Annotated in this window: 47 protein-coding genes; 23 read left to right on the top strand and 24 right to left on the bottom strand. The window is 60.6% G+C overall.

The features are described 5' to 3' along the window. Window positions 1–165: 165 nt before the first annotated feature. The 3 genes from ptsG to AACR77_RS22810 all read right to left on the bottom strand — a co-directional run bounded on the left by ptsG (window position 166) and on the right by AACR77_RS22810 (window position 4,416). Entirely contained in the window at window positions 166–1,599 is a 1,434-nt protein-coding gene (gene ptsG / locus AACR77_RS22820; RefSeq protein WP_010673398.1) for a PTS glucose transporter subunit IIBC, read from the bottom strand. Window positions 1,600–2,028: 429 nt separating this feature from the next. Next, window positions 2,029–3,003 (bottom strand): MalM family protein, encoded by a 975-nt coding sequence (locus AACR77_RS22815; RefSeq protein ID WP_042877871.1) that lies wholly within the window; start codon window positions 3,001–3,003, stop codon window positions 2,029–2,031. A gap of 90 nt (window positions 3,004–3,093) precedes the next feature. Beyond that, window positions 3,094–4,416 (bottom strand): maltoporin, encoded by a 1,323-nt coding sequence (locus tag AACR77_RS22810; protein ID WP_041214686.1) that lies wholly within the window; start codon window positions 4,414–4,416, stop codon window positions 3,094–3,096. Window positions 4,417–4,731: 315 nt separating this feature from the next. Here AACR77_RS22810 and AACR77_RS22805 point away from each other — a divergent pair, with 315 nt between their 5' ends. Beyond that, window positions 4,732–4,872, top strand: a complete 141-nt coding sequence (locus tag AACR77_RS22805) for a hypothetical protein (RefSeq protein ID WP_154109896.1) — start codon at window positions 4,732–4,734, stop codon at window positions 4,870–4,872. A 71-nt stretch (window positions 4,873–4,943) separates the two neighbouring features. Here the strand turns inward: AACR77_RS22805 and AACR77_RS22800 are convergent, their stop codons facing one another. The 3 genes from AACR77_RS22800 to AACR77_RS22790 all read right to left on the bottom strand — a co-directional run bounded on the left by AACR77_RS22800 (window position 4,944) and on the right by AACR77_RS22790 (window position 6,680). Further along, window positions 4,944–5,384, bottom strand: coding sequence for a flavodoxin (locus tag AACR77_RS22800; RefSeq protein ID WP_042877869.1), 441 nt, complete (start codon window positions 5,382–5,384; stop codon window positions 4,944–4,946). 184 nt (window positions 5,385–5,568) lie between these two features. Then, a complete protein-coding gene (truC, locus tag AACR77_RS22795) occupies window positions 5,569–6,345 on the bottom strand; it encodes a tRNA pseudouridine(65) synthase TruC (protein ID WP_324046314.1) in 777 nt (258 codons plus the stop codon). Continuing rightward, entirely contained in the window at window positions 6,345–6,680 is a 336-nt protein-coding gene (locus AACR77_RS22790; RefSeq protein WP_010673392.1) for a YqcC family protein, read from the bottom strand. Before AACR77_RS22790 ends, truC begins: the two co-directional genes overlap by 1 nt. A gap of 197 nt (window positions 6,681–6,877) precedes the next feature. Here AACR77_RS22790 and AACR77_RS22785 point away from each other — a divergent pair, with 197 nt between their 5' ends. The 5 genes from AACR77_RS22785 (at window position 6,878) to AACR77_RS22765 (ending at window position 9,826) form a co-directional block, all read left to right on the top strand. Continuing rightward, window positions 6,878–7,906, top strand: a complete 1,029-nt coding sequence (locus AACR77_RS22785) for a DUF3549 family protein (protein ID WP_042877867.1) — start codon at window positions 6,878–6,880, stop codon at window positions 7,904–7,906. Window positions 7,907–7,974: 68 nt separating this feature from the next. Continuing rightward, complete coding sequence (locus AACR77_RS22780) at window positions 7,975–8,271, top strand: DUF3301 domain-containing protein (protein ID WP_039039421.1); 297 nt, start codon at window positions 7,975–7,977, stop codon at window positions 8,269–8,271. A 59-nt stretch (window positions 8,272–8,330) separates the two neighbouring features. Further along, window positions 8,331–8,567, top strand: coding sequence for a DUF2789 domain-containing protein (locus tag AACR77_RS22775; RefSeq protein ID WP_042877865.1), 237 nt, complete (start codon window positions 8,331–8,333; stop codon window positions 8,565–8,567). Window positions 8,568–8,725: 158 nt separating this feature from the next. After that, window positions 8,726–9,031: a DNA-binding protein gene (locus AACR77_RS22770; RefSeq protein WP_042877863.1), complete on the top strand. Its 306-nt coding sequence runs from the start codon at window positions 8,726–8,728 to the stop codon at window positions 9,029–9,031. Window positions 9,032–9,040: 9 nt separating this feature from the next. Continuing rightward, a complete protein-coding gene (locus AACR77_RS22765; RefSeq protein WP_042877861.1) occupies window positions 9,041–9,826 on the top strand; it encodes a Zn-ribbon-containing protein in 786 nt (261 codons plus the stop codon). A 73-nt stretch (window positions 9,827–9,899) separates the two neighbouring features. Here AACR77_RS22765 and syd read toward each other — a convergent pair whose 3' ends face one another. After that, window positions 9,900–10,448, bottom strand: coding sequence for a SecY-interacting protein (gene syd / locus AACR77_RS22760; RefSeq protein ID WP_039040699.1), 549 nt, complete (start codon window positions 10,446–10,448; stop codon window positions 9,900–9,902). A gap of 105 nt (window positions 10,449–10,553) precedes the next feature. Between syd and queF the strand changes: the two genes are divergently transcribed. The 7 genes from queF to AACR77_RS22725 all read left to right on the top strand — a co-directional run bounded on the left by queF (window position 10,554) and on the right by AACR77_RS22725 (window position 19,629). Next, window positions 10,554–11,402 carry an NADPH-dependent 7-cyano-7-deazaguanine reductase QueF gene (queF, locus tag AACR77_RS22755; protein ID WP_042864268.1) on the top strand — a complete coding sequence of 283 codons (849 nt, stop codon included), beginning with the start codon at window positions 10,554–10,556 and terminating at the stop codon, window positions 11,400–11,402. 116 nt (window positions 11,403–11,518) lie between these two features. After that, window positions 11,519–13,789 carry a hypothetical protein gene (locus AACR77_RS22750; RefSeq protein ID WP_039040700.1) on the top strand — a complete coding sequence of 757 codons (2,271 nt, stop codon included), beginning with the start codon at window positions 11,519–11,521 and terminating at the stop codon, window positions 13,787–13,789. An 85-nt stretch (window positions 13,790–13,874) separates the two neighbouring features. Then, window positions 13,875–15,476 (top strand): GGDEF domain-containing protein, encoded by a 1,602-nt coding sequence (locus AACR77_RS22745; protein WP_042015871.1) that lies wholly within the window; start codon window positions 13,875–13,877, stop codon window positions 15,474–15,476. A gap of 158 nt (window positions 15,477–15,634) precedes the next feature. After that, window positions 15,635–16,990 carry a nucleotide 5'-monophosphate nucleosidase PpnN gene (gene ppnN, locus AACR77_RS22740; protein ID WP_010673382.1) on the top strand — a complete coding sequence of 452 codons (1,356 nt, stop codon included), beginning with the start codon at window positions 15,635–15,637 and terminating at the stop codon, window positions 16,988–16,990. A 127-nt stretch (window positions 16,991–17,117) separates the two neighbouring features. After that, window positions 17,118–17,969: a flap endonuclease Xni gene (gene xni, locus AACR77_RS22735; RefSeq protein WP_052224722.1), complete on the top strand. Its 852-nt coding sequence runs from the start codon at window positions 17,118–17,120 to the stop codon at window positions 17,967–17,969. Window positions 17,970–18,057: 88 nt separating this feature from the next. After that, window positions 18,058–19,065 carry an isocitrate dehydrogenase gene (locus AACR77_RS22730; protein ID WP_010673380.1) on the top strand — a complete coding sequence of 336 codons (1,008 nt, stop codon included), beginning with the start codon at window positions 18,058–18,060 and terminating at the stop codon, window positions 19,063–19,065. A 120-nt stretch (window positions 19,066–19,185) separates the two neighbouring features. After that, complete coding sequence (locus AACR77_RS22725) at window positions 19,186–19,629, top strand: hypothetical protein (RefSeq protein WP_041211281.1); 444 nt, start codon at window positions 19,186–19,188, stop codon at window positions 19,627–19,629. A 66-nt stretch (window positions 19,630–19,695) separates the two neighbouring features. Here the strand turns inward: AACR77_RS22725 and rlmM are convergent, their stop codons facing one another. The 6 genes from rlmM to dinB all read right to left on the bottom strand — a co-directional run bounded on the left by rlmM (window position 19,696) and on the right by dinB (window position 26,323). After that, complete coding sequence (gene rlmM / locus AACR77_RS22720) at window positions 19,696–20,790, bottom strand: 23S rRNA (cytidine(2498)-2'-O)-methyltransferase RlmM (RefSeq protein WP_039040704.1); 1,095 nt, start codon at window positions 20,788–20,790, stop codon at window positions 19,696–19,698. After that, a complete protein-coding gene (locus tag AACR77_RS22715) occupies window positions 20,783–21,169 on the bottom strand; it encodes a DUF423 domain-containing protein (RefSeq protein ID WP_010673377.1) in 387 nt (128 codons plus the stop codon). The genes rlmM and AACR77_RS22715 overlap by 8 nt, the downstream gene beginning before the upstream one ends. 43 nt (window positions 21,170–21,212) lie before the next feature. Continuing rightward, window positions 21,213–21,848: an alpha/beta fold hydrolase gene (locus AACR77_RS22710; protein ID WP_042877859.1), complete on the bottom strand. Its 636-nt coding sequence runs from the start codon at window positions 21,846–21,848 to the stop codon at window positions 21,213–21,215. Window positions 21,849–21,860: 12 nt separating this feature from the next. Then, the gene (locus AACR77_RS22705) at window positions 21,861–22,781 is read right to left on the bottom strand and encodes a transcriptional regulator GcvA (RefSeq protein WP_029313926.1); all 921 of its coding nucleotides are present in this window, start codon (window positions 22,779–22,781) and stop codon (window positions 21,861–21,863) included. A gap of 286 nt (window positions 22,782–23,067) precedes the next feature. Continuing rightward, window positions 23,068–25,203 carry a methyl-accepting chemotaxis protein gene (locus AACR77_RS22700; protein ID WP_042877857.1) on the bottom strand — a complete coding sequence of 712 codons (2,136 nt, stop codon included), beginning with the start codon at window positions 25,201–25,203 and terminating at the stop codon, window positions 23,068–23,070. A gap of 67 nt (window positions 25,204–25,270) precedes the next feature. Further along, on the bottom strand, window positions 25,271–26,323 hold the full coding sequence (dinB, locus tag AACR77_RS22695) for a DNA polymerase IV (RefSeq protein ID WP_010673373.1): 1,053 nt from the start codon (window positions 26,321–26,323) through the stop codon (window positions 25,271–25,273). 218 nt (window positions 26,324–26,541) lie between these two features. On the opposite strand from dinB, the gene AACR77_RS22690 reads away from it, so the two are divergent. Next, on the top strand, window positions 26,542–26,754 hold the full coding sequence (locus AACR77_RS22690) for a hypothetical protein (RefSeq protein ID WP_039040708.1): 213 nt from the start codon (window positions 26,542–26,544) through the stop codon (window positions 26,752–26,754). 81 nt (window positions 26,755–26,835) lie between these two features. Here AACR77_RS22690 and nqrM read toward each other — a convergent pair whose 3' ends face one another. The 9 genes from nqrM to AACR77_RS22645 form a co-directional block, all read right to left on the bottom strand. Continuing rightward, window positions 26,836–27,060, bottom strand: a complete 225-nt coding sequence (gene nqrM / locus AACR77_RS22685) for a (Na+)-NQR maturation NqrM (protein ID WP_010673371.1) — start codon at window positions 27,058–27,060, stop codon at window positions 26,836–26,838. A gap of 11 nt (window positions 27,061–27,071) precedes the next feature. Next, window positions 27,072–28,109, bottom strand: coding sequence for an FAD:protein FMN transferase (locus AACR77_RS22680; protein ID WP_029313924.1), 1,038 nt, complete (start codon window positions 28,107–28,109; stop codon window positions 27,072–27,074). A gap of 3 nt (window positions 28,110–28,112) precedes the next feature. After that, on the bottom strand, window positions 28,113–29,336 hold the full coding sequence (gene nqrF / locus AACR77_RS22675; RefSeq protein WP_010673369.1) for an NADH:ubiquinone reductase (Na(+)-transporting) subunit F: 1,224 nt from the start codon (window positions 29,334–29,336) through the stop codon (window positions 28,113–28,115). A gap of 17 nt (window positions 29,337–29,353) precedes the next feature. Continuing rightward, complete coding sequence (gene nqrE / locus AACR77_RS22670; protein ID WP_005303538.1) at window positions 29,354–29,950, bottom strand: NADH:ubiquinone reductase (Na(+)-transporting) subunit E; 597 nt, start codon at window positions 29,948–29,950, stop codon at window positions 29,354–29,356. A gap of 3 nt (window positions 29,951–29,953) precedes the next feature. Further along, the gene (locus AACR77_RS22665; RefSeq protein WP_005303545.1) at window positions 29,954–30,586 is read right to left on the bottom strand and encodes an NADH:ubiquinone reductase (Na(+)-transporting) subunit D; all 633 of its coding nucleotides are present in this window, start codon (window positions 30,584–30,586) and stop codon (window positions 29,954–29,956) included. Continuing rightward, window positions 30,579–31,367: a Na(+)-translocating NADH-quinone reductase subunit C gene (locus tag AACR77_RS22660; protein ID WP_029313922.1), complete on the bottom strand. Its 789-nt coding sequence runs from the start codon at window positions 31,365–31,367 to the stop codon at window positions 30,579–30,581. Before AACR77_RS22660 ends, AACR77_RS22665 begins: the two co-directional genes overlap by 8 nt. Next, window positions 31,357–32,586, bottom strand: coding sequence for an NADH:ubiquinone reductase (Na(+)-transporting) subunit B (locus AACR77_RS22655; RefSeq protein ID WP_010673367.1), 1,230 nt, complete (start codon window positions 32,584–32,586; stop codon window positions 31,357–31,359). Before AACR77_RS22655 ends, AACR77_RS22660 begins: the two co-directional genes overlap by 11 nt. A gap of 3 nt (window positions 32,587–32,589) precedes the next feature. Beyond that, window positions 32,590–33,933: a Na(+)-translocating NADH-quinone reductase subunit A gene (locus tag AACR77_RS22650; protein ID WP_029313920.1), complete on the bottom strand. Its 1,344-nt coding sequence runs from the start codon at window positions 33,931–33,933 to the stop codon at window positions 32,590–32,592. A gap of 419 nt (window positions 33,934–34,352) precedes the next feature. Then, complete coding sequence (locus tag AACR77_RS22645) at window positions 34,353–34,661, bottom strand: BolA family protein (protein WP_010673364.1); 309 nt, start codon at window positions 34,659–34,661, stop codon at window positions 34,353–34,355. Window positions 34,662–34,868: 207 nt separating this feature from the next. Here AACR77_RS22645 and AACR77_RS22640 point away from each other — a divergent pair, with 207 nt between their 5' ends. The 6 genes from AACR77_RS22640 (at window position 34,869) to AACR77_RS22615 (ending at window position 40,061) form a co-directional block, all read left to right on the top strand. Further along, window positions 34,869–36,002 (top strand): methyltransferase, encoded by a 1,134-nt coding sequence (locus tag AACR77_RS22640; RefSeq protein ID WP_042877855.1) that lies wholly within the window; start codon window positions 34,869–34,871, stop codon window positions 36,000–36,002. A gap of 24 nt (window positions 36,003–36,026) precedes the next feature. Then, entirely contained in the window at window positions 36,027–36,599 is a 573-nt protein-coding gene (locus tag AACR77_RS22635; protein ID WP_039040711.1) for a YajG family lipoprotein, read from the top strand. A gap of 14 nt (window positions 36,600–36,613) precedes the next feature. Then, entirely contained in the window at window positions 36,614–37,165 is a 552-nt protein-coding gene (locus AACR77_RS22630; RefSeq protein WP_010673361.1) for a peptidylprolyl isomerase, read from the top strand. Window positions 37,166–37,279: 114 nt separating this feature from the next. Then, window positions 37,280–37,609, top strand: coding sequence for a hypothetical protein (locus AACR77_RS22625; protein WP_042877853.1), 330 nt, complete (start codon window positions 37,280–37,282; stop codon window positions 37,607–37,609). A gap of 85 nt (window positions 37,610–37,694) precedes the next feature. Beyond that, entirely contained in the window at window positions 37,695–39,098 is a 1,404-nt protein-coding gene (locus AACR77_RS22620; protein ID WP_052224721.1) for an AmpG family muropeptide MFS transporter, read from the top strand. 156 nt (window positions 39,099–39,254) lie between these two features. Then, window positions 39,255–40,061, top strand: a complete 807-nt coding sequence (locus AACR77_RS22615) for a nucleoside-specific channel-forming Tsx family protein (RefSeq protein ID WP_039040713.1) — start codon at window positions 39,255–39,257, stop codon at window positions 40,059–40,061. 104 nt (window positions 40,062–40,165) lie between these two features. Here AACR77_RS22615 and AACR77_RS22610 read toward each other — a convergent pair whose 3' ends face one another. Beyond that, window positions 40,166–40,648 carry a YajQ family cyclic di-GMP-binding protein gene (locus AACR77_RS22610; RefSeq protein WP_010673357.1) on the bottom strand — a complete coding sequence of 161 codons (483 nt, stop codon included), beginning with the start codon at window positions 40,646–40,648 and terminating at the stop codon, window positions 40,166–40,168. 356 nt (window positions 40,649–41,004) lie between these two features. Between AACR77_RS22610 and AACR77_RS22605 the strand changes: the two genes are divergently transcribed. From AACR77_RS22605 to AACR77_RS22595, 3 genes are all read left to right on the top strand, one after another. Next, window positions 41,005–41,952 carry a ketopantoate reductase family protein gene (locus AACR77_RS22605; protein WP_042877851.1) on the top strand — a complete coding sequence of 316 codons (948 nt, stop codon included), beginning with the start codon at window positions 41,005–41,007 and terminating at the stop codon, window positions 41,950–41,952. 27 nt (window positions 41,953–41,979) lie between these two features. Beyond that, window positions 41,980–42,555 carry a DJ-1 family glyoxalase III gene (locus tag AACR77_RS22600; RefSeq protein ID WP_042877849.1) on the top strand — a complete coding sequence of 192 codons (576 nt, stop codon included), beginning with the start codon at window positions 41,980–41,982 and terminating at the stop codon, window positions 42,553–42,555. A 319-nt stretch (window positions 42,556–42,874) separates the two neighbouring features. Beyond that, entirely contained in the window at window positions 42,875–44,365 is a 1,491-nt protein-coding gene (locus AACR77_RS22595) for a SulP family inorganic anion transporter (protein WP_042877848.1), read from the top strand. Window positions 44,366–44,509: 144 nt separating this feature from the next. Here the strand turns inward: AACR77_RS22595 and AACR77_RS23225 are convergent. Further along, the coding region (locus AACR77_RS23225) for a hypothetical protein (RefSeq protein WP_042877846.1) at window positions 44,510–44,604 on the bottom strand (95 nt) is incomplete at its 5' end.

Genomic DNA, 44,604 nt, shown 5'->3' with positions numbered 1-44,604 from the left:
CTAGGGCACCCGATGCAACACGTAATTGGGACATAGCCTTTTCATTGGGTCACACCATGCTGGCGCCGTCAGGAAAGCCCCCGCACATGTCCCGCCACCAAACGCAACCCAGCAAAAAGGGAGGCTTGCGCCTCCCTTTTCGGAACTCGGATATCGGAGCGACAATCAGTTGCTCTTCATCCAGATGTCCATTTCAGTTTTCAGGTTGTCGGACTTGGTGCCGAAGATGGCTTGTACACCGGAACCCGCCACCACCACACCGGCGGCACCCAGCTTCTTCAGACCAGCCTGGTCAACCTTGGCCACATCCTTCACACCGACACGCAGACGGGTGATGCAGGCGTCCAGAGAGGCGATGTTCTCTTTGCCACCGAAGGCGGAGACCAGTGCAGCAGACATCTCGTCCTTGCTTTGACCGGCAGAGGACTCTTGGGCAGCTTCGTCTTCACGACCCGGGGTTTTCAGGTTCATGGCACGGATGACCACGGTGAAGACCACGTAGTAGATGACCGCGTAGACCAGACCCAGACCCACCAGCAGCAGCATGTTGTCGGCACGCGGGGATTGCACCACGAAGTCGATGAAGCCGTTGGAGAAGGTGTGACCGTGAACGACACCCAGCATGTTGGTCAGGACATAGGCCAGACCTGCCAGCAGAGCGTGGATGGCGTACAGTACCGGGGCCACGAACAGGAAGGAGAATTCGATAGGCTCGGTGATACCGGTCAGGAAGGAGGTCAGGGCAGCAGAAGCCATGATACCTACGATCTTGGCGCGGTTTTCCGGCTTGGCGGAGTGCGCAATGGCAAACGCGGCAGCAGGCAGACCGAACATCTTGAACAGGTAGCCACCCGCCAGTTGACCGAAGCCGTTGCCGGCAGCACGGGAAGCGTCATCAGCAGTCAGGAAGCAGGTCATGATGCCGTGTACGGTTTCACCGGCGGCGTTGACGCAGGTACCAGCCTGATAGAAGAACGGCACGTTCCAGATGTGGTGCAGACCGAACGGGATCAGGGAGCGCTCAACCACGCCGTAGATACCGAAGGCCAGGACCGGGTTCTGGTTGGCAGCCCAGTCGGAGAAGGCACCGATGGCACCACCAATCGGCGGCCAGATGAAGGAGAGCACGACACCCAGACCGATGGAAACAAAACCGGTGATGATGGGCACGGCGCGCTTGCCAGCGAAGAAGCCGAGGTACTCTGGCAGCTGGATCTTGTAGAAGCGGTTGAACGCCCAGGCAGCCACGCCACCGGCGAGGATACCACCCAGCACACCGGTATCGATCTTCTCGACACCCATCACAGGCGCCATCACGGTCAGGGTGGCGGTCATGATGCCGTAGCCGACGATGGCGGACAGGCCGGAAACACCGTCGTTATTGGTGAAGCCAAGGGCGACGCCCACGGCGAACAGCAGAGCCATCTGGCCGAATACGGAACCACCGGCCTGCTCCATCAGTTGGGAGACGATTTCCGGCAACCAGCTGAAGTGGGCAGCACCCACCCCCAGCAGAATACCTGCAACGGGCAAGACCGATACGGGCAGCATCAGCGCCTTACCGACCTTTTGCAGATTAGAGAAAGCATTTTTTAACATGTGTGCGCTCCTGAATGGATTTTTTTCCGACAACGACTCAGGGCAGTTTATTGATGACGATGTGCTTCATCCGTCACTGCGCCAAGTGCGTTTTCCGGGTTGTTTATTTTGACCAGCAGAATATAACCCAGCGGGGGTGGAAATGCCTCTGTCGGAAACAAGGGAATAATAAATTTGGAGGAGAGATCACAAGATAATAAATAAGCAGAGAGGGGACTGTCTTGAATATTATTTCGTATTGTTATAGCTTCGCCGCAAAAAGAAATAAACCACTTCAAAATAAATCACAAAGAAACCAAATAATACCCAACGATACTTACTGTAACTGAATGTAACTTATTGCGGATTTATATTATCCAGTCTACCGATTAAAAAGGCCTCCAACAAGGGAGGCCTCCAATAAATATCGATTTTAATAAACCGAGATATTTAGTTCTTCTGTGAACGTTTCACTGCATCAATAAAGACCGATTTCGCCTTGGTTGAACCGGCGCGCTCGGCTTCATTCACGAGTTGCATCGCCTTGTCGATGTCACCGGCCTTCACCGCTTTCTCGATCTGGGCGTTGTAGAAGCTCTCGGTCTCGCTCAGCATGGCGGGAGTCGGTTTGCTCGGCTCTGCGGCAACGGCTGCCGTGGTGGCCGCCGTCGCAGCCACGGCAGTGGTAGCAGGCTTGGCCTGGCTCATCGCCACCTTGTCGGCGTATTCAGGCTTGAACACGGCTTCCAGGCCTTGTCCCTTGGCCATGTCCGTGACCTTTATCTGTACCAGACCCCAGGGCGAATGCGGGATCACGGGGTCCTTGATATCCGGCTCGACCGTGCCGTTGGCACGGGCAAAGGCCTTCGCGGGGTGCAAGATGGTGGTGCTGCCCGCCGTCTCGTTGGCCGGCGCATAGACCACCATATAGGTTTCAGTGGCGGGATTGCCCGGCATGCTGCGGTCCACGAACACACGCCCCTCAATCCTGTCGTTGTCGAGCAGGTGGGCTGGTTGATAGGCAAAGACCGACTCACCCAGCACGCGAGTCACCTTGAACTGGGCATCCAGCATGATCACCTTGGGAACCAGGACCGTCTTGCTGACCTGGGAGGCCAGGGTGATGGCCAGATTGCCGGTATTGGCCGGCAGACGATAAGCGGCAAAATAGCTCATGCCCTCGTCAAACTGATAACTGGGCTGCTTGCCGTCGATGGCCAGCAGCGTCTCGCCTTCCGGCAGGGAGACATAATTGAATTCGTTGAACCCTGTGCAACAACTGGTTGCCTGGGAGAGCGCCTGCTTGGCCTGATCGGCATTACTCAGAATGGAGGCGTGCTCCTGCACGGGCACCACCATGCTACCGGAACAACCGGCCAGCAGCGCGGTAACCATGGCCGCGATAGACATCTTTACCAGTTTCATTCTTCTTATCTCCATAACCCGGTTGCCACATCATGCGAAACAAAACTGCCCCCATAAGGGGGCAGTGACTAACTTAACTGAAGATATTGCTTACCACCAGGCTTCTGCTTGTACGCCAACCTGATAGGTGTCTTTGGAGGTGTTGCCTTCAAAGGCGTTCTGGTCTTCGGTGTTCTTCAGGTAGGTGGCGAACACGCGGATTTCCGGACGGGCCCAGAAGCTGGAGCCGGCAGACCAGGCCTGAGCCAGGGTCAGCTTGTAAGCGCCATCTTTGTCGGTGGTACCGGAAGTGGACTTGTTCTTGTCCTGGAAGTAGCCGCCTTCGAAGATGGTCTTGTTGAAGTCATCCCACTTGTACATCGGGCGAGCGACGACAGACATGGTTTCGTACTTGTCGTTACCGTTCCACATCTCGTTGCCTACACCGTAGACCAGCTGGTGACCCATCTCCCAGGAGTTGCCCATCGGGATGACGCCCCAGTTGATGATACGGTAGCCATCGGCACCGGCTTTGGCTTCGGCACCATACCAGGAACCGTCACCGTAGAAGGCCATGGTCTTGGAGTAGCCTTCGGTACCGTACTGCAGCACGGTCTTGTTGAAGCCACCGAAGATGCCTTGAGTCAGTTCGGCAGTCAGCATGACGCCGTTCTTCATGTTGTCGTTCTTCAGATCTTTCTGGGCGTCGGTCTCATTGACCAGGGCATACATGGCGCCCACTTCCAGAGAACCGTCCTGCCACAGCGGGATGCCGGCATAACGCACGTCCAGGGTGTTGACGTTCAGATCTTCGTTCTTCTGGTAAACCGGATCACCGTTGCCATCTACACCGGTCTGGGTGTACTGACCGAAGACATCACCCGCGCTGCGGTCGTTGCGGACCCAGGCCAGGGAGAGCTTGCCAGGACCAGCCTGGATGCCTTCGATACCGGCGCCGGCACCGGAGATGTTCCAGTAGTAGAAGTCAGAGATGTGGATGTCGTGACGTTGGTAGTAACGCTTACCGGCCCACAGGGTGGCTTCCGGCGCGAAGCCCAGCAGCCCCTTGGCTTGCACGTTGAACTGACGCAGGGCGAAGTCGGAGTCGCCGTTGCACTGCTTGGCATCGAAGTTACAGACGGTGCCGGTACCTTCCCAGTCGTTGGAGCCGTTGGACGCCATGGCGAACATGGAGTCTACGTAGAAAGTCTTGCCATCTTTGTTGAAGACTTCCTGACCCAGCTGGACTTCGCCGTAGGTATCATTTTCGTTACCCAGACGACCAACCTTGTTGACGTTGTATTTGACCATGTCCCCGTCACCGGAAACACCGACACCTGAACGGAAGTAGCCGTGGAAATCAACGGCGAAGGCGGCTTGGGAAGCCAGGGCTGCGGTTACTGCTGCAGCGATCGGGAGCCACTTTGCTTTCATTTTCATTTTCCTTATTCCCGCTGAGAGGAGTGTGATCCTGATATTCAAGTTCTTATCACCGGAAAAACGTTTTGGTGATAACCGAGGTCGATTATATGTACCCAAATTCCCTGCAAACATGAGCTGATTCACAAAACGATGACAAATCGCACGCCACCCACGACCACAGCAACAACAGGTCAATAAATTTGCATTTGTTGGCACCAATCACCCATGAAAAGCACAAAAAAGAAAAACAACAACCAAAGAAATCGCTTTCAGATATTAATTCGCGACGAGAGTTAAGTGATAAATCCGTGTCGCAGTAGCAAAAACATGACTGAAATCGCTTTCAATGCGGAACTTTTAATTTTTCAATTTGTCGTGGGTGATGATGAATATGGCCAACCGGTTATCATCATTGGCGAGAAAAATAACCGGACGAAAGAGAGGATATATTTGGAGGCTGAGGCGTGACGCCCCAAAAATAAAACACCCCCGTCAGCACACTCACGGAGGTGAATTTATTCTCGGAGAGAAGGGTCTGGCTACAGTCTATTTTCCCAGGTTTTCAACCAAGCCAGCGCTGCCACTTCAGGCTCATCTTCTACCGTCGCATCGATTTCCAGGTGCACAACCAGTGGCTCGGCAGCCAGCTCCTGCAACAGCGCATCCAGCGTTCGCCCCGCTCCGCAGAAGTGTTCATAGCTGCTGTCTCCCATGGCGATGAGGGCATAGCGCCATCCCTTCATATAAGGAGCACGATCGGCCAGGGCACTGGCAAAGGGCTGCAAATTGGGCGGTATATCCCCCTGCCCCGTGGTGGCGGTCACGATGAGCAGAAAGCGGGAGGCATCGATGTCGGTCAGCGCCGCGTCATCGAAGATCTGGCAGACATGGCCATCGGCTTGCAGGTGGTCACAGAGGGTCTCGGCCACCAGCATGGCAGAGCCGTAGACGGTGCCGACCAGGATGTCGATCTCGGCCATCAGAGACTCCTCAGGGACAGACATTGGGCCCGGCAAGACCGGGATGGGTAGGAAGAGCCCCCCTGAACAGGCGGGGGGCACGCGATTGCGCAGGCGATATCTCGTTGAGCCATAAGTCATTCCTCTGACGTACCTGGGTTACAGCATGCCACAGCCCGGTCAGAGGCAACAGATGGAAAGAGGCTCAGGCGCCGTAGTCTTGCTCGCTGGCAGGCCAGCCCAGACGGGCGAACAGACCCAGCACCTCGGGGCCCAGGGGCGCCTGGATCCGCATCGGCACCTTGAGCACCGGATGCTCGAAGCTCAGACGGTGCGCGATCAGCAGCAGGCGGTCGCACCCGTAGTGCTCGCGAAAGAAGCGGTTGTGCCGGCCATCCCCGTGGGTGGTATCACCAACGATGGGGTGGAACAGGTGATCCAGATGGCGGCGCAGCTGGTGCTTGCGCCCCGTCTTGGGAAAGAGGCGGACCAGGCTGTAGCGACTGGTGGGATGCTTCTTGGAGACGGCGAAGGGCAACTCGACCTGATGCAGACGACGAAACGCGGTCACCGCCTCCTGGGCGGGGCGATCCGGGTCGCTGAAGGCATCGGCAATCTTGTCCAGCTGCTCCTTGAGCGGATAGTCGATGAGCCCCTCTTCGGGGGCCCATCCCCGCACCAGTGCCAGGTACTCCTTGTGGACCTGACGGGCAGCAAAGGCCTCGGTCAGGGTGCGGGCCACGGCAGGATCGAGAGCAAACAGCAGCACACCCGAAGTGGGCCTGTCCAGTCGGTGCACGGGGTAGACATGACGACCCCCGATCAGATCCCGGGTCATCTGCATGGCGAAACGGGTCTCGGCCTTGTCGAGCCAACTGCGGTGCACCAGGAGACCGGACGGTTTGTTCACCGCCACCAGCCAGTCATCCTGATAGAGCAGAGTCGGCTGCAAGGCATCCGCTGTCCGGGTCTGCTCGTCCATCATTGTTCGACCACTTTGCCGGAGAGCAGCAGATCGAAACGGGCGATCAGACGAAGCAGGGCCTCGACCTCCGCCAGCTCCTCTTTATAGACCTCACTCGCCATGGGATAGAGGGAGACGCTGGTCGGCAGCGGTGCCTGCAGCAGCACCAGCTGCTCCATGCGCGGGATCAGCACGAACTGCAGCCACTGATCGAAACTCAGGGTATCGACACAGAACGGCAGCTCGCTTGCCAGCGCCTCGCTCCCCGGATGGTCGGCTTGCCAGCGTTCCAGACGTTGCAACTCGGCAGTCAGCTCTCCCAGCAGACCGGCAACCAGCAGATATTGATTCATCTCGCTCACTTCCTCATCGCGGGCCCGGTCTTCGACGGGGCCCCACTCAATACGGCCATCAAAAAGGGGCGCTACTATACACCGACCCCGCAATGGCTGCCATGTTGCCGTCACCTTCATCCCCTGCATCACCGCCTCTGGCTATCTGGTGCAGCCCCCTTATAATCGCCCGCATTATCTTCAAGCGGGATCTCTTCATGTCTTCCATCAACACCCTGACCGAGTTTCTGACCCAGGCCGATACCCAGTTCCAGCTGTTCGATCTGGGCCGCCAGGTGCGCCCGCTCCCCAGCGACCTCTTCGTGCGCATCGAGCAGCAGCAGGAGCCCTACCCCTGGCCGTTGCAGCAGCACGCCTGGCTCGGCGTGCACTTCTTCCAGCCAACCGAATCCAGGCACTACCTCTGGTTCCTCAAGTTCGCCCTCGATGAACGCGGCCTGCTCATCTCCAGCGGCCCCAAGCATTTCATGGATCAGGTGGTAGAGACTCTGGGCTACAAGCTCACCGGTGAACTGGACGAAGAGAAGGCCCAGCGTCTGGCGGACAACCCCTACACCTTCCGTCCGGCCGAGGCCAAGATGGCCGGTGTGCACGCCAAGCTGGCCCGCCAGCTGGAACAAGCCCCTTCCGCTTACTACGAGGCCCTCTGCCACTATCTGGCGGCGCCGGGGGAAGAGGGGTGGCAGGCACTGGGACTGCAAGGGTTTGCAGATCTCGCTGAGCGGCTGCAGGTTGAACGCAACCTGGCACTGGTCTGCAAGGCCTTGCCCATGCTGCCGCAGGCCCCCCTTTACGCCCTGTGCCAGAGCCTGGAGAACGCCCCCCTGCCCCCTGCCCTGCAAGGCGCATTGCTGGAGCGCATCGGCAAGGAGCAGGAGTGCGCCGAGCCTGACCCCGAAACCCTGGCCTATCTGTGCCGGGCACTGGCCTCCTGCCCGGGCAACGGACTGCGCACCAACAAGCTGCTGACCCTGCTGCAAACCCGGCCAAGTCCCTCCCTGCTCCTCGCCATCGCTGGCCGCCTCTGGCCCGATCTGAAACACCCCGAACTGCTCGGCCTGTTTCTGGAGCAGCTCGCCCTGCAACCCACCCAGTTCTTCAACCAGGTATTTGCCGAGCTCGTCACGCTACCGGCCTTGCGCAATGATATGCTGGCAAAACTGCGTGACCCCGAACGCAGCGAGGCCTTGGGTCTGGCCATCGGTCGCCTGTTCGCTGCCACCTAGGCCCGGCACGACGGCCCTGTTGCCTGGGGTGAACAGGGCCCCACACACATCACAGAAGGAACCCGCTGATGGGAGAAATGCTTGGGATCTTGCTGCTCGGCCTCGTTGGCTGGGCCTTCTGGCAACAGCGCCGCCAGGCGGAGCTGGCCTGGCAATACATGCGCCGCTACTGCCAGCACCATGACCTGCAACTGCTGTCGCTGGCGCGGACACACCGCGCCCTGGGGCACAAGCCCCTGCGCCTGCTCACCTACTACCAGTTCGAGTTCTCCAGCGACGGAGAGAGTCATTATCAGGGACAGCTCTGCATGCAGGGGCTGCATGTCGCCGGTGTCGAGCTGCCACCCCATCGTCTCCCCTCCTAGATTTGAGAGCACGGGGGCTGGCTATACTCTTCCACAGCCCCCTTCCAAGGAGTACCGACATGGAATTGCTCACCCATGACATGGCCGCCCTGTTTGCCCAGCTGGGGCTGGCCAGTGACGACATCAGCCAGCAGCGTTTTATCCGCAACCATCCCATCGATCGCCATACCCAGTTGCCCGACGCGCCGTTCTGGACGCCTTCCCAGGCAGGCTTTCTGCGCGATGCCCTCAGCCACGACGCCGACTGGGCGGAAGCCATCGACCAGCTGGATGTGATGCTGCGCCAGGGGACCTGATCCCCGCACTCCCGGCGGCCAGCGTTGGGTAGACGCGGAGCCGCCAATCCCCTCCCTCTCGCCACCCACGCCCTTCGCTCCGCTTTCCTGATGGACAGGCTTTGATTAAGCTCTGTGCCACTATCCACCCGCAGCAAGACGGCCGTGCAGGAGCCAAGATGTCAGCCCAAGAGATCATCCAGATAGCCAACGAACTCAGTGCCAGGGGGATCACCCCCTCTACCGCCATGGTCAAGGCCCGCCTCAGCCATCCCGTGCCCATGGCCGAGCTGCTCAAGGTGCTGAGCCAGTGGAAGCAACAACCCCAGCCCGCGTCGACAGCGCCCGCCCCCGCCATTGTCCCCGAGGCGCCCCCTTTGGCTACGGAAAGCGTCACTCTTCAGCAACTGAGCGAGCAGCTCGCCCGGCTGGAGCAGAAGGTCGATCGCCTCACCGATCTGCTGCTCAACCAGAAGCCGGATTGACCCATCGCCATGTATATCCTCGAACTCACCTTTGAGTGCTACCGCGATACCTCCCTCGGGGAGGCCGAACGGGCCATCGTCCACTACCTCGACATGCTGCGCTATCAGGGGCAGATCCTGGGGCGGGAGTTTCCCACCAGCATGCACGAAGGCTATTTCGTCAGCCGGGTGGTCTGCCCGGAGCAGGACAGCCTGCACCCTGACAACCAGAGCGAGCTGGTCACCCTTGCCGAGCAAGGTCTGCACCAGGCGGGCCTGCTCGCCCCCAAACTCCACCTGCAAGGGGCGGATCTGCTCTCGGACAGTACGGACCCGTGCGCAGAGCAGGGAGAGCGCCCCAGCTGGATGCTGCTCTACACCAGCTTCCTGCACAGTTGCTCCCCCCTGCGCTGCGGCGACCACTTCGCTCCCATCCCGCTCTATCGGCTGCCCGCCGTCGCCAACGGTGACCACAAGCAGATCATCAAGTGGCAGGAAGATTGGGAAGCCTGCGATCAGTTGCAGATGAACGGCTCCATCGCCGAACACGCCGCCCTACACGAAATCGGCGAGGTGGGCAGCCGCCTTCATCGCCGGGGCAGTAATCTCGCCAGACGGCTGGAGCTCCTGAGCGGCATCCCCACCTATTACTATCTCTACCGGGTAGGTGGCCTGAGCGCTGCCGAAGAGCGGGCTCGCCCCTGCCCTGGCTGTGGTGGCCCATGGGCGCTGGCCGCCCCCCTGCACGAGATCTTCGACTTCAGGTGCGAGCCTTGCAGGCTGGTCTCCAACCTCTCCTGGGACTTCAAGGAGTAGGAGCCTACCGCGCACAATGGCGCATTAAAAAGAGAGGGCCTTGTCAGGTGGCAAGGCCCTCTCTTTTGGGGCATCACTGGGGCAAGGTTTCCAGTCGCGCCAGAAAGGCCGGCAACGAGGGGGCCAGCGTCAGGCGCCGTCCGGTGTCCAGCCACTCCAGCCACACCTGGCCGCTCTCGTTATCGAGGGAGACCAGCGTCATCTCGTTGCGGGTCGTGGCAATGAAGAGTGAAGGGGATCGCTTCAACTTGCGCAGCATCAGCAGGTGGCCGATGAGGTTCTCCTTGAGCAGATCCAGATCGGCATCGTTCCACGGCAGGATGAGTTCGATGCGCAGCCCCTTGAAAGAGCAGGGCAGAGGGCGGCTGAACCAGTGACCAAACAGGGCGATGGCGCTGGGATGCAGGGTCAGCTCCAGGGCGTTCGCCATGGCCGTGAAGTCGGCTGCCTGCTCCCGCTGGAACGGACGCCAGGCGACCCGACCCTCCCTGGGTTCATCCAGCTCGCAAGGAGAGCGCCAGTCGGCCTCCCAGTCACACAGGGGCAGCCCCCGCCTTCCTTCGCCATCGCGCTGCCAGCGTAAAAAGAACTGCTCCAGGGCAGACAGGACTTGATCCGACATCGATATTCCCCACAATAGCGGCCTCTGATGGCCGCAAGTACCTGATCGAAAAATCGGGCCATTGCACCATCAAACCCCTTATCAGACAAGCGTGAGCAAACCAGCATGAGCAAACAAGAGAGATACGCCGGCGCCAGTGCGCTGCAAGGCCTGAGCCTGGGGCAGCAGTCAGCCTACATCAGCCAGTACACCCCGAGTCTGCTGCAGCCCGTGCCACGCAGCCTGAACCGCGACGATCTTGGCCTGAGAGGTGAACTGCCGTTCCAGGGGTGCGACGTCTGGACCCTGTATGAACTCTCCTGGCTCAATGCCAAAGGCAAGCCCGTGGTTGCCATCGGGGAGGTCTTTGTGCCGGCCACCAGCCCGAATCTCATCGAGTCCAAGTCGTTCAAGCTTTACCTGAACTCCTTCAACCAGACCCGCTGCGACTCCCTGGAGGCGGTGCAGGCGCTGCTGGTTCAGGACCTGAGTGGCTGTGCTGGTGCCCCGGTGAGCGTCACCCTCTTCACCCTCGACCAGGCCCCCCACCAGATAGCCCAGCTGCCCGGTGAGTGCATCGACAGCCTGGATATCGAGGTGGATAGCTACGAGTTTGACGAGACCCTGCTGCAAGGGGCCGCCGGTCACGAGATCGTGGAGGAGACCCTGCACAGCCACCTGCTCAAGTCCAACTGCCTGGTGACCAGCCAGCCGGACTGGGGATCCGTGGTGATCCACTATCGCGGCCCGCGTCTCGACCGGGAGAAGCTGTTGCGCTACCTCATCTCGTTCCGCCAGCACAACGAGTTCCACGAGCAGTGCATCGAGCGCATCTTTACCGATCTCAAGCACTTCTGCGCCCCGGAACAACTGACCGTCCATGCCCGTTACACCCGCCGCGGCGGCCTGGACATCAACCCCTTCCGCAGCGACTGGGAGCCGGTTCCGGCGAACCTGCGCCTCATTCGCCAGTAATCACCGGCGCCGCCATCCTGCGGGCTGCGGCCCGCTGCGCATCACCTCAGTAAACTCTGGACGGGCGGGGGTGGGCTTGGATAACATGCCTGCACCTCCGTGCCGTTCTTAATCCAATGAATCAACTGTTTTTTCTGGCAATGATGATGTCCTCCCTGTCGGCTCCTGATCTGGATCTGGCCAAGGAGCAGTTGTCCATCGACCTGCAGCAGGCCCAGACCCTAGTGCTGACCGATCCCGCCAGATGTGCCCAGATTGCCACCTCCTTCCTCGAACGCACGGCCAACAATCCCAAGCAGATCATCAGCAACCGTCAGGAGTACGGCTATCGCGAGCCGATGCTGAACTACGGTACCGCCACCCAGACCACGGGCGCCTATCTGCTCAAGGGGGAGTGTCTGCAGCAGCTAGGGCAGTTCGCCCCGGCACAGGAGTCCTTCGAGCAGGGCATCGCCATGGCCGAGAAAGAGCAGCAGTTCGAGCTGCAGGCCCATGGGCTCTATCTACTGGTTAGAAGCCGCAACCTGCAACAGCATACCCATGGCGCCGCGGCCCCCCTGCTCGACAAACTCGACAAACTGCTGGCCAATCCCGACCTCAAGGAGAGCCAGTTGCAGGTCTACAGCCGCTTGCTGCGCGTCAACGCCAGCATAGAGGAACGGCAATTCGATCTCGCCAAACAGCAGCTGGCCGAGACCCGCAAATGGGCGGATCACGCCAAACAGCCTCTGGCCAGGGCCTGGACCAGCGCCGTGGGCGGGGATCTCTATCAGGCTCTGGGTCAGCCCCAGCTTGCACTGGGGGAGTACATCGAAGCACAACAGCAAGCCAAGCCCCTGCAGGATCCCCTCTTCCTCGGCCTGCTCTCGAACCAGATGGTCAGCCTCTATCAGGAAGAGCAGGAGCCACAAAAAGCGCTGCAATACGCCAGCGAGGCGGCCAACTATTTTCATGCTCTCGGCAATCCTTCCATGCTGAGCGACGCCCTGATCGTGCTCGCCCGCCTCAACCGGGATCAGGGCGAGATGAACATGGCGCTGGTCTATTTCTTCAATGCCCTCGACCTGCTGGATGAGAGCAGCAACCGCACCCGCATCGCCCACCTCAAGTTCGAGATAGGCAAGACCTACCTGCAGACCGGCAATCTCAACCTGGCGCGAAACTACCTGAACGCCGCACGCCAGTCCCATGAGCTGGGGGATGACAAGGAGTCGCTCATCGACACCCTGCTGTTGCTGGGAGAGCTGCACCTCAAGCAGCAGGAGGCGGGCATCGCCATCCTGCAGTTGGAGAACGCCCTCACCCTGGCCAACCGGATTGGGGACATCCGGCGCCAGTTCGAGATCTTCCGCCTGCTCTCCGTCGCCTATGAGCAGAAGGGTTACCTCCAGCAGGCCCTGGAGAGCTACAAGAATTACCACCAGCGCAGCGAACTGGTTCGCCAGCAACAGCTAGCGCTGGAGCAGGAGGCGGTGCGCGACAACTACGCCCAGGTGGAGCGGGTGCAACAGGTCAAGGAGCTGGAGCAGCAACTCGACGCCAGCCAGCACCAGCAGGAGCGATACCTCTGGACCAGCGTCAGCACCGGGCTGCTGCTGGCACTCTTCATCTATCTGTTCTTCACCCTCTGGCTGAAACTGCGGGTCGCGCGCCTTCATGCCAAACAGCTGGGAGAGGCCCTGCTGGTAGAGCCGCGCAGCGGCTTGGCCAACTGGCAGCGACTGATGAGTCGCTGGCCGCGGGAGATGGCCAAGCGCCAGCAGAAATCCGAGCGCTGGTACCTGAGCGAACGCCCCACCAGCGAATTTGACGACAAGCTGCACTACCTGCTGTTCCGGGTTCCCTTCCTGATCAACAGCCTGGAGCAGCACGGCTATCAGGTCAGCCGCGAGATAGAGCAGGCCTTCGGCCGCTACGTCAACGAACTGACCCCGCAGGATGGCCGCATCTACGACCTGCGCGAAGGCCACCTGCTCTATGTGGTGCCCCAGCGCCACGTGGCCCAGTTGCATCAGCTGGCCCAGACCCTGCTCGACACCCTGGCAGCCTTCCCCTGCGAGCACCCGCTGGACAGGCGCATCAGCCTCGGCATCGTCAGTCATCCCTTCCTGCCCAAGGCGGCCATGGCCCTCGATCACCACGGCCTGTTCGATCTCTGCTACCTGGCCCTCTCGGGTGCCATTCAGCTCAGCGAAAAATGCCAGCAGAGCGTCTGGCTTGAGCTGGCTGCCATCGATTGCCAGCAGGCCGCATTTTTTAACGGAGATGTGTGGCAATGCTGCTTGATGGCAATTGACAAGGGACTGGTAAAAGTAAATTCTTCTCATGAAAAGCAATGGGTTAACTGGCTTGCGCTTTCACGGACGAAGGTTGCGGACAATCCGTGACAAAAAGGTACTCAACGGGGTCTTTGATTGGCTTTCTGTTGCTGGACGAAACAAAAACGATAATGACAACAGGGCGACCTGAAGAATGAATGATATGGCTGCCGTAACAGGACAACTGGCAAGACTCAGGGAATCCCTCCAGCAGAAACAGCAGGAGCTTGACGGCATGGCGAGCTTCTCCGATGCCGAACGCACCCGCAGTATCCAGTTCATCGGCAAGTTGATGCAAGCCTGTCGCGGCCACGATCGCGAGCTCGACAACCGGCTCGCCAAGCTCAAGCAGAAACTTGAAGGCAACCCTCCTCTTACCTCCATCGATGCCGATCTGAACGCCATCGAGAAGCTGTTGCAGCAGCACAGCCACACCATGGAAGAGTCCATCAGCCTGACCCGGGCAGCCATCGATCTCGGCAGCAAACAGCTCAAAACCATCAAGGGGTTTCCAGAAGATACCCGCCGCGCCCTCAAGGAGTTTCTCGCCAGCCCGGAGAGTTACGGCATCGGCGATCACCAGAAGAAGGTGATCCGGCTGCTGGAGTTCTACCAGCAGGCGATCAAGATCCAGCTGCTGCCGCGCAAGCCGCTGATCCCCCCTTCAGCGGAGATCCCCACCGAGCTCTCCAGCCCGGCCCCTACCGACTCCTTTGACGTCAAGGCACATGCCCAGATTTCAGACGAGTTGCAGCGTCTCATCACCGAGCTCGACTTTGCCGGCGCCGTGGGCGAGAGCCTCGCAGACATCCGCCGCCAGTTGCTCGGGGGCATCACCCCTGCCCTGCTGGCCGAAGTCTGCCTGCAGATCATCGAACTCATCATCGAGGGTACCCGGGAAGAGCGCAAAGCCTCCCAGGCGTTTCTCAGCACCCTGAACGAGAGTCTCTCCTCGGTCCATTACAGCTTTACCGAATCCCTGGATGAAGGGCGGGCGCTGCAAAATGCCGCCCATCTCAGCGGACAGGCGCTGGAGCGGGAACTCGCCGCCATCGATCGCGCCATGGCAGCCCATGACTCGCCACAAATACTCAGGGGCGCCATTTCTGGGCATCTGGACACCATCCGCCGGCTGCAGCAGGAGCGGGAGGAGATGGCCAACCGCGAGCGCCACCTGCTCACCCACCTCTCCAACATGGAAGCCAAGCTCAGGTTGATGAAGGACGAGACCGCCGAGTACAAGAAGCGGCTCACCATCCAGAAACACAAGCTCTTCCTCGACAGCCTGACCCAGGTACACAACCGGGCGGCCCTGGACGAGCGGCTCGAGCTCGAATACAAACGCTGGCTACGCTATGGCACCCCCCTGTGCCTGGCCATCATCGACATCGACCACTTCAAGCACATCAATGACAACTACGGCCACATGGCCGGCGACAAGGCATTGAAGGTGGTTGCCAAGGCCCTGCAGAACGCCTTGCGCGACACCGACTTCATCGCCCGCTTTGGCGGTGAGGAGTTCGTGGTCCTGCTGCCGAACATCAATCCGGACAAGTACCAGAAGCCGCTGGAGAACCTGCGTCAGACCATCAAGAGCATCCCGTTCCGCTTTCGCGATGCCAGGGTCGAGATCACCATCTCCATCGGTGCCACTCTGTTTCGGACCGGCGACCATACCACGGATGCGTTCGAGCGCGCCGACAAGGCGCTCTACAGTTCCAAGCACTCCGGCCGGGATCAGGTCAATCTCGCCTGAATCCGCTTTGAGGGGCGGCTAAAAAAGCGGCAAACGCACAGTCCCCCTATTCCCCTGCCCACCCCCTTGCCTCTACTATCGAACCCGAGGGATGCCAAAGCATCCCGTTTTCTCCCCAGGGAAAGCACAACGATAACAAGCGAGTGAAAGGGGAAATTATGATCACACACATCAATCCCGTGGGCAGCATGGACCTGCTGTCCCAGCTCGAGGTGGATCGCCTCAAGCAGACGGCCTCCAGCGATATCTATCAACTGTTTCGCAACTGCTCGCTGGCGGTCCTCAACTCCGGCAGCCATACCGACAGTTCCAAAGAGATACTGGAACGTTTCAAATCCTTCGATATTCACGTGATCCGGCGCGAGCGCGGGGTCAAGCTCGAGCTGTTCAACGCCCCCGAGCACGCCTTCGTCGACGGCGAGATCATCCGCGGCATCCAGGAGCACCTGTTCTCCGTGCTGCGGGACATTCTCTATGTGTCGACCCAGCTCGAGTCCAATCGTCTGGTCAACCTGACCAGCTCCACCCATATCTCCAACGTGGTGTTCGCCATCCTGCGCAACGCCAAGGCGATCCTGCCCGGCGCCGATCCCAACCTGGTGGTCTGCTGGGGCGGCCACTCCATCAACGAAGTGGAATACCAGTACACCCGGGCAGTGGGTAGCGAGCTGGGTCTGCGCGAGCTCAACATCTGTACCGGTTGCGGTCCGGGTGCCATGGAGGGCCCCATGAAAGGGGCCGCCGTCGGCCACGCCAAGCAGCGGGTGCGCAACGGCCGTTACATCGGTCTCACCGAGCCTTCCATCATCGCCGCCGAACCGCCGAACCCCATCGTCAACGAGCTGGTGATCCTGCCGGACATCGAGAAGCGGCTGGAAGCCTTCGTGCGTCTGGGTCACGGCATCATCATCTTCCCGGGCGGGGTCGGAACTGCCGAGGAGCTGCTCTACCTGCTCGGCATCATGATGCACCCGGCCAACGATCGCCAACCCATCCCCATCGTGCTGACCGGCCCGAAAGAGAGCGCCGACTACTTCCGCGCCATCGACGACTTCGTCAAGGCGACCCTGGGGGAAGCCGCCACCAGTCTCTACCGGATCATCATCGGCGATGCGCCCGAGGTGGCCCGCGTGATGAAGGAGGCGATGCCGAAGATCCGCGAATACCGCAAGTCGGTGGGAGATGCCTACTCCTTCAACTGGTCCCTGCGGATCGAGCCCGAGTTCCAGCTGCCGTTCGAGCCGGATCACGCCAGCATGGCCAGCCTGGATCTGCATCGCAACCAGCCGCCCCAGCTGCTGGCAGCCAACCTGCGCCGCGCCTTCTCAGGCATCGTCGCAGGCAACGTCAAGGAAGGGGGCATCAGGGCCATCGAGAAGAAGGGTCCCTTCAAGCTGCACGGCGACAAGGAGCTGATGCACCTGATGGACAGATTGCTGGAAAGCTTCGTCAAGCAGCAGCGCATGAAGCTGCCGGGCAGCCAGTACGTTCCCTGCTACGAGATAGTCAAATAGTCGGGACATCACAATGCACCGCACCGGAGGGGCCCATGAGCCCCTCTTTCATTGACTGGTCTTCTACGGGGTTAGCAGGAGACGCCACCATTGTTACAATGGCAATCCCCGACGCCCGGAGTGCCCCATGCCACACCTGCTCATCATCGATGCCCTCAACCTCATCCGCCGACTGCACGCGGTGCAGAGCCAGCAGGGACTGACCCCGGCTCAGGCCCTGCTCGCCACCCGTGCCAACCTCATCAACACCTGCAAGAAGCTCCTGGCGGCCAGCCAGCCGACCCACGCCATCGCGGTCTTTGACGGTGAGGTCCACAGCTGGCGCAAGACGCTCTATCCCCCCTACAAGGAGGGCCGCACCCCCATGCCGGATGAGCTGAGAGAAGGGCTTGCCGACCTGCAGGACGCCTTCTGGGAGTGCGGTGTGGATGCCCTGCTCTCCCAGACCGACGAGGCGGACGATCTCATCGCCACCCTGGCAAGCGGCATTGCCCAGCACGGCGCCAGCGCCACCATCATCTCCACCGACAAGGGGTTCTGCCAGCTCATCTGCCCGCAGATCCGGGTGCGGGATTACTTCAACAAACGCTGGCTGGATGCCGCCTTCGTCCAGCAGCAGTACGGCGTTACACCGACCCAGCTTGTGGACTTCTGGGCCCTGACCGGTATCGGCGGCTCCAACATCAAGGGGGTGCCCGGCATCGGCCCCAAGACCGCCACCCAGTTGCTGCAGCAATACGGGGACCTGGCTGCCATGCTGGAGGCCTGTGAGCGGGAGGAGGCCACCAGACCCCTGCTCAAGCTGCGCCAGCACCGGGAAGAGGCCCTGCTGGCCCAACGCCTGGTCCGGCTGCAGCACGATATCCCGCTCGGGTTCAACCTGCGGGAGATCCGCTACCCTCCCATCCCTGATGCCGGGGCGTGCTCCCCAGCACACCATTTCCCAAGACAGGCCGTACCTGTTGACATAAATGGGTAAAATGTAAAGAAACATGGAGGATGTGGTGCAAAAATGGTATAAAGCCGACGAATCCTCCCCCTCTGTTCCCTAGAAGTGGATACGCCTCATGTCAAAAAGAAAGATTACCGTCATCCCGGGCGACGGCATCGGCCCCAGCATCATCGAATCCGCCATCCAGATCCTGACCCACGCGGGTTGTGACTTCGACTACGAATACGCAGACGCCGGTCTGGTAGCCTTGGAAAAACATGGCGAGCTGCTGCCCCAGGCCACCCTCGATCTGATCGAGAAGAACAAGGTCAGCCTGAAAGGCCCGCTCACCACTCCGGTCGGCGGCGGCTTCACCTCCATCAACGTCTCCCTGCGCAAGAAGTTCAATCTCTACGCCAACGTGCGCCCCGTCCTCTCCTTCAAGGGCACCAAGAGCCGTTACGACAACATCGACATCATCACGGTGCGCGAGAACACCGAAGGCATGTACTCCGGTGCCGGCCAGAAGCGCAGCGATGACAACCAGAGCGCCGAGGCGATGAGCATCATCACCCGGGAAGGGGCCGAGCGCATCGTCACCTTCGCCTTCGAGCTGGCGCGCCAGGAAGGACGCAAGAAGGTCACCATCATCCACAAGGCCAACATCCTCAAGTCCACCTCCGGCCTGTTCCTGGAAGTGGCCCGTCAGGTCGCGGCCCGCTACCCGGACATCCAGAACGAGGAGATGATCGTCGACGCCGCCTGCATGAACCTGGTGATGTACCCGGAGCGCTTCGATGTGATGGTCACCACCAACCTGTTCGGCGACATTCTCTCGGACCTCTGTGCCGGTCTGGTGGGGGGGCTGGGCATGGCGCCGGGCGCCAACATCGGTGAAGGGGCCGCCATCTTCGAAGCGGTACACGGCTCTGCGCCGGACATCGCCGGCAAGAACATCGCCAACCCCACCTCGGTGATCCTCGCCTCCATCCAGATGCTGGAATATCTCGGCATGCAGGACAAGGCGGAGCGCATTCGCGAGGCCGTGCGGGCGACCATCGAGTCCGGTGATCGGGTGACCCGTGACCTGGGGGGCACTGCGTCCACCAGCGAATTCACCCAGGCCATCATCGACCGTCTATAAATAGAGTCCAACCATATGATTTTAAAAGGGAGCTTCGGCTCCCTTTGTTTTATGCCAACGCCTCCCTACCTCCCTCGCCAGATGAATACTATGTTGATATGAGGGATAAGGAGATCCACCATGCGTGCTACTTTCATCTTGCTGATCGTCAGCAGCAGTGCCACGGCATTAGACAGGCCAGTCGACAATGCCTGGTTGACGCCGCCTCCCCAGCACGAGGCGCCAGCCAAGCAGACCTGGCAATCCACCCTGGATACCAACGATCTGCTCAAACAGCCCAAGCCGCTCTCTCTGGGGGTGGATATCACCACCGACAGCAACGGCAATCGGCAGGTCACCCCCTATCAGAAGCTTAACCTCACGGCAGAGAAGAGCGTCAGCCTCTCCTTCGAAAAGCAAAAGCCCAGGATCAAGTTCAACGCTGGCGGCATCAACACCTCGGTCAAGCTTCGCGGGGATGGCGTCAAGATGCAGTTCAACCCCAGTGACAAGACCATTCCCCTGCAAATTGAGCTGAAGATCACCGACGACGAGTCCATGATGCGTCTGGACTACCGATTCTGATGACCCAGACACAAAAAAACCGGACGTCGCCGTCCGGTTTTTTCATGCCCTGTTCCCGATGCTGCTTCAGGACTTGGGTGCCAGCTTGGAGACCCAGAACTTGTTGTAGACGTGCACCGTGATCTCTTCGCGATCGTGATAGAGCTGTTTGGCCTGAATGATGAAACCGCCGTCGATCTCGGCCAGCAGTCCGCGCAGCACCTCGATGTTGTGCACCGCCTCGGCGTAGCGCTTCTTCATCGGCAGCTTGAGGTTGAACATGGCTTCCTGACAGTCGTTTTCCCTGAACCAGTCGGCCACCATGTGGGTCACTCGCGCCGGTTTGTCCACCATGTCGCACACCAGCCAGTAGGTATTCTTCTTGCTCGGCCGCCACACGAAACCATCGTCACGGATGTGCTTCACCTGACCTGTGTCCATCAGGGATTGGGCCATCATGCCGTTGTCCACCGCCGTCACCATCATGCCGCGACGCACCAGCTGATAGGTCCAGCCACCCGGGCAGGCGCCAAGATCCACGGCCTTCAGGCCGGAGCACAGGCGCAAGTCCCACTCTTCCTTCGGCACGAAGACGTAGAACGCCTCTTCCAGCTTGAGGCTGGAGCGGCTCGGGGCATCGGCCGGGAAGCGCAGGCGCGGGATCCCCATGTGGAAGGCTGAGTTGTTGAAGGAGTAGGAGTACCCCAGCATCAGGTGGTCATTGGCCAGGAAGAAGGCGTGGAACACGGGACGGTTCGGGGTCTCCTTCTTGGTCAGGATCTCGTTGCTGCGCAGCGCCTGGCGAAGCGGCACGGTGAACTTGCGGCAGAAGGCGGAGAGCTCCTTCGCCTCGTTGGTATCGGCCGTCTCAACCCGAAGATCACCGCAGATGGCGTAACCGCTCGCCGCCTCCAGGATGGGAGAGACCCGATCGCTTATTTCCAGATCTTTCAGCTCGTGAGTCACCACCAGCATCTGGCGAATGAAGATGAGCTCGCGGAACGGCAGCTTGCGCGCCAGCAGATCGGCCTGCTCCTCGTCATACAACTCGAAGATCACATAGCCGCTGTCGTCCTTGACCCGGGCAAAGCCGTAGCACTGCATGTTGCCGGCACGCTCGGTGATCTCTGCCGCCGCCTCTTTCTCAAAACCCGGGCGGCAATAAAGCAGCAGATTATTCATTCTTTCCTCCAAGACGACAGCCGGCCCACATCAGAGCCGCCCATCCCAACATAAAACAGAGGCCACCGGCCGGGGTGATGAGCCCCAGCCCCTTGCTGCCAAGCAGCACCATGGCGTAAATACTGCCGGAGAATCCCAGGATCCCCAGCACAAAGACGGCGCCTGCGAAGGTGATCACCTTGCCGCGCACACCGCACAACCCCAGCACCAGCAGGGCCAGGGCGTGGAAAAACTGGTATTGCACGGCGGTGTTGAACGCCGCCAGCAACGAGGGGGCGATGCCGGTCGCCGCCAGCCCATGAGCGCCGTAGGCCCCGAGCATGGTGGCCGTCAGGCCGAAGAAACCCGCCAGCACCAGCCAATGTCGTTGGATCTGCATCTTCTCTCCTTGCACGCTTCTTCTCTCGACCCGCTCGAGATGGTCAGGAGCGACCCACCGCCGCGATAAAGCCCTTGACCCGCTCCGCGGCCAGGCGCAGGTTCTCTTGCTCGCTCATGCCGCTCGCCTTTCTCGGTTTGAAACCATGATCCCCGTCGGTCAGCCAGTGGACCGATACGGCAGGTGAGAAGGGGAAATCGGCCAGCTCGGCGCGGGAACCGAAGGTATCGCGCTCCCCCTGCAGCAGCAGCGTGGGCGTCGTGATCTGCTTGAGCACCTCGCCCCGCCATGCGTCGGGCTTGGCCGGGGGGTGGAAAGGATACCCGAGAACGATCAATCCTGCAGCATCCATCTCGTCGCCCCCCTCGCAAAACAGCTCGGCCGCCATCCTTCCCCCCATGGACTTGCCCGCCAGAAACAGCCGGGGATGGGCAAACTGGCGCACCATCTCGCGCCAGTGAGCCAGCAGCACGGGTTGTCTGTCCGGCGGCCTGCGTTTGCCGTCCTGAGCCCGTTTGGTCATGTAGGGGAAGTTGAAGCGCACCACCTCGATCTCCGGCCCCGCCAGCAGTCGCGACAACTCGGCCAGGAAGCTGTGCTCCATGCCCGCCCCCGCGCCGTGGGCCAGCAAAATGCGAACGGGGGCGTCACTCGCCCCCTCTCTTGTCAGGTCAGTCACCAGGTCAACTCCTCAGGCATCGGCAAGGCGGGCACGCCTGCGGGCCTCTTCCTGCTCAACCAGTTCCAGCATCCAGTCACGGAAGGCCACTATCTTGCCCTGATCGGACTGCTGCTCCTGACACACCAGATAGAAAGCGTTCTTGCTCACCAGCACCTGTTCGAACGGGCAGATGAGACGACCCGCCTCGATCTCCGGCTGGGCCAGCACGCTGTGGCCGAGCGCCACCCCCTGACCGTGGATCGCCGCCTGGATCACCATGGTGGAGTGGCTGAAGATGGGCCCCTGATTGACATTGGGGGCATCGATGTCGAGCTGGCGGAACCAGGCCTTCCAGTCACGCCGGGAGGTGTCGTGCAGCAGGGTGTGGCGGGTCAGATCGTCCGGGGTGCGCAGGGGCTTGGGGCCGGTCAGCAACAGGGGCGAGCAGACCGGGATCAGGTATTCGGTGTGCAGCTTGTCCGAACGAAGACCCGGCCAGTTGCCGCGGCCGTAGTAGATGGCCACGTCCACGTCGTCGGTCAGCGACCCCTCGTCCATGTCCACCGCCTTGATCCGCACATCGATGTCCGGGTGGCGTTCGCTGAACTTGACCAGGCGGGGCACCAGCCACTGGATGGCGAAGCTCGGCTGTAGGGAGACGGTGAGCGCCCCCTTGGCGCTGCGGGCCAGCAGCTTGTCGGTCGCCTCGGAGATGGAGGCAAAGATGTCCTTGATATCGAGGAAGTAGCTCTGCCCCTCCTCGGTCAGTAGCAGGGAGCGATTCTTGCGGCGAAACAGCTTGATGCCGAGATACTCCTCCAGCGCCTTGATCTGGTGGCTAATGGCTGCCTGGGTCACGAACAGCTCTTCTGCTGCGCGGGTAAAGCTCAAGTGACGAGCCGCGGCTTCAAACGCTTTCAGTGCATTGAGCGGAGGTAAACGACGAGACATGGAATCGGCCGACGATGAATTTTTCTAATGGGGCGCATTATAAATTGTCGGTTGCGGGTCGACCAGTGAATAAACATAATTCGCCACGCAATTCGTTGTCATATGGCTCACACCTTCTCTTCCATGTTGGTTTTCATGTGGTTTTTGTGAGTGAGTCGACAGTGATTGTGGTGTTGTGTTTCTTCCTCTGCGGGAAGAAGGGCTAAATCAGGTCGATTTAACCCAGTCTGTCATCTGAATGTGTTTGGCGCCTCCGGTTGGATGGCGCCTTTTTTCTTATCCTCCCCTACACCCGGAACTGGCCCACCAGTTGCTGCTGCTTGTCCGCCAGTTGCGACAGCTCGCGCCCGTTGTCGGCGGAGGTCGCCGCTTCCGCCCGAATGGTATGGCTCACATCGCGAATGTTGCTGACGTTGCGATTGATCTCGCCCGCCACTCCGCTCTGCTCCTGCGCGGCCCTCGCGATCTGCTCGTTCATCTGGTGGATGGTGCCGACAGCCTGGATGATCTGCTCCAGCACGCTGACCGACTGCTCCACCTTGGTGAGGGTCAGATCCGCCTGGTGATGACCGGTCAGGATCGCCTTCACCACCGCCTCCGTCCCTGACTGTAACTGGCCGATGAGGTTCTGGATCTCGACGATGGCGTTCTGGGTTCGGCCCGCCAGGTTGCGCACCTCGTCGGCGACCACCGCAAAACCGCGCCCCTGCTCACCGGCTCGGGCCGCCTCGATGGCCGCGTTCAGGGCCAGCAGGTTGGTCTGCTCGGCAATCCCCTGGATCACCACCAGGATGTCGTTGATGTTGTCGCTGTTGGCGGAGAGGTGTTCCACCACTGGTTTGGCGTCGCTTATCACCGTCATCAGTCTGGACATGGCCTCCTGGGTCTGCGCCACCACGGACTTGCCCTCCTGGGCCGCCGTGTCGGCCTCATCGGCCGCCGCCACCGCCGCATTGGCATTGCCGGCGACCTGCAGGGCGGTAGCGCTCAACTCTTCAAACGCGGTCGCCACCAGATCCACCTCCTGATACTGGGACTGCATGCCGGCGCTGGTACGGGCTGCCCCTTGCGCCGCCAGGGCCGCACTGGCCCGAGTGCCCGCAACGGTGTCGATCACCTGGCTGATGGTGGATTGCAGCTTGTCCAGGAAGTTGTTGAACCACTTGGCCAGCTCGCCTATCTCGTCATCCCTGCGCAGATCGATGCGCTGGGTGAGATCCCCCTCCCCGCTGGCGATGTCCTTGAGGCGTGCCACCACGGCGCGGATGGGCGCCACGATGCGCTGGGCCATCAGCCAGATGCAGAGCAGGGCGAGCGCCGAAATCCCGCCACCTATGGTGAGCTGGGTGGCCACGCTGCGCTGGGCCTGATCCTCAAGCTCCCCTTGCAGTTGCAGGGCCGAGGCGAGCACCACGGCGCGGGGCAGCTCGATATAGATGCCCCACTTGCGATCCGTACCGCGCATGCTGACCGGCACGAAGGTCTGCAACAGTGCGCCATCCGGGCTCCAGCGCGTCACCACATCTCCCTTGGTCAGCCACCCCTTGAGATCCTGCGCCAGCCCTTGCTGCTCCAGCAGATTGCCAAGGGCGACCGGGAACCCTTCCACGCCGGCCACCCGCCCTTCACTGCTGAGCAGAAGCACCTTGCCCTGCCCCTTGTAGAGGGTCCGGCCCATCTCTTCCACCAGACTCTGCAGGGTCCCCAGGGAGATGTCGACCCCCACCATGCCAAGCAGGGAGCCTTGGTCCAGCAGCGGCACGGTCACCGAGGTCATCAACACCTGCTGGGTCCCCACCTCGTCCACATAGGGCTCGAGCAGACAGAGCGCCTTGTTGCGGATGCTGCAACTGTACCAGTCGTTCTCAAGACCGCCGTGTCCGGAGGGCTTGTCGTTGGCCAGCATCGCCTCGTCCATCACCTCCAGGTTGACCTTGCCGTCGACCCTGGCCCAATAGCTGGAAAAACGCCCCTTGTCGTTGGCGCCGAGCGCCGTCGACCCCTGATAGTTGTCATCCTCCCCGTCGAGCTGGTTGGGTTCGAATACCGCATAGACACCGAGCAGGTTCGCTGACGACTCCGCCGCATCCTGCAACTGCTGGTTGACGGCATTGCGCAGCGCCTCGGAGTGAACGAAGTTGTCGGCCGCGTTCTTGCGCTGGAACAAGATGCCCTCGGCAAGCAGGGTAGCCCTGAAGTAAGCCTCATCGAGGTAGCTGGTCACCCGGGCTGCCTGGGTCGCCCCCATGGCCTGCATCCAGTTTTCTGCCGCGTGCTGCCCCTCCAGGGTGGTGGAGGTGAGCACCTGCTCCTGCATGCGGGCCGCGTTGAAAAGAGAAGAAGCCACCAGCGCGACGGCACTGGCCAGCAGACAGCAACCGGCGATCAGGGTGATCCGTCCCTGAACAGAAAGAGAACTCATGCCACTATTTCCTAACGTCTACAGATGTGAACACTGTATCGGTTTTGGATACAAAAACTTAACTAAATCAGCAGAGATCCAGGCTTAATTGATTGATTTCACCCGCTCCGGGCAAACCAACGACCAGACCGAGCAGGCGAATGGGCTTTCCTTGAGCCCGTTGCAGTCCCTCGTGCAGCAGATCGTGGAAACGGGCCGCCTGATAACTCCCCTTGCGATAGACGGTGGTCTGGTGAAAATCGGCAAACTTCAACTTGATCCCCTGCCCCATCAGCATTTCCGCAGGGCAGGCCTTGGCAAAACGCTGCTCCAGCTCGGGAATGAGCCGGCTGAGCACCTGCCAGCAGGCGTCCTCGTCCAGCACATCGCTGGCGAGCGTCGTCTCTACTCCGATGCTCTTGCGCACCCGTCGGGCCTGCACCGGCTGATCGTCATGCCCCCAGATGCGGCCGGCCAGCATCTCCCCGAGCTTGCCGAAACGGGCGATCAGCTCCTCGTTGCCGAGCTGGCGGGCATCTTCGCACGAATACAGCCCGAGGGACTCCAGCCGCTCTGCCGTCTTGCGGCCGATGCCGGGCAGCTTGCCTAGGGGGAGCTGACGCACGAACTCGTCCACCTCCTGGGGGCGGATGACGAACAGGCCATCAGGCTTGCGCTGCTCCGAGGCGAGCTTGGCCAGAAACTTGTTCGGCGCCACACCGGCCGAGGCAGTCAGCCCAAGCTCGGCGCTGATGGCGGCGCGGATCTCCGCCGCCATCAGGGTGGCGCTGCCACCGCAGCGGGGACTCTGGGTCACGTCGAGATAGGCTTCATCGAGGGAGAGCGGCTCCACCTGCTCGGTGTAGCGCAGGAAGATGGCGCGCAACTGGCGTGAAGTTTCTTTGTAGACGGCCATCCGCCCGGGGATCAGCACCAATGGCGGACAAAGCTTTCTGGCCAGGGCGCTCGGCATGGCGGAGCGCACCCCGAAGCGGCGCGCCACGTAGTTGCAGGTGGAGATGACCCCGCGTCGGTCGGCGGCGCCACCAATGGCGAGCGGCACCTCCCTGAGGGCCGGGTTGTCCCGCATCTCCACCGCGGCGAAGAAGCAGTCCATGTCGATGTGAATGATCTTGCGCATGGCCGTGTCTGTTGCTGTGTCGACAGCCTCCCGAACAGATCATAGGGATAGACCCTGGGCATCCGGCGAGGAGACATGTCGAACGCCAAAAATACTGTATGGATAACCAGTTGGACGTTCCATGCTACCCCAAGCCTGTCATTTCTGCCAGTCTGCGCGCGGGCGCGGCGGCATAGACTCTCAAGGCCACATCCACACGAGACTCAAGGAGGAGAAGCATGAGCATCATCCGGGCGGGGCTCTGCCTGCTGCTGTTGCCGCTAGCGACCATGGCCAAGGATCACCCGACGGCCGAATGCAGCTGGCTGTACAAGCGCATCGAGATACTGGAAACCGCCATCAGGCAGGGGGATGAACTGGGCACCAGGGAGGAGCTGGCAAAGCGAAAGAAAGAGTTCAAGGCAAAGGCATGCAGCCAATATGACTACTGACCCCATGCCACATATAAAAACGAGCCGACCCAGGGGTCGGCTCGTTTCGTTGCAAGGCTGCCTTCAGAGCGATATCCGCCGTTAGATGATGCGGTTGTCCACCAGCATCTTGCGACGGGCCTCTTCCTTGGCCATCTTCTTCTTGCGGTTGTCGCAGGGCTCCGGGCAGTCACACTCCTTCTCGATCCCGATGGAACCCAGGCCGCCACAGGAGCCGGAGATGGACTTGCGCTGGAAAATGTAGCCGATGGCCATGGCCACCACGACCATCAGAAACACCCCGAAGGTGATCAGAAAGATCTGCATGTAGTTACCCCTTACTTCTTGACCAGATATGGTTTGAAGGCATCCGAATAGGCCTCTTCGAACCCGTCATCCGTCTTGGTGATGGTGAAGATGGCCAGCCCCCGTTCCTTGGCATAGGCCAGGCTCTTCTCCGGCCCCATGACCATGAACACGGTCGCCAACCCGTCTGCAGTCATGCAGGAAGGGTGGATGACGGTCACCGACACCAGGCGGTGCTGGATGGGCTTGCCCGTCAGCGGATCCATGGTGTGGGAGAAGCGCTTGCCGTCCAGCTCGTAATAGTTGCGGTACTCGCCCGAGGTGGCCACCCCGTTGTCACCGGGCAGGATCACCTCCTGTACGGAACCGGCATTGACGGTCGGCTTCTCGATGGCGACACGCCAGGGATGCCCCTTGCCGTTGACACCATTGATGCGCAGCTCGCCGCCGATCTCCACCAGATAGTTGCGCGCCCCCTGGGACTCCAGGTACTCGGCCACCTTGTCCACGCCAAACCCCTTGGCAATAGCGGAGAGATCCACGTAGAGGTCCGGGATGTCCTTTTGCAGGGTATCGGCATCGGCAGAGGTTATCACATGCAGATTGCCAAGGCCCGTCTTCTGCCGGGTCTGGGCGATCAGCTCGTCGGACGGCACCTTGGTCGGTCTGGCATCCGGCCCAAAGCCCCACAGATTGACCAGAGGACCGACGGTGACGTCCAGCGCCCCGCGGCTCTCGCGGCCAATGTGAATGGCCTCGGTCACCACCCGCGCGGTATCGCGGGAAACCACCACAGGGGTATTGCTCTTGTGCTGGTTGAAGCGTGACAGCTCGGAATCCGGGCGATAGGTCGACATCTGATCGTTGACCCGCTCCAGCAAGACGTCGACCTCGGCTTGCAGCCTGGCGGCATCCTGAACGGCGCTATCTGCCACCTTGATGGAGTAGTAGGTACCCATGGTGCTGCCGGTGATGTGGATCTCCGGCTTGGATTGGACCGTTTCCTGACCGCACCCAGTCAAGAAAAAGGCTAGCCCGAAGGCTAGCCAGGTCTTTACAACGCTGTGCATGGATTAACCACCGAAGTCATCCAGCAGGATGTTCTCGTCTTCAACACCGAGGTTTTTCAGCATGTTGATGACGGCGGCGTTCATCACGGGAGGCCCGCACATGTAGAACTCGCAATCCTCAGGCGCCTCGTGGTTCTTGAGGTAGTTCTCGAACAACACGTTGTGGATGAAGCCGGTGTAGCCATCCCAGTTGTCTTCCGGTTGCGGATCGGACAGGGCGACGTGCCACTGGAAGTTGTCGTTCTCGGCCTGCAGCATGTCGAAGTCTTCGACATAGAACATCTCGCGCTTGGAACGGGCACCGTACCAGAAGCTCATCTTGCGCTTGGTCTTCAGACGGCGCAGCTGGTCGAAGATGTGGGAGCGCATCGGCGCCATACCCGCACCACCACCGACGAACACCATTTCGGCGTCGGTGTCCTTGGCGAAGAACTCGCCGAACGGACCGGAGATGGTCACCTTGTCACCGGCCTTCAGGCTGAAGATGTAGGAAGACATCTGGCCGGGAGGAGCAGTCCAGTTGCTGGGCGGCGGAGTGGCGATCCGCACGTTCAGCATGATGATGCCGAACTCTTCCGGATAGTTCGCCATGGAGTAGGCACGGATGATCGGCTCGTTGACCTTGGACTCCAGCTCGAAGATCTTGAAGCGATCCCAGTCGCCACGATACTCCTCGGGAATATCGAAGTTCTTGTACTGCACGTGGTGAGCCGGCGCTTCGATCTGGATATAACCACCGGCGCGGAACGGCACGCTCTCGCCATCCGGGATCTGCAGCTTGAGCTCCTTGATGAAGGTGGCCTTGTTGTCATTGGAGATGACGGTACAGTCCCACTTCTTCACGCCGAAGATCTCTTCCGGCAGTTCGATGTCCATGTCGGAACGAACGGTGACCTGACAGGCCAGACGCTCGCCATGACGGGCTTCGCCCTTGCTGATGTGATCCAGCTCGGTCGGCAGGATGTCGCCGCCGCCGGATTTCACGCGCACCTTGCACTGACCACAGGAGCCACCGCCACCACAGGCGGAGGAGACGAAGATACCACTGCCGGCGAGCACGCCAAGCAGCTTGCCACCCGCCGGGCTGGTCACAGCCTTGGCCGGGTCGCCGTTGATGCTGATTGTCACGTCACCGGCGGTCACCAGCTTGGACTTGGCGAACAGAATGACTGCCACCAAGGCCAGCAGGATCACGGTGAACATGACCACACCCAGAATAATTTCCATCTATATTTCCTTTCCGATTACAGGGAAATACCAGAGAAGGACATGAAGCCCAGCGCCATCAGACCCGCGGTGATGAAGGTGATGCCAAGGCCACGCAGGCCTTCCGGAACATCGGAATATTTCATCTTCTCGCGGATCCCTGCCATCGCGACGATGGCCAGCATCCAGCCTGCACCCGAACCCACGCCATAGACCACGGACTCAACGAAGTTGTAGTCACGCTGCACCATGAAGGAGACGCCGCCGAAGATGGCGCAGTTCACGGTGATGAGCGGCAGGAAGATACCGAGGGCGTTGTAGAGGGCCGGGAAGTACTTGTCCAGGGCCATCTCCAGGATCTGTACCAGGGCCGCGATCACCCCGATGAAGGTGATGAAGCTCAGGAAGCTCAGATCCAGACCGGATACCAAGGCACCGTCTTTGAGCACGTAGTTGTAGATCAGGTTGTTGGCCGGGACGGCCACGGTCTGAACCACGATAACGGCAATCCCCAGGCCCATGGCGGTCTTGACCTTCTTGGACACCGCCAGGAAGGTACACATCCCCAGGAAGAAGGAGAGCGCCAGGTTCTCGATGAAGATCGAGCGAATCAACAGACTGATATAGTGTTCCATACCTTAATCCTTCGCCTCCACCTGCTTGGGATCCTTGGTGCGCACGCCCCAGATGATCAGACCAATGATGAAGAACGCACTCGGCGGCAGCAGCAGCAGGCCGTTGGGCACATACCAGCCACCATTGTTCACCAGCGGCAGCAGCTCGATGCCGAACCAGGTGCCGGAACCCAGGATCTCGCGCACGGTGGCCACGGTCAGCAGCACGGCGCCATAACCCAGACCGTTGCCGATACCGTCCAGGAAGGAGGGCAGCGGGGCACTCTTCATGGCGTAGGCTTCGGCACGACCCATCACGATACAGTTGGTGATGATGAGACCGACGAACACCGACAGTTGCTTGGAGATGTCGTAGGCATACGCCTTGAGCACCTGGTCAACCACGATAACCAGCGAGGCAATCACCGCCATCTGGGCGATGATCCGCACGCTGTTAGGGATCTGGTTGCGGATCAGAGAGATGAACAGGTTGGAGAAGGCGGTGACCGCGGTAACGGCCAGCGTCATCACGAACGCCGTCTTCATCTGGCTGGTAACGGCCAGCGCGGAACAGACACCCAGCACCTGCAGTGCGATGGGGTTGTTGCCGAGCACAGGCGTCAACAGCAACTTTTTCATTTCGCTCTTGTCAGCCATTGTTGATTTCTCCTGCACGTACCTTGGCCAGGAAGGGACCGAAGCCCTTGGGGCCCATCCAGAAGTCGAAGGTGTGCTGTACACCATTACCGGTCAGGGTTGCACCAGACAGGCCGTCGATTTCATGCTCGGAACCAGCCGGAGCATGGCCCTTGATCACCCGCAGCGCAGGCTGACCGTTCTGGTCGAACAGCTTCTTGCCGACGAACAGCTCGCGCCAGGCCGGGTTCTCGATCTCGCCACCCAGACCCGGGGTTTCACCGTGGTCATAGTAGGTGATGCCCTTGATGGTCTGACCGTCGGCCGCGACCGCTACGAAGGCATACATGGTGGACCACAGACCCTGGCCGTAGATCGGCAGGATGATGTTGTCGACCTTGCCTTCGGCATCTTTCGCGAAGAACACGGGAACCAGCTTGGAGATCTGACGCAGGCCGGCCTTGTCGTCGGCCGGGGCCAGACGGATGCTCTTGGCCGGATCCTTGGCGGCGACTTTGGTGTCGAAGTTGTCGGCGTCGCCGTCAACGAACTCACCGCTGGTCAGATCCACCAGACGCGCTTCAATCTTGTCGCCATAGAGCTGGGCCAGATCACGCTTGGCCACGGCGCTGATGTCGACGCCGGCGACGGACAGGATGTTGCTTTGCTTGTCCAGTGCCTTGTTTTCCAGCTGGGCCGGACGCAGACCCACGGCAGCCACGGAGACCACGATGGAGCAGACCAGACACAGACCGGTCACTACGGCGAGGGTGCCGGTAGTAGAGTCTTTATTAAACGCCACGTGCGATCCTCCGCTTGATGTTCGCCTGCGCCACGAAATGGTCAAACAAGGGGGCAAACAGGTTGGCGAACAGAATGGCCAGCATCATGCCTTCCGGGAATGCGGGGTTCACTACCCGGATCAGCACCACCATCACGCCGATCAGGGCGCCATACCACCACTTGCCCTTGTTGGTGAAGGCAGCGGAAACGGGGTCGGTCGCCATGAAGGCCATGCCGAACGCGAAGCCACCCAGCACCAGGTGCCAGTGCCACGGCATGCTGAACATGGGGTTGGTATCGGAACCGATGACGTTGAACAGCAGGGAGGTCGCGACCATGCCGACCATGACGCCAGCGATGATGCGCCAGGAGGCTATGCGCATGTAGACGATCATGGCTGCGCCGATGAGGATCATCAGGGTGGAAACTTCACCGATGGAACCGGGCAGGTTGCCAAGGAAGGCGTCCATCCAGCTGATGGCTTCACCGGTGGCACCGTTGATCAGCGCCATCTGGCCGCCCTGGGCCCACTGGCTCAGTGCGGTTGCGCCGGAGAAGCCGTCAACGGCAACCCAGACCGCATCACCGGAGATTTGACCCGGGTAGGCGAAGAACAGGAAGGCACGACCCGCCAGCGCCGGGTTCAGGAAGTTTTTGCCGGTACCACCGAACACTTCCTTGGCCAGCACCACACCGAAGGTGATACCCAGGGCAGCTTGCCACAGGGGCAGCTCGGGCGGCACGATCAGGGCGAACAGGATGGAGGTCACGAAGAAGCCTTCGTTGATCTCGTGCTTGCGCACCATGGCGAACAGCACTTCCCAGAAACCACCGACGATGAAGACGGTGATGTAGATCGGGAAGAAGTGCGCCGCACCGATCAGCATCTTGCTGCCGATGCCGGCGACGGCCGGATCCAGCGAGGCACCGAACAGGGTGGCCAGGGCGTATTGCCAGGAATCGGCACCGGCCGCGCTGCCCATGTGGGCGATGGCGGCGATGGACTGGTTGCCGACGTTGTACATGCCCCAGAACATGGCCGGGAACACGGCCAGCCACACCATGATCATCATGCGCTTCAGATCGATCGCATCACGGACGTGGGCGGCATTGCGGGTCACGGAACCCGGGGTATAAAACAGGGTGTACGCCGCTTCGAACAGGGCATAGTACTTGGCGTACTTGCCACCCGGCTCGAAGTGATGTTCCATATTTTCAAGAAGTTGCTTGAAACTCATCGCTTAACCTTCCAGTTCGATCTTGGTCAGGCACTCACGCAAGACGGGGCCGTACTCTGTCTTGCCGGGGCAGACGAAGGTACAGAGCGCCAAATCTTCCTCATCCAGCTCCAGGCATCCGAGCGCCTGCGCGCTGTCGGTGTCACCGGAGATCAGATCCCGCAGCAGCAGGGTCGGCAGGATGTCGAGCGGCATCACACGCTCATAGTTGCCGATAGGCACCATGGAGCGATCACTACCGTTGGTGGTGGTAGTGAAGTTGATGAGTTTGCCCTTCATCAGGTGAGAGAGGGTGGTACGGGTGATGGAGAACTTGTTGGCACTGGGTTTGACCCAGCCCATGAACTCTTTCTCACGGCCTTCGCCCAGCACGCTCACCTGGTTGTGGAAGCGACCCAGGTAGTCATGGACCCCTTCGGCCTTGGCACCGCTCAGCAGGGAACCGGAGATGATGCGGTTTTCGTCCGCACGCAGCTCGTTGTTGGTCAGCTGGCTGAGGCTGGCACCCAGACGGGTACGCAGCAGACGCGGCTTGATGACGTTCGGGCCAGCCAGGGAGATCACCTTGTCGGTGAAGATCTGGCCGGTGGTGAACAGCTTGCCGTAAGCGATCACGTCCTGATAGTTGATGTGCCACTGCACCTTGTTGGCACCGACCGGATCCAGGAAGTGGATGTGGGTGCCCGGCAGACCGGCGGGATGCGGACCGACGAACACTGCTTCCTTGACCTGGGCCAGGGAGGAGTGCGGCAGGCTGGCTTCGCCCTTGCAGACGTGGACGGTACCATCGGTCAGGCGGGTCAGCACGGCCAGACCGTCGAGGAAGGCCTGGGCCTGCTCCTTGATGATCAGCTCCGCACTGGCGGCCAACGGGTTGGTGTCCATGGCGGTAACGAAGATGGCGCGCGGGGTGGAGCCCACGGCCGGCACCTTGCTGAATGGGCGGGTACGCAGCGCGGTCCATTGGCCTGATGCGACCAGGATCTCCTGCACCTTGCTACGCTCGAGCTGTGCCAGCTCGGCGGAGGCAAAATGCTCAAAGGTCACCTGCTCGTCGGACCCATCGATGTCGATGACGACGGACTGGAGAACACGCTTGGCACCACGGTTGATCTCAGAAACCACACCGGTGGCAGGGGCCGTGAATTTAACGCCGGGATTCTTCTTATCTTCGAAGAGCTCCTGACCTTTAATGACGCGATCACCTACTTTGACAAACATAGTAGGACGCATCCCCACGAACTCTTCGCCGAGTGTAGCAACACGGGTGATGGCCGGGCCATCGTAGATTACTTGCTCCGGAGCACCCAGCACGGGGATGTCCAGTCCTCTTTTAATTGTAATCATACTCACTTGCACTACCGTTAAGGGAAGACAGGTTGGTTAGCGCCGAGAAATACATCACGACGAGTTGTTGAATGAGCCCGTCAACATCGCGGAAAGCTGTCGAAGAAATAAACAAATCAGCAACATACAGGATCATTCAAAAGCGCCTGAGTTTACCACCTTAGGCGAGTTAGCCGCCACGCCAAATGGGGAAAATCCCCGCCCTATCACAAAATTAACCTTCACTGAATATTTCGCGCACGTCCTTGCAAACCGTGGTTTTAAAGGACTTTTCGCAAAACTAACCATATAGAGGTATTTTTCAGGCGTAAGGAAAAGGATTAGAAAAAATAATGCTACACCCCTCATCCCTGGCGGCACACCATTCGTGATAGCGTTGTTAATGGCCCGAGGAAGGCGCCATCAGAAGGTCCAACGGCTCACGCAAAGGGGGATTTGCTGACGCAACCCGGCGTCTTTGGCGCCTGCTCCCTGGCCTGCCACTCGGATTCGGTATAGGTATGCAACGCCAATGCATGAATGGCTCCCGCCAGCTCGTCGGCCAGCACCCCGTTCACCTGACGATGGCGCCCCAGCAAACGCTGTCCCTCAAACGCCTGGCTCACCACGACTACCTTGAAGTGGCTTTCGGAGCCCGGTGCCACCCTGTGCATGTAGCTTTCATTGATCACTTCCAGGTGGCTCGGGGAGAGCGCGGCGGCCAGCTTGGCCTCTATCTGTTGTTGCATGCTCACGGTAAGGACTCCTCGTTGAATATCCGGCCATTGTAGCCAGGGTTGTGCGCCCGATGCATCAGGTACGAAGGATCCGCTCGCTCTCGCCGTACCGGACTGGTGAATTTCTCCGCCGCCGCTAGAATAGCGCCACTTTCACCGCTGCCGGGCAACACGGGGCAGACGGTCGCCATTCATCAATCACACGTTGGACTCTTGCCTATGCAAACCCTGCTCGACACGGCCCACTGCCGCCTGACCCTGTATCGTTACCCGCGGCAGAGCCAGGACCCTCTGCAGGCCTGGGATGCGGCGGACGAGTACCTGATAAGCCACCTTGCCGAATCGCAGCAGGCACCTGACGGCCCCGTCATCATCATGAACGACGGCTTCGGCGCCCTGGCAGGCTATCTGCATGCCCACGCCCCCGTCTGCGTGACCGACTCCCACATCAGCGAGCGGGCCACCCTGGCCAACCTGGCGGAAAACGGGCTGGCTCCCCACGCCATCACCCTGCAGGATGCGCTGGCCCCCCTGCCCGATGCCCCCGCCCTGGTGGTGATCAAGGTCTCCAAGTATCAGGCGCTGCTGGAGCAGCAACTGCTTGCCCTGCGCGGGGTCGTGACCCCTGCGACCCGCATCATTGCTGCCGGCAAGGCCAAGGACATCCACACCTCCACCCTCAAGCTGTTCGAAAAGTATCTGGGGGAGACCCGCACCTCGCTCGCCTGGAAGAAGGCACGCCTCATTCATTGCACCCCGGCCGCCGAGCGCCCGTCCCTGACCAGTCCCTTCCCGACCGTCTGGCCGCTGGAAGGCACCGACATGCTCATCCACAACCATGCCAACGTGTTCTCGCGCACGAGCCTGGATATCGGCGCCCGCTTCATGCTGGACAACCTGCCCATCCACAGTGCCCGCAGGGTGATCGATCTGGGATGTGGCAATGGCGTGCTCGGGCTCTCCCTGCTCACGCGCGACAGCGAGGTGGAGGTGACCTTCATCGACGAATCCCGGATGGCGGTGGCGTCCGCACGGCTCAACGTCGAGCACAACCTGCCCGATGCCCTGCCCCGTGCCCACTTCATGGTCAACAACTGTCTCGATGACGTTCCCGTCGGGGCAGCGGACAGGATCCTCTGCAATCCCCCCTTCCATCAGCTGCAGGCGATCACCGATCACATCGCCTGGCAGATGTTCAGCGACGCCCATCGGGTGTTGCCTCAGGGGGGCGAACTCTGGATAGTAGGCAACCGTCATCTGGACTATCACAACAAACTCAAGCGCCTGTTTGGCAACGCACAAGTCGTTGCGTCGAACAGCAAATTCGTTATTTTGAAAGCCATCAAACGCTAAAGATAAAGCTAAAGGAAACCCATGATGAAAAAGTCACTCTTGCTGCTGGCCGCTCTGGTATTAGGCGGTTGTGCTACTCACTGGCCCGAGAGCGCCCTGCTCAACCCGCAAGTCATCCCCTCCAACCAGCAGTATTACTCCGGCAACCGCATCACCATGGAAGGGGTGGACAAGCGTGAAGCCGCCTATGTCTTCTCCATCAAGAAGAAAGAGAAGGCCCCTGTGCTGGTGAACAGCAGTCAGCCTCTCAACAGCCTGCTGGCTGAAAAACTGGCGGAAGGGCTGCGCAGCCAGGGCCTGGAAGTGGGCAACAGCGGCACCACCAACCTGACGCTGGCCATCTCCACTGCCGCCGTCACCGTGGAAGAGAAGACCTTCACCTATGTCACCAAGTCCCGCGTCAGCCTGCAGGTGATTGCCGACTTCCAGGGCAGCAAGCTGACCAAGCAGTTCAACATGTCCTCCAGCAAGGAGGGCCCGGGCGAGCCGAGCATGGCCGATCTGGAATCCACTCTGAACCAGCAACTGGGCAGCGTGCTGCAGCAGATCATGGCCGACGAGGCGCTGCGCGGTTATCTCAAAGGTCAGCCGAGCTGAGCGAGGACATATAAATGAAGAAACTCTGGTTACTGGTCACCCTGATCGCCCCCCTGGCTTTTGCCGGTCAAAAAGTCCAGATGGAGACCAACCATGGCACCATCGTCGTGGAGCTGGCCCCCAAACAGGCGCCCCAGACCGTGAAGAACTTCCTGCGCTACGTGGCAGACGGCAGCTATGACGGCAGCCTGTTCCACCGGGTGATCCAGAACTTCGTGGTGCAGGGTGGAGGCTACAACCAGCAGTTCCAGCCCCTGCCGACCTTCGATCCCGTGGTCAACGAGTCCAGAGGCGGCCTGCCCAACAAGCGCGGCACCATCGCCATGGCCCGCACCCAGGCGGTCGACAGCGCCACTCGCCAGTTCTATTTCAATCTGGTGGACAACGACAACCTCAACGCCAATGCCGGCGCCGGTTACACCGTGTTCGGCCAGGTCGTGAAGGGGATGGAGGTGCTGGACAAACTGGCCCAGGTCCAGACCGGCTACAGCTCCATCCTGCGTGCCAACGACGTCCCCACCAGCCCCATCATCCTGAAGAAAGTGGTGCTGCTCGCGGACAAATAACGCGGCCCGGATCACATTCCACCGCGTCCCTGAACGGGTCACCGGTCTCTTTTTCTATACTCTGCTCCCCGATGTGTGCCACGCATCGGGGAGCAGAACCAGAAGGAGGAACCGGTGACCTGTCATGATTACATAGCCCAACACGCCGGCCCGCTGGCCCAGGCGGTTCGCCATTTTCTGGCACGCAAGATTCCCTACCAGCAGCTGGAGGACTTGAGCTGGCAGCTCCTCTCCCATTGGCAGGCGCTCTGCGTGATCCCCATGGACAAAACCCCCGCCAACGCACAGGAAGGAGTGTTCTGGCATCTGCTTCACAGCCTGCACCTGTGGGATGAGCAGCGCCTCCTTTGTGATGACGCGCTGCGCCTGCAACTCATGGCCTGCGCCAATTTTCTCGCCGACGGGGGCCCCTGCCCGCACCACTGCATCGGCTCACGCCCCTGAAACCTGCCGCTCCCCCCTCGGCTTGCCTTGGCTACGCCTGCCGAACCTGACAAAATGACCCCCTTTTCCCCGAGGAGTCAGGCAGTTGAACAATCTCCGCCCGCCCAGCCACACACCGGGCCGCGCCACCCGCTGGCGAGATGCCCTCGCCGTCTATCTGGAAGCGCGGGTACTCATCCTGTTTGCCATGGGATTCTCCTCCGGCCTGCCCTTGCTGCTGGTCTTTGGCACCCTCTCGTTCTGGCTGCGCGAAGCGGATGTCAGCCTGACCGACATTGGCTACATGAGCTGGGTAGCGCTGGCCTACGGTTTCAAGTGGCTGTGGTCGCCCCTGGTGGATCGGCTGCCCCTGCCCCTGCTGTCACGGCTGCTTGGGCGGCGACGCAGCTGGATGCTGTTCTCCCAGGTGCTGATCGCCCTCTCCCTGGTGGGGATGGCCTATTGCGATCCCAAGACCCAGCTCGCCCAGCTGGCCCTCTTCGCCCTGCTGGTGGCCTTCTCCTCTGCCACCCAGGACATCGTCATCGACGCCTATCGCATCGAATCCGCTCCCGAGCGGCTGCAGGCGGCCATGGCCGCGTCCTATATGACGGGGTATCGACTCGCCATGATCATGGCGGGAGCGGGGGCGCTTGCGCTGGCGGCCTGGCTCGGCAGCAACAGCGGCTATGACTATCGCGGCTGGCAGCTCACCTATCTGCTGATGGGAGGGCTGATGTCTCTTGGCATCCTCACCACCCTGATGAGTCACGAGCCGCAGATCGATCTCAAGAGTCAGGACGAGCAGCAGATGGCGCGCAAGGCCACCCTGCTGGCACGGGGTTGGTCCCCCACGCTGGCCGGGCTGGGGGCCTGGACCTACGAGGCCATCTGGTGTCCCTTCGCCGACTTCTTCCGCCGCTACGGCTCCTCGGCCCTGCTGATCCTGGGGCTTATCGCCTGCTATCGCATCTCGGACGTGGTGATGGGGGTGATGTCCAACAGCTTCTATGTGGATCTGCAGTTCAGCAAGACGGAAGTGGCCACCATCACCAAGGTCTATGGCGTCATCATGACGCTGGTGGGAGCCGCGCTCGGGGGCGTGCTGGTGATGCGCTTTGGCACCCTGCGCATCCTGTTCCTCGGCGCCGTGCTGACCGCCAGCACCAACCTGCTGTTCGCTCTCCTCAACGAAGTGGGCCACAACCTGGAGCTGCTGACTCTGATCATCTCGCTGGACAACCTCAGCGCCGGCATCGCCACGGCTGCGTTTGTAACCTATCTATCGAGCCTCACCAACGTCGCCTTCTCCGCCACCCAGTACGCCCTGTTCAGCTCCATCATGCTATTGCTGCCCAAGTTGCTGGCGGGGTTTTCCGGTCGCGTGGTGGAGCAGATCGGCTACAGCCACTTCTTCATCGGCACCAGTCTGCTCGGCATTCCGGTGATGATCCTGATCATCATGGTTGCCAAACGAGGCAGGGCCTTGTCACCACAAACGCACAAATAGCAAGCGTTTGCGCATTTTAGGGGGTGATTAGATTCACAAATCCTGACAAAGTTCCCTGGTGCTTGTTTATCCGCTGAATTTATTTGGCTAGAATCCCTCCCGCTCCTTGTGGGCAGGCTACGGAAAACCTCAACTAACGCACAAGAGACCAATAAAATGGCCAAATTTACCAAGACTCTGATCGCTGCCGGTCTGCTGGCTGCCTCCGCCACTCCGGCCTTCGCTGCCGACTACAGCGGCGACATCCACAAGAACGACTACAAGTGGTTCCAGTTCAACGTGATGCACACCATCGACCAGCTGCCCTACGCTGAGTCCGAAGGTGGTTACAACGATACCTACTTCGAAATGGAGTTTGGTGGCCGTTCCGGTATCTTCGATCTGTACGGTTACGTCGACGTATTCGACATCTTCCAGAACCGTCACGACGACAAGCACAACCAGGACAACCTGTTCATCAAATTTGCACCGCGCATCTCCATCGATGCCATGACCGGCAAAGATCTCTCCTTCGGCCCGGTGCAGGAAGTCTACATCGCCAACCTGATCAACGTAGGTGGTCCGGATGGTCTGTTTGAAGCCATGACCGGTCTGGGTGCAGACGTCATGGTGCCCTGGTTCGGCAAAATGGGCATGAACCTGTATGCCCGTCACGTCAATGAAGGCGGTGGCGAGCAGGGCTGGAACGGCTATCAGTTCTCCATGAACTGGTTCAAGCCTTTCTACACCTTCTCCAACGGCAGCTTCGTAGCCTATCAGGGTTACCTGGATCACCTGTTTGATGCCAAGGACACTTCCACCGACGGTACCGCCATGTTCAACGGCCTGTACTGGCACTCCGACCGCTACGCCGTCGGTTACGGTCTGAAGTACTTCAACGACATCTACGGCATCCAGAACGGTTCCTACGGTCTGAAGACCACTGGTTTCGGCCACTACTTCTCCGTAACCTACAAGTTCTAATCGAACTCGTCACACGGACACAAAAAAACCGGAGCAGCTGCTCCGGTTTTTTTTATGCCCTCATGCTGGCAGTGGGGGGAGAGCCGCGCCCTCCCCGTTCGCCATCAATCGCGGAAGTTCTGGAACTGCATCGGCTGGCCCAGTTCGGCGCCACGTACCAGCGCCATGGTCTCTTGCAGATCGTCGCGCTTCTTGCCGGTGACCCGCACCTCGTCGCCCTGGATGGCGGCCTGCACCTTGATCTTGGAATCCTTGATGAGCTTCACCAGCTTCTTGGCCACTTCCTTGTCGATCCCCTGCTTGAACTTCACGGTCAGGTGGAAACGCTTGCCGGAGTGGACGCTGTCACCCACATCCATGGAACTGTTCTCGATCTGGCGCTTGAGCAGGGCGCCACGCAGGATCTCGACCATCTGCTTGAGCTGGAAATCGGCATCGGCTTCCAGCTTCACTTCTTCCTTGTTCAATTCGAAGCTGGCTTCCACACCACGAAAATCGAAACGGGTCGCCAGTTCACGGTTGGCGTTATCAACGGCGTTCAACACCTCGTTCATTTTGACTTCAGAGACAATATCGAATGACGGCATAGCCGGGCTCCTCATGCTGTACTTCAGGTTGTGCTGACAGGTGGGCAAATCTACCAGAAAACGGGCAAATTTGCTGATTTCGATGGGATTGCTCTGCTAGAATCCCCTGCGCACAGGAATGGTGAGACCCGTTAGAACCCGTTCAGGAGCAGTCGCGATAGGTCCGACACTCGGTGAAGTGCAGCCCAGGCACCCGTATGGTCATGCATACATGAGGCTCCCTGGCTGCGCATGAACCTTGAGCACGACCCGGCAACCAGCTCATACCGGTTCCAGGTATTCACCAAGCGACATCTTCCCTTATCCCGGGTTGGCGGTTGACAGGATGGCAGCCCTTCCCATGATCGAGCCTCTTCATGCCAAGCGGATTACGCGACAACAACCTGAAAACACGCCGTCACCCTGTCTCTCCCGAGTGGACCTTGCTGGGCTGCGGCGCCCTGGGCGGCGTCTTCGCCTCCCTGTTGACCCAAAGCGGCCAAGCAACCCGCCTCCTGCTGCGCGAGCGCCATCGTGCCACCTTGCACCCCGGCGTCGACTTTACCTCCCTTGAGGGGCATACCCAGCTCCTGGCCATCGAACGCGCCTTCATCGACAAGCCGGGCAGCATCAAACGCCTGCTGGTGATGACCAAGGCGGGGCAGGTGATATCGGCCCTCACTCCCCTGGTCGGGCAACTGGCGGCAGGGGTGCCCATCGTGCTGCTGCACAACGGCATGGGGATCGCCGATCAGGTGGTCGCACTCTTCCCCGACAATCCGGTGATCGCCGGCGTCACCAGCCATGGCGCCATGCAGAGCGGCCACTTCGTGTTCCGCCACACCGGCAAGGGGGAGACCTGGCTGGGCCCAATCAACGAAGCGGCCCGTGCCCATGCCCACCTCGCCGACGAGCTGGCCAGCGCCCTGGGTCAGGCCGGTTGGGATGAGCAGATCCTGACACGTCAGTGGCAGAAACTCGCCGTCAACTGCGCCATCAATCCCCTCACCGCGCTCTACAAGCTCAAGAACGGCGAATTGGCCGGTCCGCGTTTTGCCGATGCCCTGCAGCAAATCTGCGTGGAAGTGGCTGATGTCATGCGGGCCGAAGGTCAGCCTACCGGCAGCGAAGAGCTGTTGCGCCGTGTCATGATGGTGGTGGAGCTCACCGCCGACAATTACTCTTCCATGTATCAGGACATGGAACAGGGCCGCGAGACCGAGATCGAAGCCATCACCGGCTTCCTGCTGAACAAGGCCGCCCTTCACGGTATCGCGGTGCCGGTCAATCAGGGCCTCTATCAGGCCGTCAAAGAGAAGCGCTGAGCAGAGCTGGCAAGCAAGGAGTGCAGGATGAGCGTACTGGTACTGGTGGCCCCCGGGTCGGAAGAGATAGAGACGGTTGCCATCGTCGATACCCTGGTTCGGGGTGGCATCGATGTGGTGCTGGCCTCCTGCTGCCCCACTGGAGCGCGCCAGATCCGAGCCTCTCGCGGGGTGCAACTGGTGGCGGATTGCCATCTCGACGAGCTGACCACCCGTGACTTCGATGCCATGGTCGTGCCGGGCGGTCTGCCCGGCAGCGAAGTGATCCGCGACACCCCCCTCGCCATCGACCTGCTACGGGAGCAGGCAGGCCTCGGCCGCTGGCGCGCCGCCATCTGCGCCGCACCCGCCGTGGTACTGCACCATCACGGCTTGCTGGGGGATGCGAGCACCACCTGCCATCCGGGCTTTCAGGCCCGTCTGCCCGCGACACAATTGAGCACGGCGCGGGTAGTGACCGATGAAGCCCATCGCCTGATCACCAGCCAGGGCCCGGGTACCGCTATCGAGTTCGCTCTCGAGATAGTACGGGTACTGCGCGGTGACGAGGCCGCCCGCGCGGTCGCAGGCCCCATGGTGTTGCCCCCTTCGGTGTTGCCATAATCGCACCAATCACTTCTCTGAAAACGGCAGAGCCCCCTTGCTTGGTCTATGTTGGCTGCTCTTGTGCTAGATAAAACAATCCGGGCTTCCCCGGCCTGGCACCGGCTGTTAACATGCGCCCCTTATGCCTGTTATGTGCTCTGGGGTGGCCGTCACGCCGCCCTGACCCTGCCCTGTGCGGCCTCTGCCGCCTGACTCCGGTTATGCCGACCGGCCGGTTTGCCCGGCCATCAACAGCCAATGCAACCCTGTGATCCCCGCCATTCCCCCTGATTTGCGGGCCTGTGGCCATGGATCCTCAACGAGCGAGAAAATCCCCATGCTGGAACGTGCAAGACAAGAGTGGTTCTCCAACATACGGGGCGATCTGCTGTCAGGCATCGTCGTCGCCCTGGCGCTGATCCCGGAGGCCATCGCCTTCTCCATCATTGCGGGCGTCGACCCCAAGGTCGGCCTCTATGCCTCCTTCTGCATCGCCGTGGTCATCGCCTTCGTCGGCGGTCGTCCCGGCATGATTTCCGCCGCCACCGGCGCCATGGCGCTCCTGATGGTGACCCTGGTCAAGGAACATGGCCTGCAGTATCTGCTGGCGGCCACCCTGCTCACCGGCCTCTTCCAGATAGCGGCGGGCTACCTCAGGCTCGGCAGCCTGATGCGATTCGTCTCCCGCTCCGTGGTGACCGGCTTCGTCAACGCCCTGGCCATCCTTATCTTCATGGCCCAGCTGCCCGAACTCACCAACGTCACCTGGCAGGTCTACGCCATGACCGCGGCCGGGCTTGGCATCATCTATCTGTTCCCCCTCGTTCCCGTGGTGGGCAAACTGCTCCCCTCCCCCCTGCTGTGCATCGTCGTCCTGACGGCGGTGGCCATCACCCTGGGCATCGACATCCGTACCGTGGGCGACATGGGCGAGCTGCCCGATACCCTGCCGGTCTTCCTCTGGCCCGACGTGCCCCTCAATCTGGAGACCCTGGCCATCATCTTCCCCTATTCAGCGGGGCTGGCGGTGGTGGGACTGCTCGAGTCCATGATGACGGCAGCCATCGTCGACGAGATGACCGACACCCCAAGCGATCGCAACCGCGAGTGCAAGGGTCAGGGGATCGCCAACATCGGCGCCGGTCTGCTGGGAGGCATGGCGGGGTGCGCCATGATTGGCCAGTCCGTCATCAACATCAAATCCGGTGGCCGCGGCCGCCTCTCCACCTTCGTGGCGGGGACCCTGCTCATCCTGATGGTGGTCTTCATGGATGAGTGGATCCGTCAGATCCCCATGGCCGCCCTGGTGGCCGTGATGATCATGGTCTCCATCGGCACGTTTTCCTGGGAGTCGGTACGCAACCTGAAGAGCCACCCCCTCTCCACCAACCTGGTGATGGTGACCACTGTCGCCGTGGTGGTCGCGACCCACAACCTGGCACTCGGGGTCTTCGTGGGGGTGCTGCTCGCCTCTCTCTTCTTCGCCCACAAGGTTGCCCGCGTCATGCTGGTCAAGAGCGACAGCGAGCGCAGCGGCGCCGTGCGTACCTATCTGGTGCGGGGCCAGGTCTTCTTTGCCAGCGCCGAGCAGTTCCTGGCCAGTTTCGATTTCAGGGAGGAAGTGGAGAAGGTGGTCATCGACCTGACGCACGCCCACTTCTGGGACATCACCGCCATCACGGCCCTCGACAAGGTGGTCATCAAGTTCCGCCGCGAGGGGAAAGAGGTGGCGGTCATCGGCCTGAACGACGCCAGTGCCACCCTGGTCGATCGCTTTGCCATCCACGACAAACGCCAGGAGGGAGAGCCCCTGCTGGCCGAGCATTGATCCCGGCGCCCCATGAGGGCGCTGCCTGCAAGCCATAAAAAAAGCCCGTCTCTCCCCATGAGATGGGCTTTTTTTGGGCTGTTGGATCACAGTCAACACACGCGCCTCGGCTTGCCTATCCTCAACCGATGGGGCAATGCGGGGTCATGACCTGCCGTCAGGGTGCAAGAGGGGCCAGGAAAGCTGGAACAGGGTGCCGCCCCGCCCGCCGGGTTGGCAGACCGCACTGCCGCCGTGGG

Source organism: Aeromonas sp. ZOR0002, assembly GCF_963866995.1.
Taxonomy (GTDB): domain Bacteria; phylum Pseudomonadota; class Gammaproteobacteria; order Enterobacterales; family Aeromonadaceae; genus Aeromonas; species Aeromonas caviae.
This window is presented reverse-complemented; position numbering and strand designations above follow the sequence as displayed.

Coding starts and splice junctions, on each gene's coding strand:
- ptsG (WP_010673398.1), bottom strand. CDS start 1,599: ATGTTAAAAAATGCTTTCTCTAATCTGCAAAAGGTCGGTAAGGCGCTG.
- AACR77_RS22815 (WP_042877871.1), bottom strand. CDS start 3,003: ATGAAACTGGTAAAGATGTCTATCGCGGCCATGGTTACCGCGCTGCTG.
- AACR77_RS22810 (WP_041214686.1), bottom strand. CDS start 4,416: ATGAAAGCAAAGTGGCTCCCGATCGCTGCAGCAGTAACCGCAGCCCTG.
- AACR77_RS22805 (WP_154109896.1), top strand. CDS start 4,732: ATGACTGAAATCGCTTTCAATGCGGAACTTTTAATTTTTCAATTTGTC.
- AACR77_RS22800 (WP_042877869.1), bottom strand. CDS start 5,384: ATGGCCGAGATCGACATCCTGGTCGGCACCGTCTACGGCTCTGCCATG.
- truC (WP_324046314.1), bottom strand. CDS start 6,345: ATGGACGAGCAGACCCGGACAGCGGATGCCTTGCAGCCGACTCTGCTC.
- AACR77_RS22790 (WP_010673392.1), bottom strand. CDS start 6,680: ATGAATCAATATCTGCTGGTTGCCGGTCTGCTGGGAGAGCTGACTGCC.
- AACR77_RS22785 (WP_042877867.1), top strand. CDS start 6,878: ATGTCTTCCATCAACACCCTGACCGAGTTTCTGACCCAGGCCGATACC.
- AACR77_RS22780 (WP_039039421.1), top strand. CDS start 7,975: ATGGGAGAAATGCTTGGGATCTTGCTGCTCGGCCTCGTTGGCTGGGCC.
- AACR77_RS22775 (WP_042877865.1), top strand. CDS start 8,331: ATGGAATTGCTCACCCATGACATGGCCGCCCTGTTTGCCCAGCTGGGG.
- AACR77_RS22770 (WP_042877863.1), top strand. CDS start 8,726: ATGTCAGCCCAAGAGATCATCCAGATAGCCAACGAACTCAGTGCCAGG.
- AACR77_RS22765 (WP_042877861.1), top strand. CDS start 9,041: ATGTATATCCTCGAACTCACCTTTGAGTGCTACCGCGATACCTCCCTC.
- syd (WP_039040699.1), bottom strand. CDS start 10,448: ATGTCGGATCAAGTCCTGTCTGCCCTGGAGCAGTTCTTTTTACGCTGG.
- queF (WP_042864268.1), top strand. CDS start 10,554: ATGAGCAAACAAGAGAGATACGCCGGCGCCAGTGCGCTGCAAGGCCTG.
- AACR77_RS22750 (WP_039040700.1), top strand. CDS start 11,519: ATGAATCAACTGTTTTTTCTGGCAATGATGATGTCCTCCCTGTCGGCT.
- AACR77_RS22745 (WP_042015871.1), top strand. CDS start 13,875: ATGAATGATATGGCTGCCGTAACAGGACAACTGGCAAGACTCAGGGAA.
- ppnN (WP_010673382.1), top strand. CDS start 15,635: ATGATCACACACATCAATCCCGTGGGCAGCATGGACCTGCTGTCCCAG.
- xni (WP_052224722.1), top strand. CDS start 17,118: ATGCCACACCTGCTCATCATCGATGCCCTCAACCTCATCCGCCGACTG.
- AACR77_RS22730 (WP_010673380.1), top strand. CDS start 18,058: ATGTCAAAAAGAAAGATTACCGTCATCCCGGGCGACGGCATCGGCCCC.
- AACR77_RS22725 (WP_041211281.1), top strand. CDS start 19,186: ATGCGTGCTACTTTCATCTTGCTGATCGTCAGCAGCAGTGCCACGGCA.
- rlmM (WP_039040704.1), bottom strand. CDS start 20,790: ATGAATAATCTGCTGCTTTATTGCCGCCCGGGTTTTGAGAAAGAGGCG.
- AACR77_RS22715 (WP_010673377.1), bottom strand. CDS start 21,169: ATGCAGATCCAACGACATTGGCTGGTGCTGGCGGGTTTCTTCGGCCTG.
- AACR77_RS22705 (WP_029313926.1), bottom strand. CDS start 22,781: ATGTCTCGTCGTTTACCTCCGCTCAATGCACTGAAAGCGTTTGAAGCC.
- AACR77_RS22700 (WP_042877857.1), bottom strand. CDS start 25,203: ATGAGTTCTCTTTCTGTTCAGGGACGGATCACCCTGATCGCCGGTTGC.
- dinB (WP_010673373.1), bottom strand. CDS start 26,323: ATGCGCAAGATCATTCACATCGACATGGACTGCTTCTTCGCCGCGGTG.
- AACR77_RS22690 (WP_039040708.1), top strand. CDS start 26,542: ATGAGCATCATCCGGGCGGGGCTCTGCCTGCTGCTGTTGCCGCTAGCG.
- nqrM (WP_010673371.1), bottom strand. CDS start 27,060: ATGCAGATCTTTCTGATCACCTTCGGGGTGTTTCTGATGGTCGTGGTG.
- AACR77_RS22680 (WP_029313924.1), bottom strand. CDS start 28,109: ATGCACAGCGTTGTAAAGACCTGGCTAGCCTTCGGGCTAGCCTTTTTC.
- nqrF (WP_010673369.1), bottom strand. CDS start 29,336: ATGGAAATTATTCTGGGTGTGGTCATGTTCACCGTGATCCTGCTGGCC.
- nqrE (WP_005303538.1), bottom strand. CDS start 29,950: ATGGAACACTATATCAGTCTGTTGATTCGCTCGATCTTCATCGAGAAC.
- AACR77_RS22665 (WP_005303545.1), bottom strand. CDS start 30,586: ATGGCTGACAAGAGCGAAATGAAAAAGTTGCTGTTGACGCCTGTGCTC.
- AACR77_RS22655 (WP_010673367.1), bottom strand. CDS start 32,586: ATGAGTTTCAAGCAACTTCTTGAAAATATGGAACATCACTTCGAGCCG.
- AACR77_RS22650 (WP_029313920.1), bottom strand. CDS start 33,933: ATGATTACAATTAAAAGAGGACTGGACATCCCCGTGCTGGGTGCTCCG.
- AACR77_RS22645 (WP_010673364.1), bottom strand. CDS start 34,661: ATGCAACAACAGATAGAGGCCAAGCTGGCCGCCGCGCTCTCCCCGAGC.
- AACR77_RS22640 (WP_042877855.1), top strand. CDS start 34,869: ATGCAAACCCTGCTCGACACGGCCCACTGCCGCCTGACCCTGTATCGT.
- AACR77_RS22635 (WP_039040711.1), top strand. CDS start 36,027: ATGAAAAAGTCACTCTTGCTGCTGGCCGCTCTGGTATTAGGCGGTTGT.
- AACR77_RS22630 (WP_010673361.1), top strand. CDS start 36,614: ATGAAGAAACTCTGGTTACTGGTCACCCTGATCGCCCCCCTGGCTTTT.
- AACR77_RS22615 (WP_039040713.1), top strand. CDS start 39,255: ATGGCCAAATTTACCAAGACTCTGATCGCTGCCGGTCTGCTGGCTGCC.
- AACR77_RS22610 (WP_010673357.1), bottom strand. CDS start 40,648: ATGCCGTCATTCGATATTGTCTCTGAAGTCAAAATGAACGAGGTGTTG.
- AACR77_RS22605 (WP_042877851.1), top strand. CDS start 41,005: ATGCCAAGCGGATTACGCGACAACAACCTGAAAACACGCCGTCACCCT.
- AACR77_RS22600 (WP_042877849.1), top strand. CDS start 41,980: ATGAGCGTACTGGTACTGGTGGCCCCCGGGTCGGAAGAGATAGAGACG.
- AACR77_RS22595 (WP_042877848.1), top strand. CDS start 42,875: ATGCTGGAACGTGCAAGACAAGAGTGGTTCTCCAACATACGGGGCGAT.